Origin of the sequence: Bacillus sp. CH30_1T (assembly GCF_008364765.1) — a bacterium.
GTDB lineage: Bacteria > Bacillota > Bacilli > Bacillales > Bacillaceae_B > Rossellomorea.
On the sequence record NZ_VTUY01000006.1, the window covers coordinates 230,686 to 288,356 of the forward strand.

A 57,671-nucleotide genomic window follows, 5' to 3' on the forward strand; every position below is an offset into this window, starting at 1 on the left:
TACGGAGAAGCATTTAGAGGTCCTGCATATCCGTTGTTGGATGAACCATTACCAAATGTCGATTATGTAAAAGCGGGTGCAAAGGTGAAAGTAACAGATGAAACAGGAAAAGAGTATGCTAACAACCTTGGAGAAAGTGCCATAACATATTTCTTCAAATCAGAATTGCCGCTTACGGCTAAACCATTCACATTAGAAGTAGATCTGCCTGGACATTTCACTGTGAAGAGAACCTTTACAGTCGGGTTGAAAGAAGATGGTGAAATCAAGCCATTTACTAGAATTCAATATTTTCAATCTGCACATGCGGGAGATGTGAACAAAGATAATGTAATTGATGTGAATGACGCACTTTACATTCAATCTAACTGGAATACAGACAAACGCGAAGCAGATATCAACTTTGATGGAGTAGTAGATGCAAAGGATATGCAATTTGTAATCAATAATTACTTGATTCAAAATCCTTGGATGGATAACTCTCCCGAACCGGTGAAAACACATAACGGACATACATTAGAAAGTGTGTTAGAGGAATTAAATATTCAGTAAGGAAAAGGCAAGAGCAACGGCCAATTGGTCGTTGCTTTTTTTTGAGAAAAATCTTCTTGGTGGCAAAATGGACGACGGATCAAATGTGAGGTAACTACCACAACTTTCAAGCAAATTCATCAAGAAGATAACAGATAAACTATACAGGCACTAATCATTTCCAATGTAATATGATTAATATAAGGGAGTGATGAAAATGCCTTGGCAACAAAAAATCAGATATTTAACAGGTCAGCCTGTAGGAATTTCATTAACAAATGGGCAGGGAACATCAGGGGTTCTGTGCGGTGTCTCGGAGTCCAAGGTTCTTGTTATTGAATATTTGTATCAAGCACAATTCGCCCTGAAACAGTATGATTTTTATATGATTTAAGATATTAATGGATTTCCACCTTGCCAGAACAGCCAACCGCTTTATTAACATACTCGTCCCTCTTTGGAGGGGTTTTTTTTATTAAATTATTCTTCTGGTTCATAATATCCAAGATGAATACTAATTTATCAAGTGTTTAAGCTAATCTTCCGCCTTTTCTACTTACATCCGGGAATGGAATTTGAAATATTCTAAAAATTTCTTCGTGTTTATGGAAAAATGATTATTCTCTGAACGAACCCATCCCAAACAGATCGTTACTTGTTCATAGCCTTTTATTTCAATAGGGACGATTTCACCGCTTAAAACAAAAGGGTCATTTTTTAAAGCAAAGTCTGGCCCGAAGCTAATTCCGAATCCTTCAATAATCGCATTTTTTATTACTTCTGTATTATCCGAAGTAAATAAAATATTCATTGGTCCAAATGTACTGATTAAATGATCGGCAAACCTTTTTACATAATCACCGTTATATAAAATAACATTTTGACTCATTAATTGTTCAGGAGTGATTGATTTAAGTGAAGCCAAAGGTGACGATCTACCAACATATACTTTCACTTGTCCTTCAAGTATTGCGTCAAATGATAAATCTTCTCTTTTTTTTTCCAATTCTTCATATATCGTGATAAGGCCAATGTCTATTTGATTCTTTTCGACAAGCTCAATAATATGCTGTGTGCCTTTTTCAGAGATTTCTATATTCACATTAGGATAAGCGTTTTTAAAAGCAGATAAAGGTTCTAACAGTAGCAGCATAAAGCCGGGGATAGATGATAGTTTTAAATCTCCGGAAACGATCGTATTAAGAGATTGTGCTTCTTCCTTAAATTCTTGAAGTCTTATTAACACCTCATATGCCTTTTTAATTAATGTTTTGCCTTCCTCTGTTGGAATGGCACCAAGGCGTCTGTAGCGTTTAAATAGCTTAACGCCCAACTCATCTTCTAATTTCGTGATGGATTGGCTGATACCGGATTGAGAAACATGAAGGTCTTGTGCAGCTAATGAAATCGATTTGGTTTCCGCAACTTTTACTATGTATTCCAGTTGTTCGATATGCATAGGATTCCCCTCTTAATATAGAAGTGTAGGTAATGTATTCATTATTAATAGTAAATTTATTTCAGTGTAAATTATATATATACTAAATTCAAGCAATTGATAATATTCTGAAAAATAAAAAGTAGGGGAGGGAAATAAATATAGAGTTGATTAGAGAGAGAAACCAGAGAATTTGAGAATGGTAATTTTCACAGTCTCCATTAAGTCCCTATGAACATGGAAGCATGATAAATAAGAAACTAAAGATATTATTGAAAGCGCTTCCTTGGTGAGGACAAGCTTGCAAAGTACCAGAGGCACAATCAAGTTTTGAAGGAATCTAATCATTGTACAGATGAAATTTTGAGAAGGGCTCTGCGAGTTGAAGTTAAATAGTTTGATAGAGAGCATTATTTTATTTTGTGGTCTATAAAGGAATGAAAAAGGAGGAGTTTCTAAATGGAAGCAGCGATGCAAATCCTAGATTACCCACTCTATATTAACGGGGAGTGGAAACCGGCGAAAAGCGGAGAAACGTTTGAGGTAGTAAACCCTGCAACAGGTGAAGTGGCGGCAAAGGTAGCGAAAGCCGGTAAAGAAGATGTAGAGGAGGCTGTTTCATCTGCCAGGCGTGCTTTTGATTCGGGAGTATGGTCTAAAAAGTCTCCTCAGGAACGTGCAGACGTACTTGTCCAATTTGGAAATAAGATTCTTGAACATGCTGATGAACTAGGTTATTTAGAATCTATCAGCTCGGGAGCTACCGTTCGACGTATCTCAAACTTAGACATACTATCCATTGTAGATCTCCTGCAGCAAACAGCAAAGTTCACTGTAGAGTATGCCTACGTCGAATCCCTTCCTACAGTACCATTTCCTGGTCCAAGTAATAACCAGATCTGGCGGGAACCAATTGGCGTTGTAGCGGCCGTTACACCTTGGAATTTTCCAATGATTCTTGCTATGTGGAAGTTGGCTCCTGCGTTGGCGATGGGGAACTCTATTGTAATCAAGCCAGCATCCAATACGCCGTTGTCTACCTTGAAACTAGCAGAATTGGCTGCTGAAGCCGGTATACCGGCAGGTGTATTTAATGTTGTATCCGGTCCTGGAGCAAGCATCGGTGAGGAGCTTGTGACCCATCCAAGTATAGACAAGGTCGCGTTTACAGGTTCTACAGAAGTCGGAAGACGCATCATGCAAATGGCATCGGGAACGGTCAAACGTGTCACTCTAGAGCTAGGGGGAAAATCACCAGCCATTGTATTGCCGGATGCCGACTTGGATATCACCATTCCAGGTATTTTATTCGGGTTCTTGACACACTCTGGGCAAGTTTGTGAATCAGGTACTCGTGTTCTCGTACATGATACCATTTACGATCAAGTAATCGAACAATTATCTGAACTTGCAAGCTCCATTAATATTGGAAATCCATTAGATATGGGAACGGGTATGGGGCCGCTTGTGTCAAAACAACAATTGAACAGCGTTCTTTCTTATATTGAATCCGGTGTTCAAGAGGGTGCACGATTGGTTTGCGGAGGAAAACGTAGAATCGTAGAAGGATTTGAAAATGGATATTATATTGAACCTACCATTTTTGCAGAGGTTCATAATGACATGAAGATTGCGAGAGAGGAAATATTTGGCCCTGTACTTTCAGTCATTCGTTACTCCACAGTTGAGGAGGCAATTGAGATTGCGAATGATACGATTTATGGTTTAGCAGGTGGAGTTTGGTCTAAGGATGTCAATAAAGCAATGAAAATAGCACGTGAATTAAAAGCTGGTACGATATGGATTAATGATTGGCATATGATGAGAAGTGATGCTCCATTCGGTGGATACAAACAAAGCGGTTTTGGAAGGGAATTGGGACGCCATGCGCTGGATGAATATTCTCAAGTCAAGCATGTTCACTGCTCACTCGTACCTGAAGTAAGCCAAAGACCTTGGTATCAAATGTTATTGGGATAATACAGATCGCGTTAAGAATACAAAAATAAAAAAAGCAGGTGATTCAATGTCGACATCATATTTTCAATTTTCTGTTAGAACTGTTGTTAATAGCGGGGCGGGATCCAGAACCCTACTTCCTGAGATGATTAAAGGGCTTGGAGGTAAACGGGCAGTACTCTACACAGATATAGGGTTAACTCAGGCTGGAATTACAGATCAAATCAAAGAATTATTTGAACTCATACCTGGTACCCCTCAGCTCGTTGGAGTTTTCGAAGGAATCGAACAGGACGCGAAAGGTGAAATCATTAATCGGGGAGCTCGTTTCTTTAAAGAGTGCAACGGTGATTCCTTGATTGCTCTTGGCGGGGGCAGCGTCTTAGATACAGTCAAAGGGATCAAGTGGATGCTACATAAAGGACTGGATGATATCCGTGATTCGCTTCTTACTGGAAATGTGATGGAGTGGTGGCCGGAGGCACAATTTATTCCGATTCCGCATGTAGCCATTGCGACAACGGCTGGGACAGGTGCTGAAGTATCACCGGCAGCTGTGATCTTTAATGAAAAGCTTGGGATAAAAACAAACCTGCTTCATCCGTTCATCAGTGCAGATATGGCCATTTTGGACCCTGATTTAACCGTAGGGCTTCCTCCTAAAATCACGGCATTTACTGGATTTGATGCCTTGACCCATGCAGTAGAAGCGTATTTTTCACCAAAGGCAAACCCAATGACAGATGCTTATGCCCTACAATCGGTTCGTATGATTGCAGACAATTTACAAATTGCCGTTCGTAAAGGAGAAAATCTTTCAGCCAGGGCGAATATGCTAATGGCAAGTTCGATGGCGATTTCTGCATTCTGTCTGTGCCTGAATGCGATTCCGGTTCACAATTTGGCCCATGCGATAGGGGCTAAATTTAAAATCCCTCACGGACTGGCAAATGCTGTACTTTTGCCAAATGTAATGGAATCAATGCCTGAATTCTATCTGCCCCGAATCACTGGGTTCGCCCAAGCGTTAGGAATCAAGGATCTTTCAGAACAACCTGAAAAATGTTTAGAGGATGTTATCAACTATATAAGGGATCTTCGTAAAGCAGTTAATTTACCCGACACATTTGCTGAATTTGAAAGTAATCAAGATCAGCTGCAACATTTGGTGCCGGCTGTTCATAATGACCCTGCTGGAGTTTTCTATAAGATACCAGCAACGGTTATTACCAAAGTGACCAACGAAGTGTTTGAAGAAACGACTATAAAGGCTTAGCTTCGGCCGCAATCTAATTATATTCAAAATCTGGCATTCCAGTTACAAGGAAAACACTTGAAAATCTACTATTCATGTATGGTTGGGGAACTACCATAAGTGCCAGGGATTTCAAAGTGTTTTCCTTTTTACTTAATGACAAAATAACAATTCTTGGAGGCTTGTATGATAAGCAAACTATCAAATCAATCTATGCCCGCTACTTCGTATACTAAAAAGTCAAATTCACAAGTGTACGATTCTCTGAATTTTGAAGATCGACAGGATTTCGAAGATGCCAAACGAGGTTTTATTGCACCATTGGAATCTACAATGATTAAGAACGATTCCGGGGAAGTCGTCTGGGACATCGATAAGCTGGATTTTCTACAGGGTACTGCTCCTGAGACTGTAAACCCAAGCCTGTGGAGAAATGCACAATTACAGGCTATATCTGGTTTGTTTGAAGTGGTAGAAGGAGTCTATCAAATTCGTGGACAATCAATTGCCACCACTTTCTTTATAGAAGGCAACCAAGGAGTCATTGTCTGTGATACATTAGCAAGTACTGAATCTGCTGAAGCTGCGATGGAATTATATTATAAACATCGTCCAAGGAAGCCAGTTTCAGCCATCATTATAAGTCAAAGTCACGCGGACCATTTTGCTGGTATTCAAGCTGTTCTAAAGTATGCAGAAAATCCGGATATCCCTATTGTCGTTCCCCAACATTTTACAGAAGAAGTTTTAAGTGAAAATGTACTTTTAGGTACGATTATGGCGCGCAGGGCAGAGTATCAGTTTGGTAAAAACATTCCAGATGGCAGTAAGGGTTCTGTCTCTATTGGGCTTGGTCCGACTATGAGTTCTGGGACCATGAGTTTTGAAATGCCTACTGTTGAAATCGAAGATGAAGTCCAAACGATGGAAATCGATGGGATAAACTTTCGATTTTTGTTAACTCCAAACACAGAAGCACCAGCAGAAATGCATTTTTATATACAAGAGTACAAGGCATTATTTGTATCAGAGAACGCCAATCAATTGATGCATCAAATTTACACGGTAAGAGGGGCAAAAACCCGGGATGCTCTCCATTGGGCTAATTCACTCGAAAAAACAATCGATTTATTTGAAGATGAAGAGATTGATGCGTTGCTCATGATTCATGCGTGGCCAGTATGGGGAAAAAATCGTGCTATACAACACTTACAATTGCAACGTGACTTGTATAAGTATATGCACGACCAGACAGTGCGTCTGGCCAATCACGGATATACGATGGACGAAATAGCTGAGACAATCAAACTTCCCAACTCTTTAGATACGTATTGGGGGAATCGCGGGTATTATGGTACCTTAAAGCATAATTCAAAGGGAATTTACAATTTTTATTTAGGTTATTATAGTGCACATCCTTCAGATTTAGATCCATTGCCGCAAGTTGAAGCTGGTCGTAAATATGTAGAATACATGGGTGGCGTGAATGCTGTTTTGAAACAGGCAAAAGCAGACTTTGAAAACGGTGAATATCGATGGGTAGCTCAAGTACTAAAAAATGTAGTCATGGCAGATCCAGAAAATCTGGAAGCGAAACATTTATTAGCAGATGCATTCGAACAATTAGGTTACCAAGCAGAGTCTGCCAATTGGCGCAATATATATCTGGTTGGAGCATCCGAACTGAGAAATGGAATGAATAAAGACCTTTCCCCATTAGATGTTTCTGGAATTATTAACTATATGCCGGTAGCTGATTTTTTAAAGCTCATGGCTATTAAACTTAACGGTCCAAAAGCAGATGGAAGAAACATAACATTGAATGTTACACTTACGAATTCCAATCAAACATATACCATTAGATTAGAAAATGCTGTTTTGACCTATAAAGAAGGTAAGATAGACGCTGATCCGGATGTCGCCCTGGCTCTTGATCAAATGACATTCTATGGAATCGGTCTTAAACTGCTTTCACCAGAACAAGCAGTAGCTGCCGGTAAATTAATCGTTTCTGGTGATCAAACGATACTGAATGAATTTTTGTCACTATTAGATGAGTTCGGCTGGTCTCCTGCTATCGTAACTCCTTAATCATAATTCATCGCTCACTATAAGAAATGGAATGAATATCGCAATCAGTTTCATACGGGTTGTATATTTAATTATCAAGGGAGGGTTGGAATAATATGCGTTGGGGGATACTTGCGTTCTTATTTTTTCTTGCGGTGATCAACTTTGCAGATAAATCCATCGCAGGGCTTGCGGCTGTTCCAATTATGAAAGATCTTAATCTGACATATTCACAATGGGGAGTGGTAGGCAGCAGCTTTTTTTGGTTCTTTTCGATTGCCGGTGTGATCGGAGCTGCATTGTCTGACAGAATAGGGACAAAGAAAATGTTGGCTATTATGGCACTCATTTGGTCTGTTGTCCAATTTAGTGCGTTTATCATTACTGGGCTCCCTTTACTACTACTGTCCCGTGTTCTATTAGGAATTGGGGAAGGGCCGTTTTATGCGACGGCTGTCAACCATCTGAACAAGTGGTTTCCTCCAGAATCCCGCAGTTTGCCGCTCTCTATCTTGAATTTCGGCAATTCGATTGGCGCGTTGGTATCCGCTCCGATTTTGGTTGCTTTGATCGTAAGCAGCGGCTGGCGTATAGCTTATGGAATATTAGGATGTATAAGCTTAATTTGGTTTATTCTTTGGATGTGGTTAGGACGCGATAAACCTGAGAACAAGGTGATAGCAAGTGATTCTAAAGAACCTTTAGAAAAAATCAAATGGTCCGAACTCGTAGTCATTTTACGATCGAGAACCTTTATATTTACTAGTCTTGCTGGGTTTGCCGCTTACTGGATGGTGGCGTTCATTCTTGTATGGATGCCTACATATCTTACTGAGGTCAAAAGCTTTACGCAAACAAACATGGGGTACTTTATAGCTACAGCTGGTGTTATCGCAAGCGTTTTATATATAACACTGTCATGGCTGACAGATCGTTTATTCAGAAAGAATCAGAGTTATAGAAAATCACATGTTCTTGTCTCTGGACTGTCTTTAATATTCGCTGGAATACTCTTTTATTCTCTCACACTCCTATCTTATTCAGCCTGGATTTTTGCTGTAATGTGTTTTGTTCAGGCTTCAGCGATTCTCATGTTTATCATGGGACCGCAGATTGTCACTCATTTACTTCCTGAACGTGGAGGGTTAATGTCGGGCTTAATGATGGGTATTGCAACATTAGCGGGTATTGTTGGATCAGCTGTTGTCGGTAACTTTGTACAATCGGCAGGAAATCACGCAGCCCAAGGGTTTAATAATGCTATCCTATTATCTTCGGCCTTATTATTCATCTTTGGATTCTGTTTCTTACTTCTTGCTAATCCAGAAAGAAGGGTGGGAGTTAATAGCCCTTCAATTAAAAATTCTCAGGTGAACGAACGAATAGTTAACTAGATTTTAGGTTAGAAGATATTGGTATTCAGGAAAAAAGCTTGGACAATCCAATTATTCCAAGCTTTTTTTCGTCTGCTCAATTCTTGTCAAATTCTGTTTAGATTACATGATAGGTCCTTTTTGGGGGAATTTCATGTCGAATATTTAGGTCTTAACACCTATTACCATTGCAACACCCTGATGGGTTGCTGGTTCAGAGGATAATAGACTGATAAATAGCATTCTTTCTATATTCTTTTTCCTAATTGAAAGGGAGATAGCAATTAACATATGAATGGAAAGCTTAAAAATCTACAAAAACGTTTTAACTGAATATTCATTACTGATAACGCATCAAGTTCAGGAAGTAGATCTTTTTTCCTGTTGATGCTCTTGATTTTATTGTAAAAGATGGGATGTTACCAAACGATTCCCCCCATTGCCGCAGTATTGAAGGTTATATAAAATTTGAACTAGGGTACCCATATTTTTCAAATAGATCTATTTATTAGTTGCTTGAATGTTCTTTGATCACACGTTAACAGGGTTGCTGTAGTGTTTAACCAATTAAAACGAGGGGGAACGTTATGAATAAAGGAAAGCTTAATCCTATTATTAAGGGCACTTTAATTGCTAGTTTGCTAGTTTCGGCAGGTGTTCCATCTGGAGCTATCGCTGAAGATAATTTTCAGAATAAACAGAAAAACATAGAGCAGATGTTGATGAACTTAACGGACCAGCAAAGGAAGGCACTAAAAGAACTGGAAATCTCTCCTAGTTTCACCATTTCACCGGAGATAAACCAAAACAGCTCTGAAATGGTTGACGTAATCGTTGAATTTAATCAGGCTCCTGCAAAAGTAGAGGTAGCAAAGCAAGCTGTCAAAGGGAAAAGAATGACTCTTTCTTCCGCAAATGATAAAGCAAAAGTTGAGCACGATACGTTTAAAAATGAGTGGGATAAAATCAAAAAACTGAATAGACCCGATGAAGAAAAAATGAAAGATGCCAAAATCACGGGTGAATTCCATGAGGCATTCAATGGAGTAGCGATGACGTTGCCGGCTAGAGCAGTTCAAGAACTGATAAGTACAGGAGTCGTGAAACGAGTATGGAAGGATAATGAAGTTAAGCTTGACCTCCCACAAGAGGCAAAAGAAATGAACTCAGGTACGCCATCAAAGGTAGATGACAGTCTTCCACAAATTGGTGCGGACAAGCTTCATCAAGAGAATATTACTGGAACAGGAGTTAAAGTAGGGGTTATTGATACAGGTATCGACTATAATCATCCAGATTTAAAAGGCTCTTATAAAGGCGGATACGATTTTGTCGATAATGATTCAGATCCTATGGAGGCAACTTATCAAGATTGGAAGGATTCCGGAAAGCCTGAATTCAATGGGAGTAGTTATTATACATACCATGGAACTCACGTAGCAGGATCCATTGCAGCATCAAAGGAAAACAGCTCTCCATCAGCCGTAAAAGGGGTAGCCCCTGATGTGGATCTCTATGCGTACCGGGTGTTGGGGCCATATGGCAGTGGATCGACTGCTGCGGTTATGGCGGGTATTGACAAGGCAGTAACAGATGGCATGGATGTTATCAATCTGTCTCTTGGTTCTAATGTCAATGACCCTCTTAATCCGACGTCTATAGCGGTAAACAATGCAATGCTATCAGGTGTTGTTACCGTCGTTGCGGCAGGTAACACTGGCCCGTCTGAAAAATCACTGGGATCTCCAGGATCGGCTGCACTAGCGATAACTGTGGGAGCAAGTGATGTGTCATTAACGATTCCGACGATTAGTGCCAGCGCCGGTGACCAAGAAATAACGGATATGAAGCTGATAGCACAAAATTTTACAGATAATTTGGAAGACCTTGAAAATATGACCCTTCCAATTGTTGAAGTAGGAATAGGAAGACAAAGCGATTTTACTAATAAAGATGTAGCTGGTAAGGTAGCGTTTATAGAACGCGGCCTCATTACTTTCGATGAAAAAGTGCAAAATGCAAAAGATGCAGGTGCTAAAGCGGCGATCATTTATAACAATGTGGATGGTGAAATCGAAGCTTATATAGGCGAAGGGACTAATTATATTCCTGCTTTCCGCATTTCAAAGGCTGCTGGCGAACAACTGAAATCACAAACAGAAATCACCTTCGGGGCATTAGGAAGCGTCAAGACAGAAGGCGATCACTTAGCGGAATTCAGTTCTAGAGGTCCAGCTCACGGGAGTGATGACATTAAACCAGATGTCACAGGACCAGGTGTGTCGATATTCTCGACTTTCCCAGAGTTTATCAATAATCCTGAAGATGGAGAAAGTTATGATACTGCTTATGGCAGACTAAGTGGAACATCAATGGCCTCTCCTCATGTAGCAGGAGCAGCAGCACTCATCTTGCAAGCCCATCCTGATTACACACCTTTTGAAGTTAAGGAAGCTCTAATGAATACAGCTGACGAAATGAATGGCGACTATTCCGTTAATGAAATTGGAGCAGGCAGAATTGATGTTCATGAAGCAGTCCATTCGGATGTATTGTTGAAGGTTCTTGACAAAACAAAGCATGAACAAGATGGCCAAATTGTCGATATTGATGAAGAAACTGGTTCAATTGCTTTCGGTAGTCACTTTATAGAGGATGAGGGAGAAATCGAAGACAGCAGAAAAGTTGTCATTCAAAACCTCAATGAAAATGATGTAAAGGAATTCAACACAAATGTTGAGTTTTTACCAGCTAACGGTCATATTCAAGATGCCGGCAAAAATGGTGTTGAAATAGAAATTCAAAATACTGTTACGATAGAAGCTGGAAAAACTGCCGAGATTGTGCCGACAATTCATGTTTCTGACGATGCTGAATTGGGAAGGTATGAAGGATACATCCATTTTGTTAATACGAACAATGAAGAAGAGAGTTATCAAATACCATTTTCAATCAATCTGAAAAATGGCAAGGGCTTTGAGTATATGCAATTGAATAGACCAATGATTACGAATGGTACAAATCAACATCCGTATTGGACGCCATATACCTCTGCAAGACTCAGATTGGCAAGCCAGTTAGAGACAATCGACGTTTTAGTAAAAGATGGAAAAACAGGAGATCCAGTTGGATTAATAGGGACTTTAGAATCAGGTCATTTATTAACAGGCGTTGATTATATTGCCAGTCAAATATTCGATGGCAGGGTATATCCATTCACCGGTGATCCAGAAAAGCCGATTTCCGAAAATGAGGTAAAGCTGCCGGAAGGTAATTATACGTTCGAAATGATAGGGTATGATGAGCAAGGTAAACCATACAGCAAGGACGCGATTGTTATGGTTGACAATACACCTCCGGAATTGGAACTATCAATGGACCCCGGTATTTATGAAGTGAACGATTCGATGTATACAGAAGAACAAGGGTATGATGGCCCTGCAGTATGGGTGCACGGTAATGTATATGATTCCACGGTTGACGCCCTCAAACAGAAAGGGCTGAATATTGATCAATCCGTGAATGGAGTAACATGGTGGGAATATAACTTCATGCTTCATTATCTTCTTAATGTTGATAAGGACGGCAACTTCAAATTCCCTGCAACGAAAGAAAGAATAGACCAAATGTCTTATGTAGACTCCAACCTGTTTGTTTTCGACAATGCCACAGCATCTGAAGCATATCCTAAGAGCGTCAAACGTTACCAGTTCATAAAAGAAGGAACGCAATATGCAGTTCCTAGTTATGACAAAGAAAAGGTTCGTCTGGGTGACGAAATTACCATGACCTTGAATTTAAACAATATTGAGCAGTTTGCTTCTGGTGAATTCAGCGTACCTTTCATTAAAAGTTTGCTTGAATTTAAAAATGTCAAAGTCAATGATACATTTAAACAATATGCTGTGCAAAATGGCGCGGAAGTAAACCTGAACGAGCCGACATTAACTGCAGGGAACGTTAAAGTAGGGGCTTCGATTGATCAAGATGACTTAACTTTTGATAAAGATATACCATTCTTGGATGTCACATTTAAAGTCATTGATGATGAGTATTATGCTCAAGAAAACATGACATTCGATACCAGTTCCTTTAAGTATAAAAAAACTTCAGATTCTAACCCAACTATTATTCGTGTAATTAAAGACGAGTCATTTAGAATCCTGGCTGGCCACTCTGTTGTGAATGGAAATATCAAACCTGAAGCTTTCTTAAAAGAAAATGGGCAGTTGGATAATTCTGTTGACTACTCTAAGCTTGGCGCAAAAGTATATGCAAAAGCTCCAGATGGTAAAACCTATGAAGCGTCTAAGATTTTCGATACTGGATACTTTACAATCGATAATCTTCCGTTATCAGAAGAAGATTTTGATATCTATGTTGAGGTTCCAGGCCACCTTACGAGCAAGCTAACGACAACTGTAGTGCAGAAATTCGATGGAGATCTGGGCGGTGTACGACTGTTTGTTGATATGGACAAATCTCAGGCTGGTGATGTCACTGGCGACAAGATGGTTGATATCAGAGATGCGATCATCTCCGTTTTCTCATATGGAAAAGAAAATCTTGGGGTAAATAAGGGAGACCTTAATCAAGACGGAAAAGTAGATGAATCAGATCTTCGCTTAATTGAGAAAAACTTCCTGGAAAAAGGACCCGATGCCAAAGAGCATAAAAATCCAAAAGAAAAACAAGGCAAGGTGACGTTGGAAAAATTATTCCGTTCAATTGGTCTTGAAACACTAAATTAGTGAACACAAATAAATGCCAGGGGTAAATTCCTGGCATTTATTTTCCATTATTAATTAATTCGAAAAAACTTTTGTCGCCAGCTCAAGAGCCTTATTGGTTTCCTCTGTTTTCACGTAATAATGAAAGAGTTCCTTTTCGTATTGTTGGACCAACGATACATAACCACGCTTTTTAAAGTAGGGTAGAGCGTTAGTGATTAGGTAGTTATAATATTCAGTATGTTGGTTTATAAGAATAAGGTGAAGAAGTTTAAAGCTGATTGAATATAAATATTCATTGAGCTCCCTTGCAATTGAAATCCCTTCAAGTACAAGGTTTTCTAGTTCGTTATTCTCCAATAAACTACCTTTATGACAGCTCCTAATGTATCCTTCCAGGGAAGTTAAATAACATGTTGATTTTTTTTCTTTTAGGCCCATGGATTGTTCGTACAGTCGTTTTGAAGATTCATATTCGTTTCTATTATAGTATTCATAAGCTAAGTTATGAAGCACCCGTGCCTTCTTGTCAAAAGCATGACATAAATTACAAGTTTGAATTAAAGCATCGTATTGTTCGACTTTCTGTTGAAAATCACTGTATCCGTCACTTTCCCGCGTCATCAACATAATCATTTCTGCGTCGATCATTTTTAGCAAATTATTACTATTGATAAAGTATCGCAACGACTTTTCTGCATAGTAATAAGCCATTACCTTTGAACCTGTGGCAAGGTAGGAGGTCGCTAACGTTAAATAGTACTCTTCATTATTGTAATCATTCACGTTAATTGTTCCTAAGGTAGCGAATGCTTTTAATACATCCTTTTTGGATAAGTAATACATGCCTGATAAATGCTTAAGTAAGTTTCTTTCGTACGGTGGCAAATGTTTATGCTTCTTTTTAATAGCTTTTATGATTTTATCGGCCTGTTTAAATTCCTGATGTAGTAGATGGTATCTTGCATTCAGAAGTTCATAAAGAACTTGGTAGTCACTGAGCGTTATTAATGGTTCTTTCTCCAGTTCGTTTTTTATCGTTTCGATTTCTTCATCGCGTTGCCTGATCATTGCATCATGCCAACAATGAAGGAGCCTCTTGATATTTTTGTACCGCATTAATTCCTCTTCAATATTAATCCCGAGCCGTTTAGAAAACAAAGAGGTGATTTCTGAAGAATAATCCGTTTTCCCCTGTTCAATTTTACTAACATGTGTATTTGAACAAATCCCATATCCAAGCTGTTCTTGTGTAAGTTTGGCTTTCTGACGATAAAATTTTATGATTTTTCCTTTATCCATGCCACATCCACTCCATGATTGAAAGAATAGTAATGAATAAATACCTTCCATTTAAGGTATCAACAAAGCCTGTTTAGTCCTCTCTTATTGTTACTTTTCTATCATTTTCCTTTGATTATAATTGAATTTGATGGGATAATGTTTTTGAAAAATTCTATCAAATCAACATCATTCAAGGGAGTTTGTTCATGGCAACAGCTCAATTCGTTTTATGAAAAGGAACAGGTGAATCAAATGAATGCTGCTCTCTATCAAGAAATTCAAAAGTATATGCAAATGAAAAATTGGAATAAAACAGAACTTTCCAAGGAATCCGGTATTCATATAAGCGAGATCAGCCGTCTTTTTAATCACAGGCAGCCTCTATCTTTGCAAAATCTGGATGCGATAACAAATTCATTCGGTCTATCTGAAGGTTCTCTCTATCAGTACTATTTAGAGGAATGCTTCAATAAAGGAAAACATGCGGACAAACGAAGAAGTATACAGTTCTTGTATAAGTGTGCAGCGGAAGGATATGTCAACCTTTACAGTGACTTAATAAATTTAATGCTGGAGGAACAGTCAAAAACGATCAGAAAGAAAAATCTATTATATATATTTACTGTTGCTGAAGAACTTTTTCAAGGAGGAATAGGCGAAAAGGCACTCCCGCTCTATGAGGTGATTATTGAAAGTGAGTCGGATCGCTTTTCAGAAAAAGTTGCAATCAGTTATTTCAGGAGATTCTATATTGTAAGAGGGACCGACAAAGGACAGCATGCCCTGTCTTTTGTGTTAGATCAATTAGCTTATATGCCGAATGAGATCAGGTTGGAGGCCTACATGTGGATTATGGCAGATTATTATCGACGTGAGGAATGGAGGCAGGTGCTAAATTATGCAGAAAAATTAAAGAAACTGGCACCAGAAGGCGACTATTATGGACGAGCCTTAATGTATAAGGGACTTGCTCTTTCAAGGGTAGGGGACTCCCTTGAAGAAGTATTGAATATAATAGATGAATACTCAATAATAAGTGAGTATTATGCGGGAATTGCTGCAGGCAATCGCTATGCAGCCCTGTTGGATTTTGGTAAGTTAGAATATGTAGATGAGTATCTCTCCTGGCTGGAAAACAGGGAAGATATATATGTGGGACTGCCTAGGATATTTGAGACATACGTTCGATTAGATCGTTTAAATGATGCCAAGACACTCATAGAAAGGTTCAAACATGTAATCGACGATATGGCCGAAAGCAAGGAACCGTGGCTGAAAGAAAAAATGAATTTAGACTTTCGCTATGCTCACGCCTTGTTTTTATGTAAAAGCAGTCAATTTGAAAAAGGTTTGGATGAACTTATGGAGGTAGCGGATTTATCAAATAGGATAGGCAATATGGAAAGGTTCAAAAAATGTTTGTTAGCTTTTTGGAAGTACAGAGATTATGCGACTTCCGAACATGATAAAAAATATTCTAATCTGTTACAAACAGGAAAAATGGAATAATTCCTTTGAGGAAAAGAGCTGAATTAGTGCTCTTTTTCTTTTTTTTGCGTTTGAGTGAATTTTCAGAAAAAAATATCCCGTCAAGTGTAAATATAATTGAAATGTGGTTTAGTAAAAATAGAAGGGAAGAGATGAATGAAGTACAAATTGACAAAAAGTTTAACAACTTTGACGCTAGGCACAGGTTTATTAATTAATCCTATTGGACAGACTCCCGTAGACCAGGTTGCCACCGCATCAACAGTATCACCCATCGACCAAGTATTGGCAAAATTGACTCCTGAGCAGCGACAAGCATTAAATCAATTAAAAGTGAACAATTTAGAAGGTTTGCAGCTATCCCCGGAAACAAATCTAGAAAGTGAAGAAGAGATATCCGTCATAGTAGAATTTAAGGACAAGCCTGCCAAGACAGCGGTGTTAGAGGCAGCTGCTGATGGTAAGAAACTGTCAATGGACGAAGCAAAACAAAAAGCTGAGGCTGCGCACAAAACATTCAAATCAGACTTGCAAAAGATTTATAAAGAAGAGGCAAAAAAGAAAAAAGATGTCTATAAAGTAAAAAGAACGTATAAAAATGCCATTAATGGTGTTGCGATTGAACTGCCTGCCAACAAAGTAAAGGCATTACTCGACTCCAACGAAGTAAAAGCCGTTTGGTCAAATGATGAGGTACATGTAGAGCCTCCGGTTCAAAATGATGATTCCTCTAACGAAAATAATGAAACAGGAATGCGTACATTTCCAGGAGTGGATAAATTACATGCTGAAGGACTTACCGGCGAAGGGATAAAGGTAGGGGTATTGGATACCGGCGTGGATTATAACCATCCTGATTTAAAGGATGCTTTTAAAGGCGGCTATGACTTTGTAGACGATGACAATGATCCGATGGAAACGACGCATGAAGATTGGAAGAACTCAGGATATGCAGAAAGAAATCCTCTCACAGGTGCATACTATTATACTCAACATGGTTCACACGTTTCGGGGATCATTGCCGGTACAGGGAAAAACAGCACTGATCATGCGGTAACAGGGGTAGCGCCAGACGCTGATTTATATGTTTATCGTGTCTTGGGGCCTTATGGTTCTGGATATACAGAAGATGTATTAGCAGGAATTGATCGAGCTGTAGAGGATGATCTGGATGTCATCAATCTTTCACTTGGAGCAAACTACAACAACCCAATGTATGCAACAAGTATAGCAGTAAATAATGCTGTACTTGCCGGCGTGACAGCTGTCGTTTCAGCAGGAAACAGTGGCAATGGTATGTATACGCTCGGATCTCCGGGAACTGCACCATTAGCCATAACGGTAGGTGCCAGTGATACTTCCGAAACTATTGTTACCGCAAAAGGAGCACTGCATGCTGATACAACGCTTCCTGCAGATTTGAAATTGCTTGGAAAAGGGTATGAAGACAACTTGGAGGAGCTAAAGGGACAAAATATTCCAGTTGTTGATGTTTCGCTCGGATATGAATCGCATTATAATAATAAAGATGTGGAAGGGAAAATCGTATTAATTCAAAGAGGCATTACAAGTTTTGTTGATAAAATTACTATAGCCTATAAAAAAGGCGCAAAAGCTGTTTTGCTCTATAATAATATTCCGGAAGAAGGCTTCATCCCTACCTACTTAGGGGAAGGCTATCAATTTGTCCCGACATTCAATCTATCTTACGAACAAGGAAATGAGTTGAAAAAGAAAGTCTCAGCCGGAGATGCAACATTCTCTTTTGATGAAATGGGACAAGAAATGACAGAAGGAAACAAATTGGCAGACTTTAGCTCACGTGGCCCAGCCAGGACAACCTATGACATAAAACCGGAAGTAACAGCTCCTGGTGTCTCTGTCTTCTCTACAATACCTTCCTATATGCACGGAGAAGATCAGATTGGCAATTATGAATACGCATATGACCGATTATCTGGTACATCGATGGCAAGTCCAAATGCTGCGGGTGTTGCAGCGTTATTATTACAATCAAATCCAGAATTGTCACCATCAGAAGTTAAGGAAACCTTAATGAATACGGCAGATCCGTTAAATGGTGATTACAGTGTGTATGAAGTAGGTGCCGGTGTTGTCGATCCATATGAAGCTGTCCATTCAAACACAAGAATTGAAGTGCTGGGCAAAACGTTGCATCCAGTTGATGGAAAAGAAAAAAGCATAGACAATAACACGGGAGCTATCAGCTTCGGTACATTTGCCCCAAATGGCCAACATCTAACAGAGGATCGTTCCGTTGTCCTATACAACAACAGTAAAGAATCCAAAACATTTGATGTAACGGTACAGTTCCAAAAGAATCGCAGAGGCTCAAAGGATGCCTCGGAAAACGGAGTAAACCTTACAACCAAATCAACAATAAAAGTTAACGGAAATGCCAAGAAGAAAACGAATGTATTCATTACGATTCCAAAAACAGCAGAACTGGGCACATATGAAGGATATGTCGTGTATACAAATAGAGACAATCCGGATGAAACCTATCAGGTGCCATTTGGAATTCAGACTGTGGCAGAAGGAATCAATTATTACAATCTTAGCCATGAAGCAATGACCTATCCATTTAACTATTTTAATTCAAGTATGGCTCGATTTACAGATGCAACTTTCAATTTAAAATCACATATGAAGACACTTGACCTCTTCCTGGTAGATGGAAAAACAAATAAAGAAATCGGATTTATTGGATCAGTTGATGGGTTTGGTTCGAGCTTAACGAATGGTGATTTGTCTTTAAGAAATGCTTTTGATGGGGTTTACTATCCGATGACTGGGAGTCAGGATAACCCAATTGCTCATCATCCGGAACGTGCTGAGCCTGGCTTTTATAAAGTGAAAGTTGTTGCCACAAATGATGAAGGCAGGACCTTCTCGAAAGAAGATACACTATACATTGACTATACTGCACCAAAGTTTGATCTAAACCTTGAGTCCGGTGTATATGAATACAAGCCTGAAGAAAAAACAGTAAATATTACAGGTTCAATTTTCGATGAAGAAATTGAGGCCATGAAAGATGAAGGCTTTAGTTTTACTCAAGGAGATAATAAAGTCCTCTATCAGGATAATTTGAACTTCCGAAACAGAGGAGAACTGCCGATAAATGAGGATGGAACGTTTTCTGTTGACATTCCAATGGACGAAACAAGACCAATGCATCTTGTGTTTGATGGGATCGATCCTGCGACTAACGGATACTATGGAGAAACCAGTGACATTTACTTTATCAGAGAAGGGGAGCCTTATGCACTTGCACAGCCAGACAAACGGGCAGCAGGTATGGGTGAAAATTTGGATGTCACTCTGTCCTTAAATAATGTGGAAAAGGTAAAAGAAGCTGTTTACACATTAAATTATAATAATCATTATGTTGATATTGCAGAGGTTAAACCAGCGCCAGGCATGAGTGATAAAATTTCAGTGAAGGTTGACAATGATAATACTTATCCTTATTCTTCACAGTTAGAGGTAACCGCAACCTTGAAGGAAGGACAGGAGCCTTTAACGGGAGACCTGCCTTTAGTTAACGTGACGTATAAGGTAAAAGATGAGTGGTATGGGGGAACGCTTTCACCAAGTAGTCTGAGGACTTCCATTACCGATGCTGAAGGAAACACTCAAGACATGTTATTTAATGCAACACCTCAATTTCGAATGAAACCCGGTACAATGGCTAAAGGTACCATAAAAGCGGAGGCATTCATGAACCCATATAATGGGGATCCTGCCACGAATATTGACTATTCAACACTCAGTGCAGAAGCAAAAATGACTGGTGAGGATGGAAAAGTTTATAAAGGAACTATAGGCAATGGTCCGGGATTTGACTTCAATTTACCATTAACAGTAATTGGTGAACAACTCAAAATGGAATTGAATGTCCCAGGACATTTCACACTTCATAAAATGTTTATAATGGGCTCTCATGGAAACAAGGATATCTTGTTTAAAACACTAGAAGCGGGTGATGTGAATAAAGACGATGTCATAGACGTAATGGATGCTGTTTACATTCAAGAGAAGTGGGGAACAAGTGACCGAGCTGCAGATATTAACTTCGACGGCACCGTGGATGCTGCAGACATTGGATATGTTGAGAAAAATTACCTCTTGCAAAATCCATCAGCAGAGAATGCTCCAAAACCGAAACAAAACTACAAAGGCAAATCATTGGAGAGAATTCTGGGCGATCTTGGAGTTCAATAAAATCACAATAAATTGAGTAATATTATACGAATACATTAGAGTGTTTAGGGGTTAATTCCTTAAACACTCTTTTTACGAATGGCCCCGTCCTCTACACTCATCTAAGTAATAAAGAATCTCTTTTTTAGCACTATACTAAATAGAATCATTAACTTGTTTCATGCTGAAAACGTTCCCCGCATTTTTCGTAAGATGAGCCATGTAATCACGCTAATTACAATTAAGACACTTTCAAGAGTTAAGATATACCATGGATACGGTCCCAGTACATCAAATAGGCTTGGGCTTTTTGGTTTGTGGCGTAAAAACCAATAATTTCCGTTTGCCTGCTTATTTACAAACAAGATGATCGGCATTAGGAGGTTAATAAAGACAATAAGTTTTGTAAACGACCTGAATGTTGGGAGATACCCTTTTACCAACGTAAAATACAACGTTACCCATACGGCGAACAAATGGGAATAAAAAAAGTGAAGAAATCGAAAGTGAGGGAAATCATATGTCAATGCGGGAGTAATGATTGCTTGTGTCGCACCTAAAACAGCAATAAAAAATAATAATTCAAAGAATATTTTTTTTCTGGTCAATAGTAAACAGATACATAAAATGACAGCGATATTACACAACTCTAAAGGCATGGAACGGCCGAATTTCCATACTCCATGTACATACATCCATACATGATTCATGATCTCCATTAAAATCAAGGAATAAGCTGTTCCTTTTTCAATACTTCTCCATTTACTATCATTCAAATTTTTTCGGTATAGAAAAATGATGACTGCAACAAGAATAAAGATTGATAACGTAACAACGTGACTTACAGAAAACAAGCTAAAATGGAAAGATTGATGACTGTGGCCAAACCAATCCATGATTTCCCACCCCTAGTTTAAATATAGAGCAAACTTATGGTGTGCTTTTTGGAAGGTTTTTATACGGCTATTATGCTTTTTAACTAAAATATTGAAGGTGAGATCAAGGTAAAAGCAAATTTAAACTTTGTGGAGTTTCCTGAGGGTAAAATAAAAGGTGAAAAAAGAAAAAATCTAAACAATATTTCGAAGTCGACTGAAAGAGAAAAAAGCCCAGGAAGTGAACGTGTCCATTAAATAACAGAATGATTCATTGTGCCGATCCTAGTGACCGGCACTTTATTTTAGAAAAGAGGTAAAGTGGATAGGAAAAGTCGAGTGTATGATAAGGTCGACTCAAACGATTCTTTTTTCTTAGATTTAAACCCAGCGTCTTATATCCCTTATCCTATCATTTTTCCTTTTTCCTCAACGATTCGAGGGTTTTTCCCGATAAACTTATTGTTTCTTCATTCTTTTGCCATTGTCAACAGGTGAAATATAAACATTTAATGAAGCGTTCAAGGATAAAAATTCCAATTGTTTATTAAATTTTCTCTTATTTTCCCCCAATAGGAAAATGTCGATTTCAGTAGAGGGTGTAAAAGAGGTGCTCACTATTTCTGAAATGATAGAAAAGGTAGGGGAAGATTGAACGAAGGTATAAGCGGTATGTATCACGGAGATTTCAAATCACATAGCATACATCTGTTAACTATATCTTATACTGATAGTTGGCGCATCTTGTTTCAAACAGCAATATTAAGTGATTGCTAGGGACTATGCTGTACTTTCATAATCCTAATCTACTTCTAAGATCCTTCATCAAGTGTATATGTGATAGGTAATTTTCCTTAAATTTTTCACGGTATACTTCCTTCGAACTAATATTTCAAGACTGAATCAAGTAATTCCCCCCAATTATTAAATTATATTATCCGCCTTTTTTCACTTTCCAAGGCTTAAAATCAACTATTCTCTCCGGTTGATATTGAACTATAGGCTGGATTTCGACAGAATATACAGAAAATATCCCCCAATAGGGATATTTCGATACTAATAGAATTGAATTAAGTGAGCCTAAAACAAAGGGGGGGGATTTCAAGGGGGATAAACAGCTGTCTCTAAAACATCTATGAATCTTCATAAAAAATATAAATAAAGGGTGAGAAGATGAAGAGTTCCATGAAGAAAAAATTATCTGCAATTGGTATGTCCGCTTTGATTGCCGGAAGCATCGCAACACCGGCCGGGGCGGAATTTGAACTGCCAAATAAGAATGGACATGCAGGACAGGCAATTCCTCTGTCAAAGGAGGCAAAGGCTGAGGTAGATAACCTATGGAAAGATAGTGCTATAGGTCATCCTCTTTACGGGCAGAAATCAGAAAAATTTGATCCAAAAGAGAATATCAGACTGATAGTAGAAGTCGATGTAGAAAAAAAAGATAAGCCTGAACAAAAGGTTGAGCAAGTAAAGGGCACTTTCATGAAAAAACGAAGTGGCGGTTCTGAAATTATCCATACATATTCTGAAGGTTTTTACGGTTTCAGTATGGAGACAACCATAGAGGAAGCGGAAAAAATCAAGAAGGTTGATGGTGTAAAAGATATCCGCATTGCGAAAACCTATGAGCACCACGATATAAACAGCAATGAACTTGTTGAAGCGATGAATGTGTGGACGAAATACAATTACACAGGTGAGGGAATGGTCGTGGCTATCGTAGATTCGGGCATAGATCACAGGCACGAAGCTCTGCAGCTTACCGAAAATGGGAAAGAACACGCGAAATATAATGAAGAAAATATCCAGTCAACACTGAATGAAACAGAAGTAAACGACATCTGGTATTCCGATAAAGTCCCTACAGGTTATGACTGGGCGGACAAAGATACAGATGTCATCCCGGCAAGTAGTTCCCATGGAACCCATGTCGCCGGTATCGTAGGTGCATTTGAAGAATCTCAGAAAAAAGCAGTCGGTGTGGCACCGGATGTCCAGTTGATTGCTGAAAAAGTATTTTCGGACACTCAAGGATACGCATACGACGATGACATTGCAGCTGGAATCTATCATGCAGTGGAAGTCGGCGCAGATGTCATTAATATGAGTTTGGGATCTGATGCAGGAATTGTTGACCCGAATGATCCGGTTCAGCGGGCAGTCGAGTATGCGACTGATAACGGTGTTCTTGTGGTCGCTTCCGCCGGTAATTCTTCTTACAGCACGAAGCAGAACTTACTGCCGAATACTGAACTTCCATTGGCGAAAAATCCGGATATCGGGGTAGTGGGTGACCCGGGGATCACACCTTCTGCGCTTCAAGTAGCATCTTCCGAAAATGAATTAATGAGAGTCGAATCATTAGAGCTTAACGATGGAACCATGCTCGGTTACCAGAACCAATCAAATTCAAAGAAATTAATCGAAGGTCTGGAAGCTGGTAAAGATTATGAGCTTGTTTTTGTGGGTGAAGCTAACAAAGAAGAATTGGAAGGGGTAGATCTTGAAGGCAAGATCGCGGTTGTTAAACCAGGGGATACTTATTCTACTTATTCAACTTTTCAGTTTAGAGTTGCAGGAAAGGGAGCGGCAGCACTTATTGTAATCCCGCCAGATGAATCATCAGATTATCCTAATCTTATTTTCTCCAGCAACTCCATTCCGGCTGTCACGACTGAGCTGAAGTCAGGAAACACACTGATGGAAACACTTCAAAACGGTGAAACGATTACAGTTGAGCTTTCAGATGAAGGCATGTGGGTACAGAATCCGGCAACAGAACCAATGTCATATTTCTCTTCTTACGGGGCACCGACAGACTTGAGCTTCAAACCGGAAATCACTGCTCCAGGCGGAAAAATTACATCAACCGTATTGGATAATCAATATGAGGCGATGAGCGGTACCTCCATGGCCAGTCCGCAAGTAGCGGGAGGGGCTGCACTACTTCTGCAGAAATACTATCAGGAGTTGGGACTTCCAAAAAATGAAGAAACAGTATTGAAAGCTAAAATGGCTTTAATGAACACGTCTGAAATTTTAAAAGATCCGAATGGTGAAAACATACCATATTCACCAAGACGCCAGGGATCCGGCCTTATGAAAATTAAACAGGCAGTGGAAACGCCTTATCTCTTGAAAAACAATGGAGCACCGCTTGAGCAGGCAGCTTCTGTTGCATTAAAAGAAGTAGAGAACAAATTTAATTTTTCGTTAAATGTAGAACCATTGAAAGGCAACGAGTTCAGCGTATTCAAAGATGGTGAAGCATCGGTAAACCCAGAGGATTCTGAAATTTCCATCAATGTGAGTAATAAATCAATGGAAAATCTAAACTTTGAGACGAAGTATTTAGAAGGGTCCAACATCCGTGAACATGCTCAACTAGAAATTTCAAACTCAAGTTCAGAGGATAAGACGTTTACGTCATCCATTGAATATACGGAGCTTTCCAATGACGCGGAAAAGAATGGCGTACAGTTTTCCGTTTCAAACAAGGTAAAAGTGAAGGCTGGAAAGTCGAAGAAGACAAATGTTTTCTTATCTGTACCAAAAACTGCTGGAGAAGGTATTTACGAAGGATACATCACGCTTATAAATGAAGAAGATGATACGGAGAAATACCAAGTTCCATTTGCTGTTAAAGTAGCAAAACCGACTGAATATGACGTATATGTTGATGTATTAAAAGATGGAACTGTGATCAAGGAATTCGATCTTAACAAAGATGGTAATGTCGACAAAAGCAACGAGTACCTTACTTTGTCCAGCGAACCAGTAGTGAACGCATCCGTTAAAGTCAATGGTAAGAAGGTAAGCGATCAAAACGGAACATCCATTTCAATGAAAGACAAAGACGTAGAATTAAACGTTTCGGTAGAACTTCCAGAGGAATTCCGTGACAATCAGTTCGTGGAAGGATTTGTAAGACTTGTACCTAAGAACGAAGAGACACCTTCTTTAACAATGCCTTATATGGGCTTCTACGGCGATTGGGATTCACTTGACAACATCGATGAAAGTCCGATAAATGGAGATGCTTATCTTCCATACACTGTTCTTTGGAATGATCTGCTGGAACTGCCAATGGGCTATGATAGCAAAACTGGCAAATTCAATCCTGAACAGATTGGTTATTCACCGAGCTCAATTGTGACAGGTATTTATCCTTCTTTTACAGCTTTCCGAAATCTGAAGGAAATGTCATTAAGTGTTCAGGATAAAGACGGAGATACCGTCGCGAATATTACGGATTTCAGTGAGTACTCAGAAGACGGCGGTCCTCTCGCTTTTAGCAAAAATATCATGGCTTACAGAAACTTCTATTACGGGTTTGATGGTTTGTTATGGGACGGAAGGGATGATGATAGAAACATCCTTCCTGATGGTGATTATTATTATGTGTATGAAAGTACTTTGAACTATGAAGGTGCAGAGCCGCAGCAGACGAAAATCCCTATTAAAATCGATGCCGCTGCACCTCAAGTAGAAAACATCCAAGTGGAAGAACAAGAAGACGGTAACTATAAAATTACCTGGAATGTAAAAGAAGAAGACACAGGTTATAAAGGAAGTATGCTTTGGGTGAATGGTAAGAGAAAATCACTTGAGGCGGGGGCAATGGAGTATATATCTGATGAAAGACCGGAAATCGTGATGATACAAGCAATTGACGGGGTACAGAATGTTGGAGTTAACTATTGGGGCAACAAAGAACTGCTTCACGCAGATCCATTCATCAATTTCTTGCATGTATCCGGAAGCAACATCAACGAAAATAAACCAGCTTCGATGATCATCTTTGGTTACAAGCGATTGGACTGGCATATTGAAATCTCTGACTCAGAAGGGAATATGATTGAGTATGCCGATATCGAAAATGAGCATTCAATATACGGATTGAAGTGGTACCCAGGTGAAGAATATCCAAATGGAGACTACTTTGTAACGGTTACCGGAACAGATGAAAACGGATTGTCACTGACATCCGAACCGAAGAAAATGACAGTAAAGCACTAAAAAATAAAAGCCAGGAATCCCGATAAAGGAGATTCCTGGCTTTTAAGTATAAATTAAGCTTTACTTCAGCAAAATACTCTCTGTCAAAGATACGGTAATAAATCCAATACGGAATTTTATCGTGTAAAGGTAAAGGCTGTACATCTCCCGTTCGTGCCACTATAGGCCCCTACAACCTTGCTCTTTTCCTTAGCTTCGGAAGCCATCTTAATTGCAACTGTAGGCTGCGGTAATCCATCTTCAGGGTTCTTAGGGTAACGCTCCATGAAAGTGGTGGAGATTTTCAGATCTGTATCAATCATAGGCTGTGGCAGAGTCATCTGGTAAAGATGCTTCACAGAATAGGTGTTATCCTGAAGCACTTCCTGCTTGTCGGGCAGTGGCACCTTTAGGCTCCGAGTCTATCGGACATGCACAATCTCATTCTAGTGCAATGGATATCTTGTCAAGTCTTTCGAATGAACAGAGAGAAGCATTGGATAACTTGGAGTACGTTGAATTATGAGGGAGCTGAGCCTCAACAAACGAAAATTCCTTATAGTCTGGATTCTGTCTCACCTAGTGTTGAACAAACGTAAGAGTGTGGCAACTGGGTCCAAAGAGAATATCCAGACGGAGACTACTAGTGACCGTGACGGGTACAAATGAGACCGGATTATCGTTAACGTCCGATTCGAAGAGAATAACGGTTTAACCTTAATTTAGAAGCCAAGAATAGCCTTCAATTAAGGTTGTTTTTGGCATTTTTCATTAGAGTAATAGACTATATCTTTGATTCAAGATACCTTTATTATTCACTTACACAAAAACCGTACCCGCGAACACTAGTTCACGGGTACGGTTTCTTACATTAGTCTGTAATACCTAATTCCTTCTTCACTTTCTCCAGTGTCATACCTTGATGACTTTCAAAAGGATCCTTTAATTCATCTAATGTATGGTTTCTCATCAGATAATTCGTTTCCACATAACTCCAATCCTTCTGATCGACAATGCCATCTAAATTGATGTCGGCAGAACGATCATCAGTCTGCCATTTTTCTTTCAGGTATAGCGCATCAAATATATCAATGACATCGTCTTGATTCACGTCACCTGCATACGTAAACGCAGTGATGGATGTCAATGTCCCGGTAATTTCTCCATCTTCCTCTTTATTCACCATGATTTCTTTTAAATATGGGAAGTGACCCGGGATATTCACTTTTAATGTATATGGTTTAGGATTTACCGGTATGTTATCGAAACCGAAGCCTGCTCTTTTAGTGATGTTAGTTGTGTATTCTTTTCCGTCTGGACTAATCAACGCAACGGAAGCACCGATTTTCGAATAGTCTCTGGAAAAATCAACGGAAGTGTCAGGATTTAAGAAACCTTGACCGACAAATCCCCCACTGATGATACCCGTTTGTTTGAGTAGCTTCAAACCTTCAATATATCCTTGTGCCGTGATGGTGTCTCCATTCGTGTCAATGTATCGATTACTGGTAAAGTTGAACCCTGCATAGTCAGTCCATTTCTTATCGGTCACTTTAAAGGTAACATCCAGCATTGGAAGTTCTCCTGTAATCTCTTGATCTCCGTTAAGGGTAAGGTTTACCTTTGCATTAGAAACTGAACCAATAGACATATCAGTTTGTACATCTACATCGTAACTGGATAACGCATCATTTTTTTTAATATCGAGAATTTCCATCGAGTCAGTATAGTATAAAGTGAACTTTGCTTCTTTTAATCGCTTTACATTGTTGGCTGTCATCGTAAATGTAACAGTGTCTCCAGGTTTAGCGGACTTCTTATCGTAGGTTCCTGTCATGTAGGAAGTACCTTCAGGAAGAAAATGATACGTCTTTTTTTCAGTTTTGTTCGTCGCAGCATCAAGAGCATCCAATGCTGCTATATTATATGTCTGTCTGACAAGAGGGATATCCATTTCAAACGTACCATCTTCATCGGGGAAGATTCTATATTCAGGAAGCATCGTGTACAAATATTCATAGATGAAATTATCTGCCTGACTAATGTCAATACCTGCATCTTGAATATCCTTTACTTCCTTGTCAATTAATGTTCCACTTACTGGATAGGATTCTTGACCTTCTGAGAATTCATAAACAAGCTTATCATCAATACTCGTTTTAAATTCTGGTTTCGTATTATCGACAAAAATGTCCTCTTCTTCAGTAAAGGTTCTGCCATTTTCATTCGTTGCAATAAATTTCAATTTATAGTGTCCTTGTTTGGCGAACATTTCCTTTAGATGGACGGGATAATCCTCATCTCCTGTAAACGGATAATAATTCCCGCCATATCCATATAGTCCATATGGGACACCGATCTGTAAGTCACTTCCATCGAAATTTCCGACATATCCAATATCTTCACCTGTTTTTCCATCAGCTAACACAACATCCACTTGCTCTACGTTGGAATTTAGCTGGAAACCAAAGGCAGCAACAGGGAAAAATCCAAAATAGCTTCCTGGATTAGTGGTTAATACTTGTTTATCAAATACTAAGAAGTCAAATCCTTCTCCAGCAACACGGATCGAAAACGGAATTTGATAGACTTCATCTGAATCGTTTTCATTTACATAGGTGATGTATCCTTCGTAAAACCCTTGATCTGCTGTTTTGGGAATCATGACAAAGGTATTGGTTTTCTTGGATTTTCCGGGTTTAACCGAAATTTTCTTATCAAATAGAACCTGAACACCGTTCCTGTTTGCATTAAGGGATTGACTTGTAAATTCAACCTTTCCTGTAAAGGTTTTCTTTTCCTTGCCATGATTGCTTACTTGTATTGTGCGCTGATCACGAATATGTTTCCCATCGTTGTATTGGAGGCCAAAGCTGATGGAGCCTGTTTTCTCATCAATGATGACTTCTTCTCCATTGGCAATGTTGGTTGTCTCATCGATTACCTGGAATTGCATGGATGAATGGATCGCTTCATATGGGTCGACTCTTCCTGCACCCACTTCAAAGACGCTATAATCTCCGTTTAAAGGATCAGCCGTATTCATCAGCATTGTTTTTATGTCTTCTGGCTGTAAATCCGGATTGGATTCTAATAGGAGGGCAGCGATCCCGGCTACTTGAGGAGCAGCCATGGAAGTTCCTGATAATCGCTGATACGCATACTCATAGTTGTCCACATCCTCAGGGTTGACCATGTAAGAAGGAACAGTGGATTGAACACCGACTCCAGGAGCTGTCACTTCAGGTTTGATATCATAATTAAACTTAGAAGGTCCTCTTGAGCTGAAACCGGCTAAATGATCACCTTCTGTATGAACGGTGCCGATTTTATTAAACATGAAGTCGTCAGAATTTGATAGTTTTTCAAGTAATGTTTCTCCGTCGCTTTTTGTTAAACTGAATGTTGGGATGAAATCCTTATTTTCACCCAGGAAGTAAGGGATATGCCCTTCATCTTCGTTATTGTTGTAGATCATGATCGCTTTAGCCCCATTTAGCTTTGCATATTTGATCTTGTCATTCAACGTAATTTCCCCACGACTTACAAGAACGATTTTGTCATGTACATCTTTCCCGGAATAATCATCAGACCTTCCTAATCCGACTTCTACGATTGGCAGTGACTGATCTTCGAAATCTACTATTTTATCACTATAGTGTTTTCCTAATAGCTGTAGGGTAACAGATTGCGATGAAAGCTGACCTTCATATGTAATGATATCAAGGGGAGTATCACTTGCACCAACCGTTAATGCCAGTGCAGAAGATCCTGGTGATCCAAGAGTATAGGCTGCATCGCCTGCATTTCCTGCAGCTACGATTGTCGTTACTCCACTAAGGACGGCATTGTTAACCGCGACACTGGTCGGAAAATAGGGATCATTGATGGAAGCACCTAATGATAGGTTAATAATGTCCATGCCATCTTCTACTGCTTGATCGATTCCTTTAAGCACATTTTCTGTTGTTCCGCTGCCATATGGGCCCAGCACTCTATACCCATAAATGTCTGCGTCAGGAGCCACGCCTTTCGTGGCATATTCACTACCATTTGTACCTTGACCAGCGATAATTCCAGATACATGGGTACCGTGTTTAGTATAATAAGAATGTCCGCTTGAGAATTCTGGTTTATATTTTGCATTCACCCAATCCTGATACGTTGTTTCCATTGGATCTTCATCATTATCTACAAAGTCATATCCACCTTTGTAGGCTTCTCTTAGATCAGGGTGATTATAATCTATTCCAGTATCTATGACACCAATTTTGAGTCCTTTACCGGTCAATCCTTCTTCATGCAGTCGGTCGATTCCCAGGTATGGATTGCTATCTGTCATTCTAGTATAAATACCGAGACTTGTTACTTCAGTTGAAGTAGGTGGATCAATTCTAAATGTTTCATTCCCCCAAATTGTCTTTACAGTTTGAGTTTGTAATAATGATTTTACTTTATTTGCTGGTAAGGTGATCGTAACTCCATTAAACGCCTCAGTATAATGATATTTAATGTTATATGACTCTTCATTGGTCTTTTCCTTTTTGAATATTTCCCCAAGTTCTTCTTTAAACTTCTTTTGCTCTTGGTCAATGGCTTTTTTAGCGTCTGTTTTTGTCAGATTCTTTCCTTCTGAGCTTGCTTGAAGTTGAGCTGCTTTGACCGGCTTCTGATGCAACTCCACAATAATAGAGATCTCTTCATCGGTATCAAGGTTAACAGCGGAGGATAACTGCAGCCCTGTTTTGTCGTTTAATTCTAAGTTCTTTAAGGCCATTCTTTGGGTATCAGTAAGTTTACTGAGCATTTCCGTATGAGAAACGGGAGTTTTTTCTACTGTCTCCCCCAATGCACTTTCAGGGGAATAGGATATTGTGCTGAAAACCATTCCCAATGACAGTCCGGCTGTGGCTGCTTTTTTTACTAACTTGCTCTTGTCCAAATGATACACTCCTCCTTGATAGGTATTTAGTAATTAGATTGAATTTTCTTACTATTATGAAGATCATCTCATAAATATAATGGGGGATGTATTGGGGTAATTTAGAGAACGATGAGCAACGGATGTGTCTTTAATTCTGGGTAATTTGATTTATTATTTTGTGTATTTTCATATTTTAGCTGAAAGTTATTAAAATGGTTTAGTTCATTTGATAGTCTAGTTTTTCCCAAATGTTAATTCGAATTATCCGATCTAACGAAAGTAGATTAATGGAATATCTATGTGCCTTGTCTTGGTAGCTGTTTTGTCAAGGATCTTCAATATTGCCCAATTCGTATGGTTATAAGGTCTTAGTGCAAAGGTTTGTTTTTTGCGTTTAATACTCTGAAAATATCGATTTTTCAGTATTCTCCTACTCAATAGAAGGAAAAACAATTAAGATCTTCTCTTGTAAATGGACTAAATTCCCCCAAATGACATCATGAAGATTCGACAATATAATTATAAGTAGTATAAATAGGGGGTAAAAATGATGAGAAATAGCAAATTTCCTAAGGTTGCTCTAAGCATGGGACTTCTGCTGGGAGTAGCGGGGCCAATCGGTTTTGATCCAGTTGTACAAGCAGAATCAGGATCTAATGCCATGAACGTACTTGCGGATCTTTCGAAAGAACAACGTGAAGCACTTGATAAATTAGAGGCCAATCGAACATTGAGAGGACTTCAATTGTCGAGGGAAATTGATTTGAAAAGTGAAGAAGATTTAACTGTTATTGTCGAATTTGAACAGCTTCCTGCAAAGACAGAGCAAATTCAAAAGTCCCTCAAAGGTGAAGAAGTTTCTCTTGAAAAGGCAAAGAAAAAGGTGGAAGAGTCCCATAAAATATTCAAAAAAGACCTAGATGAGAAGGTCGTAAAAAAGACAAAATCCGGAAAAGATAACTACGAGCTCAAACACTCCTATAAGAATGCCTTTAATGGAGTCGCCATCACTCTACCAGCCAATAAGGTTGAAAATCTATTGGACTCAAACGTTGTAAAAGCAGTATATAGCGAATTAGATGTTCAGCTCACTCCTCCACCTAAATCGACAGTGGAAGAAGGGACAACGACCAAAGTGGATAGTATTCCCTTCATGAATATCGACAAGTTACATAGAGAGGGGTTTACAGGTGAAGGAGTGAAAGTTGGGGTTATTGACACAGGGATCGATTATCATCACCCGGATTTAAAAGATGCTTATAAAGGTGGATATGACTTTGTAGACAATGATGATGATCCGATGGAAACAACGTATGAGGATTGGGAAGCAGCTGCTGGTTATCCAGAAGTACACCAAGGCAGCACATACTATACAGACCATGGTACACATGTATCTGGAACGATCGTGGGTCAAGCTGAGAATGATTCCGATTATAAGGTCATCGGTGTGGCTCCAGATGCGGAATTGAATGTTTATCGTGTATTAGGTCCATATGGAAGCGGGTCGAATAGTGCCATTATCGCCGGAATAGACCGTGCCGTTGCAGACGGGATGGATGTCATTAATCTATCACTTGGAGCACAAACGAACAATCCATTAGATGCTTCAAGCTTAGCGGTCGATAATGCCGTGTTAAGTGGTGTGACGGCAGTCGTAGCTGCCGGGAACTCAGGGGATCTTGGGAATAGTACATTAGGTTCACCGGGTGCTGCCGCACTTGCTTTGACAGTGGGCGCAAGCTCAGCACCATCTTTTGTCACAACTTATGATGGTGCGTTTTCAGCAGAAGGCAAGGAGCTGGACGGAAACCTTCAATTAATGACCAACAAATGGACGGATGAGTTTAGTAAGCTCCAAGGACAAAGCTTTGAAATGGTCGAAGTGGGAGAAGGCGGACCAGCTGATTACAACGGGAAAGATGTGAATGGGAAAGTAGCCTTCGTTGCCAGAGGTACATATGCCCTCATTGAAAAAATGAACTATGCAAAACAAAATGGCGCGGTTGGTGTTGTGATTTATAATAATAATCCAGACGAAGGCCATATTCCACATTATCTAGGTGAAAGTAACGATAATCTCCCTACTTTTTCGTTATCAAACCATGCCGGATTAGAAGTAAAAGAGCTTTTTAAGGAAGGTACACCTAGGATCACTCTTGGTGAAGTAGGGAAAGCAGAAATCAGTGGAGACGAGCTGGCTTCCTTTAGTTCGAAGGGCCCTTCAGGAACGTTATATGATATCAAGCCAGAAGTAACTGCACCAGGAGTGAATATTTTATCAACTGTACCCGCTTATGTTCAAAATAAAGAAGATACTACGGATTATTCGCATGCCTACCAACGATTATCTGGTACATCAATGGCGTCACCTCAAGTGGCTGGTATTGCAGCATTGTTACTTCAGGCACATCCCGGATACACGCCAGGTGATATTAAATCTGTGTTAATGAATACAGCCGATCCATTGAAAAATCAATATAGCGTATTTGAAGTAGGAGCGGGAAGAGTAGATCCAATGCAGGCGATCCACTCTGATACAATGATTTCTGTTCTGGATGAAACGCCATTTATTGAAAATGGGGAAGAAGTAATCATCCCGGAACAAACCGGTGCCCTAAGCTACGGTTTCATACCGATGGGGGATGAACACATCACAAAAACGACAAATCTATCAATCACAAATAATAGTAATAAAAATAATAAATATGCTATTTCCGTTGAGTATAATGTTGGAGCGGAAGCATCAGGGTCACTGGATGCAGAGAAAAACGGTGTAAGACTGAATGTTCCCGGCTCGATTAAAGTAAAGAAAAATAAAGAGGAACGCTTCAATGCATTCCTTACGATTCCGAAATCAGCCCAAAAAGGGACCTATGAAGGGTATATTGTAATTAAGAACCAGAAGAATCCAGAAGAAATCTACCGTATTCCATTTGGGGCAAAGGTAGTGGAGGAAGGAATTGGGCACTTTGAAGTATATACACCGAGTATTTCGACAAACCGTGTGAAAAATCTTTACAGCAGAAAGGCGACTGATCTTGATTTCAGATTAAACTCGCCAATGGAAAGGTTGGACTGGGTATTAGTTGACCCAGAAACGAAAGCAGAATTGGGCTGGATTACAGGAGTGAATGCAACAGGAGCGGCGATTGACTATGATTATTTCATTGATGATGGATTTGCAGGGTATTATTACCCGCTAACTGGACATGAAAAGAAGCCAATCAGCTATACAAGAATAAGGGCAGAAGATGGCATATATGAAGTCAAAATGATCGGTACGACGAAGGATGGCAGACAGTATGCTAAAACGTCGACTATTAGCCTTGATAATGGCGCGCCGAAAATTACTTTTGATGAGACAAATGCACTACCGAAAGGAGATCTTCCAATTGTTGAACTGCCAACAGGCCAAGATACAGTAACATTATCAGGTACTTTGGTGGATCCGGAAATGAGTGAAACCCAAAAAGCAGGTATGTCATTAACTCCGGCAAGTAACAACATATGGTACGGTCCAACTGGCCCGAATTACCAACTTGAAGTAGATGAAAATGGAAAGTTTTCAAAAGAATTGAATGTTGGAACAAGCTCCATAAGGGAAATGCAATATCTTGGTGCCGATTATGCAGGAAATACTGCGGTGCCAAAGGTTGTTTATTATGCAAAAGAAGGATCACAGTATATATTTGCAAAACCAGATAAAGAGTCTTATCAAATGGGAGATAAAATCAAGTATACCTTCTATGCTAATAATTTGAAAAATGCCCAGCATTTATCTATGACCTTCAATTATCAAAATAAATACTTTGATGATTCTGTTGATTTCCAATTAGGGGCTGATCTGCCAGAAGGGTCAGAATTAGTAGAGACAACGACTACTCCAGGAACTACCAAGACGATCATCGATATTACTATTCCTGACGAAGGAGTCTCTGGAGATGTTGTTTTATTTGAGGTCGTAGCAGATACCAGTGCAGATGAGTTTAGAAATATTTATTCTCCCCTGTTCAGTAACTCTACAATGCAGGTGAATCATGGTCCCAGAATTCAAACGAAAATCGGACTTCACCCCATTTATCCAGCGTTTTCAAAGGTGGATGCGGGATATTTAGGTGCAGAAGGACTGCTTACAGACAAAGGTGGAATGGATCACAGTAGAGATTACTCGACTGTAGGAGCAACTGTTCAATTAAAAGATACAAAAGGGACCATTTATCCAGCGAGATTAGAACCAAATGGAGTCATTTATTTCGATAAACTCCCAATAACAAAGAAGAAATATACCATGATCATTGATATCCCAGGACACTATACGACATATACCCCGCTTGAGGTTGGTCGAGAAGAGAATGGTATAGATATCGGAGAATGGATTTCTTATAGAACAGCTGTATCAAAGCCAGGGGATATTAATAAAGATAATGCCATTGATATCCATGATGCATTACTGCTGCAAGAGCATTGGGGAACAGACTATCGAAATACAGATATAAACTTTGATGGTACGACAGATGAACAAGACTTTACCCTTCTTGAAAAGTATTATTTATCAGAAAACGACTTTGTTCTTGATACACCAAGTCCTCAATCAGAAGTGAATGGTAAAACGATAGACACGATTAAAGATGAATTGGGAATTAATCCTTAACAGCTACATTCCACAACATCATGGTGATCATCGTAATCAACTAGAAGAAAGGGTAGTCCTTTAAAGGACTACCCTTCTTAGTACTTTAGTTGGTGAAAACACCCTATGATCTCAATAAATTTTGAATAATAAAATCAGTTGGGAGTGATAACGTTGAGTTCAGGGATCCTTATAAAGTTTTATAGAGAGAAAAAAGAATTAACACAAGAAGAACTGGGAAAAGGGATATGTTCTGTTACACATATTAGCAAAATTGAACGTGGAAACACCCAATATTCCCCTGAAATCACACATTTGCTAAGTAAGAAACTGGGGATTGACCTTAAAAAAGAAATGCAATCGCTTCAGAAATATGAGCGCTTACTTGATCAATGGCTTGATAGTATGGTGTTACAGCAAAAAAGTGAAATTGAGAGATTAAAGAATGAGGTAGAAGAGAATGCATTATTCCTTATTCAATCTGTGAAAAATAAATATTTCTTATTGCAATCAAGATACTACCTTTTGGAAGGAAACATAACCCAAGCAGAAATCCTTTTGGATAAAATGAAAAAACACCGTAAAGAATTAAACGCATATGAAATTCATTTGCTTCATCACCTTTTGGGAATCACAGAAGTACTGAAAGGGGACTTCAAGAAAGCACTGGAGTACCTGCTTGAAATCAATGAAAAAGAATATTTAAATCATGAGTTTTTCTATCAGATCGCCATTGCCTATCATAACCTTCATTTTAAAGTAAAGGCTTATTACTATAGTGAACTCGCCCTGGATTACTTCAGGAAAACGAATAATTTTAAAAAAGTCATTGATGCTGAAACTATCAAGTTGATAAACGAAGGAAGAAACGAACTTTGGAATTTTGAAGATCTCGTTGATCGATATAATCGATTAATAGCACAATGTGATATTCTCAATGAAACCTCTAAAAAGGCGGCTTTATTAAGCAATTTGGCTTATGAACACTCCTATGCAGGGGACAATGAGAATGCGAAAATGTACTATGAGAAGACATTATCTTTACTGGGAAAAAATAAAAACTCTCCTACCTATCTTAATAATCTGATTGGGTACGTTTATTGCTGTTTACACATTAAAGGAGATCAAGACAAACAGCAACTCAAGCAATTAATTGAAATAGGCAGTCAAATCGCAAAGGACATCCACGATCAAAGCAGCTATCAATTCTTCAAAATGCTGCGTTTATTATTTGAGAATAAAAAAAAGCAGTACTATCAATTTATTGAAGAAAAGATCATTCCTATGTTAGAGGAAAAAGGAAAACATCAACAATTACAAACATATGAAAAAACCATGTTTCAACATTATTTAGACCAGGGTAATTCAGAGAAAGCTCTCCAGTATGCGAGTAGATTGGTTCAAAATTGTTAGAGGGGATTGTAAACCTTGGAGTCCTCCTCGAATTAAGCAAATGGAAAGACATATATTTTGTCAATAAATCCCCAATTTAGAAAGGACCTTTATAAAGGTAGAATAGAATTTTTTCAGACCAAGAGTACGGGAAAAAAGTACCTTGGTTTTTTATTTTCAGAAGCAATACCTCTACTAATCCCTTAAAAAAACAAAAAGAGTAGACGTTATCATCATACCCTCCAGCATTTTAATTCTAATCAGTAGATTTAGCGAACAGTAAATTTACAAAAGGTGCGCCTAACCGACAAATTTGGGGGAAGGAGATAGTGATATAAGACTGGTTATTCTGTCGCATATAAGGGTTATTCATATGAGAATATAGACTTCTTCAATTTTAACGCTAGAGAATGTTAGGTAATAATACCTATCCGACTGAAATTTCCTCCCCCTGTAAACCCCAATACACCAAGTCACCGAGCTGTGTAATAATAGAAATAGAAATCAGAATCTTAACGAAATTCTGATTAGAAAAGAACTTCTTTTACTTCCATCTGAGATTAGACACAACACAACCAGAATAGAGGGTGAGATATGGAGCAGGTAGTGAAAATTGTCAGAAAAACCATACCAATCGTAATCTTTTTACTCATCATGATGATCATCGTTTCCATCTTCATAAGCCTGAACAGCAGTAAACCGCTATCCTTTTTTGGATACAAGCCGTTAACCGTATTGTCGAATAGTATGGCTCCTACCTTTGAGGCTGGAGACGTGATCATTACCCGAGAGATGGATGCAGAAGATCTTAAAGAGGGAGATATCATCTCCTATTACAACCAGGAGAATAACCTGATTACTCACAGAATCACCTCCATTGTGGGGGAAGACGGAGTAAAGCACTTCTATACTCAAGGTGACAATAACAATGCGGTAGATGAAGATGTCACAACGGCAGATGAAATCGTAGGGAAGGAACTCTTTCATATTCCAAATCTTGGTTTCCTTTCTCAATATACGAAAGGCCCGATGGGTTTCTTACTATTCATTATTGTTCCATTAACAGGGTATGTGTGTTTAACGGTTTATGAAAAAATCAAACCGAAGAAGCAAGAGGAGTTTACCAAATCATAAAAAATAATGGGGGATTGACATGTTTAAGTTGAAAAATGCATTTTTAGGAAGCGCATTAGTAGGAGCAATCGTAGTATCTGGAAGCTTTGGTACATATTCTTGGTTCACATCCGAGACAAATGCCACAGGAGAGATTACAAACGGTACATTAGAAATCAACAACTCACAGGACATGGAAACAAAGATCATCGAAGCTACTGGGTTTGCCCCTTCTCAATTAAAGTACGGTGAATGGTTGAAGATTGAAAATACAGGTGATATGGATGCTTATCTTAAAGCGACCTATAACCAGTCTCTAAGTGCAGATGTACCTTTAGATTCCTATAAAGTAGGGTATATCGCTTATAAGTTCTCTGAAGGACAAGAAATGACAGACGACATCCTGGAAGAATCAAGAATCTACTTAGATGAGTTATTCAATGGGACAACCAATGAAGTAAAATCTATGTCCAAAGCGATCGCTCCTGGAGTTGAAATGGTTGTCGGATTTGTAGAGGAAGAAGAAGTTCAACCTGCTGCAAAAGGCATGAGTGGGAAAGCCAAGATGGTACTTGGGGATGGTTCAAAAGAAGGCGAGAAACATGAATTCTGGCAATTAAATGATGACCAATATATTGATCTTTCTTTCGCAATCAAACTGGACGAAAAAGCCGGTAATGAGTATCAAGGAGTTACTTATACATCGAATTTAAATGTAACAGCCAAGCAAATGGATGAGGGTGCAAAAAACTAAGTTACACCTAAAATAGAATAACTTCGCGAATAACGTTTGAAAAGGCAATCGATAGGAGACAATCCTGATAGATTGTCTTTTTTTTTACTCTTAAATAAAGGAGATCGAAAGTTTATGAAGAAGTGCTACTGGAGTGTCCTTTTCCTGCTCTTTATGATGTACATGGGAGGATGTCAGGAGAACATAAACATAGGGGAAAATGCCTATCAAAACGAGGAAGAGGCGGTGAAAGAGACTATGAATTCGTCAGTTAAAGTTGACCCATCGATTAACCTTTCAAGTAAGAAGGTTATTTCCGTTATTATTGAGTTTAAGACAAAACCTGCACAAATCGCCGTTTTAGAAGCAGAAGCTAAAGGCGTGGATATGACCTTGGAAAAAGCCAAGGAACACGTTGAACAGAGTCATCAGGCTTTCGAACAAGAACTTCATGCCTTTCTGGATGATAATGAAGTGGAATATCGCATCAAACATAGGTATAAGACAGCCTTTAATGGGGTGTCAATAGAATTACCGGCAAGTGCAATTAAGAGATTAATGGGCTCTTCCGTTATCTCTAAGATTTATCCAAACCAGGAAATCCAATTGGATCCTCCTATCCAACCTTCAGATCAAATGTAAAAAAAGATAACCGGCAAACCTTGAATCAGTCAGGTGCGCCGGTTATCTTTTTTTACTAATTTTAAAAGCCACAATCATTTTCGGAAAATAGCATAATTAAATGTGCAAGAAATCGGGAAAATTGATTAGGCATTAAGAACTGTATCTGTTTTCTTTATATTACTAAATAATTGAAAAAATTTCAAATGTGTAAGGTATAGTGTGTCTATTTCATTGAAATGAATTTCGTGAAGTGAAAATATTAGGATATTAAGAAAAAAGAACCAGGTAAATAGTTCTGGAAGAGACAGATGGAAATCCACTGAAAACCCCAATTTTTTCATGATCACTTACTAGTATAATAGAAGTAGAACCTATATTAAAATAAAAAATCAAAAGCGTTGGAACTGTTGTTTGGATGAAATGAACCAACTTATACTACGTCACCCTGGAGGTTAAATCATGCATATTGGGACATTTATAAAGTATTATAGGATCTATAAGGGGATGACCCAAAAGCAGGTGGGCGATGGGATCTGTACACCTGGCCATATCAGTAAAATTGAAAGCGGACACTTACAGATTACGATGGATAAAATCGAATTATTCAATCAAAGGTTAAATATTAACGTTGAGAAAGAGTTAAAGGCATATAAAAAATTACAGTTAGATTTGGAATTGTGGCATGATGTCATGATCAAGCAGGTAAATGGAAAGATCGAATTATTGAAGGAGACCATCGAACAAAATCCCTTAATCAAAATTGAAACCTTAAATGGCACCTTTAAGCTACTGAAAGCAAGGTACTTTATTATGAAAGGGGAGATAAAAGAAGCTGCATTCTATTTAAGCCAGTTTTCTAATAAGCGTCTTTCCTTCCATATGTTCGATTATGATTTTCAGTTATACTATCATATAAAAGGCATGTATGAGCTTGCAAAAGGAAATCCACAAACAGCCATAAAGTATTTGGAGAAAATAGATCGAGATATTTATTCCAATCCTGAATCCTACTATCATATGTCAGTTGGCTATCATGATCTTGGGCAGCATGACAAGTCACTGCGTTATAGTCAGCTAGCTCTGAATTATTTCAAAGAAACGTTTAATTTTACAAGGTGCGTAGATGCTGCTACGATTCAGTTGGTAGCGGAAGGCAGAAGCGAAGGGAAGATTATGGCCTCGTTAGTAGAAAAATATGACGAGTTGATCCAACATTGTGATAATCTTCATGATCATAGAAGAAAAGCAGTTCTTCACCTGAATTTAGGGAATCTTTATCGAGAAGTAATGGATGATAAAAAGGCAAGAGATGCATTTCACATAGCCTATGGATTATTGAAGCATGATTCCTATAATGAAATGTATGTAAACAGCCTTTTTGGTTATATTGATAGTTCCATGAATGTGGACGGTTCCGCAAATAAAGAAAAATATGCAAGTTTAATAGAAGAGGGACAGGCATCTGTGAAAGATGAAAATTCCTACATGGAAACTTTCTTTACGATGCTTGAGATCAGGGTACAAGAGGGAGAGGAAGCACATTATCAATATATTGAGAATGTCATCATCCCTCTATTGAAGGAAAAAGGGCAATACGTTCAGTGCAACTATTATATTCAAAAACTCTACATTCATTATCGAATGGATGGGAGAGAGGCAAAAAGAAAAGAATGCGTTTTAAGCTAACGGTTAAATGACATGAAATTATATAGTAAAGGAGAGGTTTGATGGAAAACCCGGATCGTTTAATATCATCATTTGATGAGGTGACATTAAGTGATTATAAAATGCCCATCATCTGTATTTATTCCAACCCGAAAGATTATCAAGGTATGTTTGTAGCAAGGCTATTTGATGTAAATCAACCTACTCATTATATTTTGATGAGACCTACATTAGAAACAATCAGAAGTGAAATTCCCGAACGTTTCTCGCTAGTACCAAAAGCACAAGGGGAAGATTCCAGTATCGTCGAAACATGGATTTAATTCCTAGTAAAAAAGAGGCTGGGACAAAAGTTTTTTATCCTAAGTCAAACCCGAACAAACCTGCTTCTTAGTGTGCAGATTTGTTCGGGTTTATTATTTATTTTCGAATCATTTGATTTTAGCTGTTTCCAGCGGTTGATTGAAGTGCAAGACGAAGACTCCTGCGGGAAGAGTAGCTTATGTGAGACTTGTCCAGCTATAGGGCTTAGAGGCAATTGTCATAAGGCAGATCGTCCATGAAGGCAAAGAACGCCTTCAAGCCCGCTCCGCCTTATGCCAACCGCCTCTGAGCGAAGCCCTTCCGCTTTCCAACCCGCAGGCTTGCCGAGGAGGCTCACGGGCTACCCGCGGAAAGCGTAGTCTTGCACGGAAATCATTAACGGTATTAAGAACCTACACTTCTATTGTTCGTCTTTTTATCGTAGATTTTAGTTTTGTCCCAGCGTCTTTTTACGTATTTTCATTGACAGAAGGATAGAATTTACTTTCGATTTTCTTATATTCCTTAAGGTTTTCAGTGAGACGTGCCAGCTTATGAACTTCTTGAAGAAGAAAGGTTTTATCTAATTCATATATGACCTCCCTTTCAATATGATCAATGGTATTACAGGCAAATTCCCAGATGTCCTTGTGTTTGGATGGCTGGATGGATTCTGCAATGAGCGCCAGTGCCCGCACAATGTCAGTAATGATTAAATGATTGTCTTTAGCATAATGGCGGATATAGCCGAACCCGCGATACAGGTAATAATCAAATGCTTCGGACTGGAGTATGACTCGGACTCTTCCAACCTGGTCAATCAAATATGGAGTGAAGGATAAGTGATCTTCTACAGTCAGCATAAGGTCAGCCATTTGATCAATCGTATTAGAGGCCGTTTTGGGATCATCATTCCCGAGAGCTTTGATTGCAACTTCAGCCAGCTTGTGAATCCCCATTTGCAGGTCCTGGATTTCGGTCTCTTTATGCCCCATTTCAATGAAAGTGAGATAGAAACCATCCGAAATATCGTTGGTCTCAGGTCCCCAAATACTCATGATTTCATTTCCGGCTAATATATAATCTCCGACTTTGTAATGAAGCTGAATGATGAGGTTATCCTGCATAGCCCGTTCGATCATTCCATGGAAATCGATTAACTGAATATATCCCGATTCCCTTGCCTGTAAGTGAATGATGTTCACTTTCTCATGTACCATAAGGTCGCCATTTTCTGTTGTTCGATGGGTTTCTAAATCATTTTTTAACGTCTGGTTTATCATCACTTCAGAAACCTGCTTCATATTGTACGTAATATTGTGTACTTGCATCCAGGTGGAAGCATGGTTAATAAAGAAGATGAATGTGACAGCAGTAAGGAATGCAAGTCCGATCGTCATGATCGGGACGGCAACAAAAAGTTCTTCCTTTGAATCTCCGATAAAAAGAAAGAGGAGCAGTACATATACAAAACTGCCATTAAAAATTCCGAGGGCATGCTGCGTTTGATTGTCCGAAATGAAGTCCAGGAGCATCCTGGGGGAAAATTGACCACTGAACATCGTGAGTACAACAAGCAGTGAATTCAAGGTGAAAGCACTGAGCGTTAGGATGGCCCCGATGAGTGTACTGACAAGCATGCGTGTAACAGATGCATTCATACTTAAGAAATCGAATGTATACTGCGAGATGTCAGCATACAGATCTAAATAGAGGGTGAGTGCTACAAGTAGTAAGGAAAAACAAATATAAAAGAACGGCATATACCATATGGTCAGCCGAATCTCACGCATTCTCTGCCGTTTGGACATGACCATATATTTTCTGATGGATAAGGGAAGCATTTTTTTCAGCATAATTGATCCGGTTCCTTTCAAATAAAGGGATATGGAATAGTTTTCCCCGCCAAAACATGTTAAAACGTCTCTTTGCAAATTAGATTGATAAACTCCTAGACAGGGTTCAAACTTAAGTAAACCGATAGGGAATGAAGCTGTCTGTAACATTAGAAAGAATTTTTTAAAAATACTAAAAATAGTATTGACGAGGGAATAAATCCCCTTTATAATCCAATTCATACTCAAATAGCAAGTAATACCAAAACGAAACATTATATCTCTTATCAAGAGCGGCGGAGGGATAGGCCCGATGAAGCCCGGCAACCTACAGGATCACACTGTAAAGGTGCCAATTCCTACAGATTCTATACGGATCTGGAAGATAAGGGGAGGAGCATGATCATTTAGCCCTCTTCTTAAAAGGAGAGGGCTTTTCTGTATACCCTCTTTCTTTTCCGCTCACATCCCTCAAGTGGATCTTCAAATGGAATGTATCAATCTTACGTATAAAGTGAAAATTCGATAAAGGAGGCTGAATGATGTCAACGATTAATGTGGCACTTCTGGGGTTCGGAACGGTAGGGCAAGGGGTCTGTGAAGCAATCGATACTCATCAGGACAGATTGAAGGAAATACTAGGTAAAGAGGTAAAGATAAAGGCGATCCTTATTAAAGATCCAACAAAAGAGCGAAGTATTGAATCATCCATCACCGTCACAACGGATTTCCAAGAAATCCTGGATATCCCGGACCTACACGTGATCTTTGAAGCGATCGTGGGGGAAGAGCCTAGCTATACGTATTTAACCGAAGCCATTGAGAAGGGAGTTCATATCGTCACGGCCAATAAAGCGATGTTTGCCAAATATGGTCCTGAGCTATTGGAGAAGGCGAAAAGGAAGGGTGTATCGGTCGGATTTGAAGCGACGACAGCAGGAGGAATCCCGGTGATCGGCAGTATCAGGCAGCTTCTGAAGGTGAATGAGATCAGACAAATTCAAGGAATTCTTAATGGGACGTCCAACTTCATCTTATCTCAAATGAGAAAAAGAGGTCTTGCCTTTGATACAGCCTTAAAGATTTCTCAGGAGAAGGGATACGCTGAAGCCGATCCGACAAATGACATCGAAGGCCATGATGCGTTCTATAAATTGCTAATTTTAAGTCAAACAGCATTTGGCAGACAGCCTGATTGGAAGAGTATTCGACGTAAGGGGATATCCCACCTGACTGCAGAGTGGCTCCAGGCAGCGGAATCCTTTCGATTACGGTTTAAACACGTAGGTTCTCTCTGTCGGGATTCAGTCGACCATATCAAAGGAGAAGTAGAGCCTATCCTTGTCCATGACACCCATCCTTTTTACGGTGTGGAGGATGTGGAAAATGCTATATCCCTTAAGGGGAGTCTTGTAGGAAGGATTACCTTGCTTGGTCCGGGAGCTGGAAAATTGCCTACAGGCAGCGCCATGGTAGAGGACTTTCTGTCGTTGATAGAGAGAAAGTATACTGGCTCTGGTGAAAGTACCGTGAATGCGGGAGAGGTTCTTGATGAGAGCAGTAACCAGTGGGTCTTAAGAATCCGTGAAAATGATGATTATCAAAACTGGATCCCGTCGTTCATTTTAAAGGATCGTATTCAACTGGGCGATAACTTGTACGTATTTGTTGAAGGCACGAAAGAGACACTGGAATCGCTCCTTCGCATACATGACCATATTCAAGCCGTTCCTATTTTAAAAGAAATTCCGTTGGAGAATGAAGTGAAAACTGGTGTTGCTGTTTCTTAGAAGTAATCTTTTATAAATAAGGTCTGAAGGAAAGTAGGGGTATCATTGAGTATGATCGTTCAAAAGTTTGGTGGAACCTCTGTTGGTTCTACAGATCGAATCAAGCGCATGGTCTTTCATGTCATGAAGGAAAGAGAAAAAGGCCATGATGTTGTCGTAGTGGTATCAGCAATGAATAAAACGACTGATACACTCGTAAGATTGGCAGGGGAACTCTCTGCAGAGTCAAGTAAGAGAGAAATGGATATGCTCTTAAGTACCGGGGAGCAGGTGACGATCTCCCTTTTGACAATGGCCCTGCAGCATAAGGGGCTGGAAGCCGTATCCCTGACAGGCAGACAAGCGGGAATTCAAACCGATGGAGTATTTGGGAATGCCAAGATTGCCTCGATCAATACCGGTCGGATTAAATCTGAGTTATCAAAAGGACGAATCGTCGTGGTAGCCGGTTTTCAAGGAGTTACGGATAAAGGAGAGGTGACTACATTAGGGAGGGGCGGTTCCGATACGACGGCAGCTGCTCTTGCTGCCGCTTTAAAAGCGGATAGGTGTGATATTTATACGGATGTAGATGGTGTGTATACGTCGGATCCGCGAATCGTTCCCCGGGCAGCGAAAATTGACACCCTCTCCTATGATGAGATGCTGCGTTTAGCCACCATGGGAGCTGGTGTCCTGCATCCAAGGGCGATTAAACATGCGAGGGAACATCATGTACCGCTTGTGGTTTGTTCCAGTTTGACCGAGGGGCGTGGGACCGTCATTAGTGGAAGAACACAGAGAAATGCCCCTATTGTGGGAGTAGCCTACCAGAGTGATATCTCTGTTCTGACAATCATTGACTGTAATGGTGGAGAGTCATTGATTCTTTATGATCTCGATTCCCATCATATTGAGACAGAAATCATTAAATACGAGGAAAACCTTGTTCTCATCGTTAAAGATCAGGATTTTCATGAAGTAAAAAGAATTGTTGGACAATATAACCAGGCATACTCTCATATTGAGGAAAGAGAGGACCTATCTAAGGTTTCCGTGATCGGTCGGATCAACTCATCACATGAGGTGAGAGAAAAGGTCACCAACGTTTTTCATGACTACCATATTGCAAAGGCATCCATTTGGGAATCCCCGGTAGGATTAAGTGCACTGGTTGATAGATGTGATGTAGAAAAAGCGGCCAGAGTCCTTCATATGCACTTCGGTTTGGACTATGTAGAATCAAGGAGAGCTGTTTTGTAAAAGGGTCGGGAGGCTATGTATTCTGTCTATCAACACGTTTTAATAAAAAGCTCTTTTCGTAAACATTGTTGCTATTTATACACAGAAAGTACGGCGGGTAAGCTTATTTGTCGTTCCTTTGGGATCACTCCCACCCATTTATGCGCGGACTATAAAAAACAAAAAAAGTGAATTTTTCTTTTGAATGAGTGCTTGTGTGAAAACATAGACCGTTCCTTTTCGCTCCAGGCACAAGATTCCCCGGGGAGGAAGTCAAGCCTCCTCGGGCTTTGCCCTGTGGGGTCTTGACATTTCCTCTATTTCCCGCAGGAGTCAAGTGCCTTCCGCTACAATCCACTCTGTGCTACTACATTCTTACTGCTTATAAGTTTAGATAGACAATCAAAAAATCTCCTATTCTAGGTATGTGGAGAACTTCTCCCCAAAACAAAGTATCTACAAAGGAATAAAATTAGATATTATATTAACTCCTAAATCGATTGATCATTTTAACAATCTTTCAAATGAATCAAACAATGCTCCCACTGTAAAAAACTTCTTGTAAAGAGACCGATAGTCCGTTTTCTCCAAGATAGTTTTTGTTACATTTAAGCTCTGTCACGAAATTTTTTTATAGATGGTGAGGGGAACTGCGTAGACTCCTGCGGATTTTGATCGTGCCGAGACCTCGTTCGGCTAAGCTGAGGAGGCTCGGCCGAACGCTAGCTGCAAGTGAAGCAGTTTCCCTCACCATCCAGCACATACTAATTTGACAGAGCCCAAGCAGATATTATGTTATAGAACAACAATCTTTGCAAAAAAAGCCTAATAAAAAAGTGTATAGGCACTCCTATACACTTTTTCAGCTATGGACTGATTAAAACAGGTGTACCGATTGGAACGAGTCCCGCTAACTCCTCAACGTCTTTGTTATACATTCGTATACATCCCTTGGACACGGCATTTCCAATCGAACTTGGGTCATTGGTTCCATGAATCCCATAACTTTCTTTCGATAAACTCATCCACATCGTTCCAAAAGGTCCGCCGGGATTTGGTGCTTTGTTAATGATGATGAATTCCCCAATGGGAGTTTCAAAGAGTACTCTCCCCACTGCAATGGGGTACTGCTTGATTTGATCCCCATCCTTGAACAAACGCAGCCACCGGTTGTTAACAGAAACCTGAATACGGTAAGGATTATTGGTTGTATCCGGAATCCCTGGTATTGTAATCGTTTGACCTGGATAGATCACATTCGGATCAATACCGGGATTGGCATTAAGTATGGCAGATAACGGGGTTCTGTAATCTCTTGAAATTTGACTCAGTGTTTCTCCCATCTTGACTGTGTGAATCAGCTCAAACACCTCCCAATTTCACTCTCCCTCTATCCTATGTGCTTGAGAGAAAGTCGTTCAAGAAGATGAGTAAGTGAAAAAGCCTGCGCCTCTTAAATGAAAGAGGAGACAGGCATCCATCCAACGTTATTGAGGCATGTTTTGTTGTGGAACGGTTGTATAACTTTGGAGCATAAGGGTCATATCCTGGTCGTTCAATTGAGGAACCTGATAATAGCCGTGTTTATTTTGATAGAGGAAAATCTCATAGCTCATTTCAATGAAATTCGGGACGCTGTCAGCTACGACACGGCGTAATACAGGGTTTGTCATCTCAAGGGCTGTCATGGCAAGAAGCATGGCCAATGATTTAGTTTGTCCCAGCATATAAGCGGATAAGCCTTTATCGGAAAGGTCGTTGACCGATTGATTCGGTTTTTTAGGTGCTCCGGGCTTGATGCCGTATGTGGTGGTATTGGTTTGAGTCATTTTGTATTGCTGGGTCGGAACGATAGGGTCATGCCCTGTCGAAAAGCTGCCGACGATCGTATTATACATAGTTGTGACGAATGTTGACTGGCGCTTAAGTATACTTTTAAGTTCAGGATCCTGAATATGCTGATCATACATTTGATACTGATCGAGCATGCTGATGATCCCTGCTATGATCTCATGGGCATCAAAGAGCTCATGGCCCCCATGGTTTTTACTTTGAGTGTTCATCATATTCGGTGGCATCTGAGTTCCAGGTGATGTCATATTCGATTGTTGTCCTTGATTTTGCATCTGTGTTTTCCTCCTTGAAAATAGCATCGATAATTAGAATATCCTTATTAAGCACAATTATGTATTTCGGTTTAATACTTGGCAGCCTGTCCGAATACACTAGGAAGAAGTTAATTTGAAGGTGGTAGAAGATGAGTATTTTCATAAGCTATATCATTTTGGGATTATCGCTTTCTGCACCTATGGGACCGATAAATGCCGCTCAATTGGACAAGGGGATTCGCTTCGGCTTTTTCCATGCCTGGCTTGTGGGGGTAGGGGGGATGGTAGCGGACGGGATCTTTATGCTTCTTATTTATTTCGGAGTTTCTCAATATATTGATACACCGGTCATTAAATTGTTCTTGTGGGCATTCGGGTTCATTGTATTGACGTATACAGGGATTGAAAGCATCCTGAAATCGGGATCCATTACAAAGCCCTCTCATCAAACTCTGAATGAAACGAAAGGAAAAGCTTTTCGCACAGGATTCTTTATGGCCATTTCCAATCCATTAAGCATTCTGTTTTGGCTTGGTATCTATGGGTCTATATTAGCTCATACTTCCGGCTCCTATGAAGCTGGACAGCTCTTCCTGTATAGCATGGGGATCTTTCTTGGTATCACCCTTTGGGATCTTACGATGGCCGGTGTGGCTACTGGTGCAAAGAAACTGGTCAGTCCCATGATCTTGCGGGTCATCTCCATTATTTCCGGTCTCATTTTGATGGGGTTTGGAGTCTCCTTCGGTGTCCAGGCCTGTCGATTAATATTCGGCTAGACAGACACCCACTAAGTTCCTTCCTAATAGGATAAATGTGTACTATTTAGGAGGGAACGGCTATATGTTATGGTCTAAAAGTTTGATCGATCAACAAGGGGAGGAACTCACCCCATGGCAACAAGCAGCCTACGCCGATTTTTCGTCTGTCATGTGCGACGTGGAACACCCTTACCCATGTGTACCTGGAAAACAAGGCTTTCAGACAGATACATTACGCTTTGGATTTGCAGAAGATCCAAGAAAACAAGCAGCTTCTGAAAAACTTGCCTGCTTACTCAAACAATATGGTGAAATCTCAAGGGATACAGGGAAATATGCATCTCTTGTTGTCTTTTTTAATTCAGAGGAGATAGTGGCTGATAATCAATCGATTGATTCTTATCAGGATATATTCTGGGGTTTATTGAATAGGATTCATGAATTGGATGAATCTCCTTGGCCGGAAGATATCGCGAAGGATCCCCATCATCATACCTGGGAGTTTTGTTTTGACGGGGAGCCTTACTTTGCTTTCTGTTCAACACCTGCCCATACCATGCGGAAAAGCCGTTATTTTCCTTATTTCCTTGTAGCCTTCCAGCCCAGGTGGGTGTTCGATGAAATCAACTCTTCCACTGCATTTGGCCAGAAATTAAAGAAAGTGATACGGAAGCGGCTCATTGAGTATGATGAGGCAGACCCCCATCCCAGCCTTAAATGGTATGGTCAGGAAGACAACTATGAGTGGAAACAGTATTATCTTAGTGATGATGATTCTTCTCCATCGAAATGCCCGTTTTTAAATATGCAAACGAAAATCAAGAGTTAAAGCGTTTAGGCTTCAGCTCTTTCTTTTATAATTGTTGCAATCGCAATCAGCACAAGGAAGCCGATGCTTACAAAATATCCAATGCGACTTACATGATCAAGAAGCGTGCCGCTGATCGCCAATAAAATGAGGATGAGTGCAAAAGTTGTTTGGAAACGGTCCCACCAACCGGTGCTCATCAGCTTGTGATAGGAAGCAAGGATACAGATCCATGTGTAAAGAAGCATGAGTCCCGCTGCTGTAGTGATATACTCGAATAATTTATCCGGCAGTAGCATGGCGATCATAATCGAAGCAGCGACAACAAAGGTGGTGAGTCCGAATGCAGGGAGGGGCACCTTCCATTTCCCTTTCTTGGCAAAAACTTTAGGGGCATCCCCTTCTTCTGCCAATGTCACTAGCATCGTCGTGACTGCATATAAGGAAGCGACCATGGTGGAGAACCCCGCAATAATCAGAATAGCGTTGAATACATGGGGGATCCAGGGAAGGTCATATTGTTTAAGTGCCGTCAGAAATGGACTTTCATCCGGATTGATCCTGCCTGCAGGTACGAGCTTTAATACTAGATAAAAGGATAAGAGGTAAAGGATGGTCAAGATAAGAAGCATGATATTCCCTGACTTTGGTGCATCCTTCGGGTCTTTAAGCTCCTGAGCCATCAGTCCCATTACTTCAATTCCCCCGAATCCATAAAAGGCAAAAAGAAGTGCGAGCCATAACCCCTTTCCATCTTGTGGCAGTATCTCTGTTAATGGAGATTGAAGCGTGTGGGCAGTAATACCAGTTCCTAACCATCCGAACATGGCGGCAGTAGCGATGATGACAAACATCACGATGGCCGCCACTTTCATGATTCCAAATAGATTCTCCATCTGTTCCACTTTCTGCACGCCCATCAAAATGACAAGTAATCCAATACCCGCAAATCCGGCAGTGAACATCCACAGGGGCACGGCAGGAAACCAGAATTGAGCAAAAAGAGCAAGAGCGGTTAGCTGACTCCCCATAATGAGCATTTCTGCCGACCAATAGACCCATCCGATACTGAACCCTGCCCATGTTCCGTAAGCCTGCTTTGCATAAGTACGGAAGGACCCCTTTTCAGGATGGTGGGCCGTTAATTTTGCAAGGGCTTGAAACACCATCCATGTTCCAATTCCGGCCACTATATAAGCAATCATAACAGAGGAACCCGCCCTTTGAATGGGGATCGCTGATCCTAGAAAGTAGCCTGTTCCAATGATACAGCCCACCCCGATTAAAGAAAGCTGCCACCATGTAAGATTTGTTTGATTCGTACATTTACTCATCAGTTTTCCACCTGCCCTTTACCCCTCATAGTTTGACGTAGAGGTTAATGATTTATGTGAAAAGAGCAGAATGATTTACCTGAGAAAGGAGAGAGTAAATGTTACTGATACTAAGGAGGCTGGCTCATGGTAAAGATTCATCCGAATTGCTGGAGTGAACATGGAGAATTAAAGACGGTGATGGTATGCTCGCCTTCTTCACTGGATATACCTGATCAAAGAACGGCTGATTACGTTGGTTGGGAAAAACCTGTTAAACAGGAAATAGCGAAAGAAAACCATGAAGGTATGATGAAAGTAATGGAAGACGCAGGAATAACGGTCATTGATTACTCCCGGTTCTTAAAAGGAGAAAATGCTGAACTTAATCATCAGCTCATCAATAGGGTATTTGTAAGGGACCTGGCATGTGTATATGGAAATACTGTCATCCCGGGTGATACAGGGATTACAATGAGGGCACCTGAATACGTACATAGTCATAAGCTGTTTCAAACTTGGTTTGACGAAAAGACGTTTTCAATCGAGGAGAATAACCGATTGAAGGCATTGGAAAATGGGGATGTATTCGTTCTGAATAAAGATGCTGTCTTTATTAATACAGGAATGCGGACAAGCATTGAAAGTATTGAAGAGATTCAACAGGAGATCTTTCGGGCCGGTTTCTCGGAGATCGGGATCATCGACTTACCGCGAACCCGGGAAACCATGCATTTGGATATGAACTGCAATGTAGCCGGATCCGACCTTCTCATAGCCAAGAGCTATATGAGGCTCTTTCCAGTACAAATCATCACTGAAAATGGTGGCAGGTACGTGATGATGGAAGAATTCATCCGACGTCAGGGCTTCGACGTTCTATGGACGGATGATGTAAAACACACAGTTGCGGATATCAATTTTCTGAACTTGGATCCGGAGACCCTGTTAGTCAGCACCAAAGCCAATAAGAAGATATTGAAAGGGCATACGAAATTACGAGGGAAGAAATTGATAGAAGTCGATGTGAATGAACTTGAGAAAGGTGGAGGCGGGATAAGGTGTATGACGCTTCCTTTAGAAAGGAAATGAATCATTAAGAGCTGATTGGAACAAGTAGACTGGAGATTACTTCTCCGGTTTTTTTATTGTTCATTTAGCAAAGTTTGCTGTTTTCTAAAGGTAGATTTAATTGAAAATAACACCCGATCATTCTCATTTAAAATAAATTCACACTACTATTATCCCTGTTAAGGTGATGGGATAATAGACCTGCATTTCACATTACGTAAAAATGTAAATACATAAATCTGTTAATGATTTCACTTAAAACCTTTGTATGAAAGGAATACGATGACACTTGATAGAAAAGTGCCTTTCCCGTACGAAATGACTAGAAGCAGATGAAATTAATTGAGAATAGTTATCAACTACTATTGACATTGATAATCATTATCAATTAAGATGACGTTGGAAGCAAAAGCAAATCAATCACGAAAGGAAGGTTTGATTATGAACGTACAAAGTGCTATTTCAAATAGAGAATTACTGGAACAACAAGGGAGACGCGAGTCGAATGCGAGATCCTATCCGAGAAGAATTCCACTGGCAATCAGTGAAGCAGAGGGAATCTATGTAACGGACATGGAAGGGAATAAATACTTGGATTGCTTAGCGGGAGCGGGAACATTAGCGCTGGGGCACAATCATCCGACGGTCATTGAGGCCATGGAACAAGTGATCCGTGATAAACGGCCATTACATACGTTAGATATTACGACGCCTGTGAAAGAGGAATTTGTGAATGAATTATTCTCCTCGTTGCCAGAAGCATTTCGTGATCGTGCGAAAATCCAATTTTGTGGACCGACAGGCGGCGATGCGATTGAAGCTGCGTTGAAATTAGTGAAGACGGCAACCGGAAGACAAAGTATCCTTACGTTTCAAGGGGGATACCACGGTGCTACTCACGGGACGATGTCCATCAGCGGAAATCTGGGTCCAAAAAAGAACGTACAAGGACTGATGCCAGATACTCACTTCTTACCTTATCCTTATACATACCGCTGCCCATTTGGGATAGGAGGAGAAGAGAGTCATCGCATCAGCAGTCAATACATCGAGAATCTCCTGGATGATCCCGAGAGTGGAATATTACCACCGGCTGCCATGATTTTTGAAACGGTCCAAGGTGAAGGTGGCTCCATACCGGCACCGATCGAATGGATCCGGGAAATGAGAAGAATCACTGAAGAACGGGGAATTCCACTCATCATCGACGAAGTACAGACGGGAATCGGACGCACTGGAGAACTATTTTCCTTTGAACATGCAGGAATCGTACCAGATGTGTTTGTTCTTTCAAAAGCAATTGGAGGAAGTCTTCCTCTATCTGTCGTGATATATGATCGTGACCTGGATGCCTGGGAACCGGGGGCACATATCGGTACCTTCAGAGGAAATCAAATGGCCATGGCAGCAGGGACAGCAACATTGAAATTCATTAAGGAGAATCACTTGGTTGCCCATGCGGGGGAAATGGGAGAAAGACTTCTTCAATCTCTGCAAGAGCTTCAACAAGAATTTCCTGAGATAGGTGATGTAAGAGGTAGAGGACTGATGGTAGGAGTGGAAATCATTGATCCCACTAAACCTCATTCAGGGAGCGGTAGTCAGCCGGCAAATCCTGACGTCGCGAGCGGAATTCAGCGTGAATGCTTCAAACGGGGATTGATCCTGGAGGTAGGGGGAAGACATGGGGCAGTTGTCCGTTTCCTTCCGCCATTGATCATTACAAGAGAGCAAGTCGATGAAGTGGTATCGATATTCAGAGAAGCTTTAATCGCCTCTCTTACGGAGTAAAATGATGAAAATGAAAACAATCGAAAGAGAAACCAACCAGAATATGGACTCCTTCTTTCTACATCAAGGGGAAGAGGGAATCCATGCATTTAATGAACTGATAGATGGAGTAAGAAGAAAACTGCAAAAGCTATATGAAGGTACCGGGACTCCTTATATCGGGAAAATGCCCGGAGCAATAAAAGAAGAAATCAAACCGATCATGACGTTTACTTCTGAAGGGGAATCCTTTGAAGACGTCCTTGATGAAATCGATGAACCGATTTTAAAAAATAGTCTTCATATTTCCCACCAGAAGAGTATGGCCCATTTACATTGTCCTCCTCTACTTCCTGGAGTGGCGGCGGAACTGATCATCGCAACCCTTAATCAATCAATGGATTCCTGGGATCAGAGTACGGCTGCCACCTATGTGGAAGCGGAAATGGTGAAATGGTTGACAGAAAAAATAAAGCTCCCGGCGTCATCCGGCGGAGTCTTTACAAGTGGTGGAACCCAATCCAATTATATGGGGCTCCTGTTGGCACGCGATGCATTCTGTCATTCGAAATGGAATCATAACGTCCAACGGGATGGTTTACCCGAAGGCTTTAACCGATTAAGGATTCTTTGTTCAGAAGAGGCCCATTTCACTGTGAAGAAAGCGGCTTCCCAACTGGGGTTGGGAGAACAAGCGGTTGTGACGGTTAAGACCGATGAAAATCATCGGATGAGCGTCCGGGAAGTGAATGAAACACTTGAGAAGCTTGATCAGGAGAACTTATTACCCTTTGCCCTTGTTGCTACGTGCGGGACCACCGATTTTGGAAGTATCGACCCAATGGGGGAACTGGCAGAAATCGCCCGTGGGCAGGGGTTATGGTTTCATATCGATGCAGCATACGGCGGTGGGCTGATGCTTAGTCATTCTCATGCGGACAAACTGAAAGGACTGGAGGCTGCTGATTCCATTACGGTGGATTTCCATAAGTTGTTCTATCAGCCCATTAGTTGCGGAGCGTTTCTAGTAAAAGATGAGGTCAATTTCCGTTACCTTTCTTATCATGCTGATTACTTGAATCCCGTCAAAGACGATGAAGAGGGCATCTTGAACCTGGTGAATAAGTCGGTTCAAACAACGAGAAGATTCGATGCGTTAAAACTGTATCTGTCATTAAAGACAGTAGGGACCGGCCTTTTTGGAGACATGATTGATGAAACGTTAAAGCTCGCCAAGTACACAGCTTCTTATATGAAAGAATTACAAGACATTGTGATTCAAAACCCTGAGCCGGAAATCAACACAGTCATCTTTCGCTATCAGCCAAAAAGGATGGAAGGAAAGGATCTGAATCTCAACCATATGAACCGAACGATCCAACAAACCCTGCTTTATAAGGGGAAAGGGGTTATTGCGAAAACAGTGATAAAGGGTGAAACCTTCTTGAAATTGACGTTATTAAATCCAAGAACAAAGCCGGAAGATATTCATTCCCTTCTACACGAGATTGAAGAAATCGGCACCGAATTAGTAAATGGAGGGGTTATACATGAGAAACTCTAAGGAAATTGCTGAACATGCAACGATGCAAAGCTTTCTAAATTGCTATTTAAGAGAAACAGGGAACTACACTGAAGAGAGCGGCTACGACAATGATCCGTCATTTGGGCAGTTTGAGAAAGTCATCGTCTCTCATTTGGTTCTGCAGCAGATTGAATTGATTATACCAGTGAAATATTGGTCTCTTACGGATCGTCATCTATTCGGCTTCCCACTTTATTATCGAGTGGGGAAAAGCGAATTGAAACCACTCGACTACGTTACCCTTACAACACTTGTGGTGAAAGAGTTCTTACTGGATAAACGTCACCACGGGTCAGAAGATGAACTTCTATTAAGAGTGATCCTAAGCTGCAGAAGTATTAAAAGCTATGTTGAAAGTCGGGTACAGGACAACGAGGCACTTACGGATGAAGAATTTGACTACATCGATGCTGAGCAATCTCTTCTATTCGGACATATGCTTCATCCAACCCCGAAAAGTAAACAAGGCCTGACGGAACAAGAAGACCATTTGTATTCTCCTGAATATAAAGGGGAATTTCAGCTTCATTACTTTAGTGCAGAGAAATCGTTGGTAGAACAGGATTCAAGTGTCGACAAATCTGCAGCTTCCATCATTTTTGAAGAGTTAAAGGAAGATTCTGATGTAGATCAGAAATGGTTACAGAAGCTGATGGAAGAAGGTGAACGCGTCTTGCTTCCTGTACACCCCCTTCAAGTGAAGACATTATTGGAAAAGGTGAACGTACAAGACCTGATGGAAGAAGAAAGACTGGAATACATCGGTCCGTTAGGGAAGCGCTTCACGGCTACGTCATCGTTTAGAACGGTTTATAGCAAAGAATCCCGTTATATGTATAAATTCTCCGTCCCTGTCAAAATCACAAACTCTCTTCGCATCAACCAAAAGAAGGAGTTGGCAAGGGGAGTAGAAGTTTCCAGATTACTAGAAACAGAGGTGGGAAATAGCCTTAACCGAGAGTTCCCACAATTTAAGGTCATCCAGGATCCTGCTTATTTAAACTTGGACCTGAAAGAAGAAGTTTCCGGGTTTGAGCTGGTCATCAGGGAAAATCCTTTCTATGAAAACAGTCGCGGGTCCAGCTTGATCGCAGCTTTATGCCAGGATCATGCTTATGGAGGAAAAGCCAGAATACATTCCATCATTAAAGGGATAGCGCAAAGAGAGAATAGAAGTCTGAAAGAAGTGAGCGTGGATTGGTTCGATCGATACTTATCCCTGACGCTGGATCCGATGATCTGGTTGTTCCACACCTACGGGATCGCCCTGGAAGCCCATCAGCAGAATTCGGTGATCCACCTAAGGAACGGGTATCCTGAAACCTTCTATTACAGAGATAATCAGGGATACTACTATAGTGAATCCAAAGTAGAAAAACTAAAAAATTCCCTTCCAGAATTAAATCAAGAAAGCGACACCATTTGTGCCGATGAGGTGGCAGAGGAACGATTGCGCTATTACTTCTTCTTTAACCATTTATTCGGGCTGATCAATGGTTTCGGAGCAAGTGGTCTTATCGAAGAAGAAAGACTTATGAATCTTGTAAAGGAACGTCTGGAGTACCATGAACAGCAGTGGGGGGAAGATTCCAATCTACTGAGCAGTTTATTATATCAACCTGTCCTTCCGTGTAAAGCGAATCTACTGACCCGATTCTATGACATGGATGAACTGGTTGGTCCAATGGAATCTCAATCGGTCTACACGATGGTGAAAAACCCCCTTGCCAAAGAGGTGGAAATCCATCATGTCCTATGATCATGAAGTGTTTGATCAAGAAATCCAAAAAA

35 protein-coding genes and 1 riboswitch (2 of these 36 only partly in view) are annotated in these 57,671 nt (G+C 40.1%); of the genes, 26 read left to right on the plus strand and 9 right to left on the minus strand.

Features of this window, described 5'->3' with window-relative positions:
- Both F0342_RS14390 and F0342_RS24915 read left to right on the plus strand, forming a co-directional pair.
- On the plus strand, positions 1-552 hold the 3' end of the coding sequence (locus F0342_RS14390; RefSeq protein WP_149156585.1) for a S8 family serine peptidase. The gene continues 3,642 nt to the left of window position 1, outside the view; the window shows 552 of its 4,194 coding nt (coding positions 3,643-4,194); its start codon lies off the left edge, out of view; it ends in the stop codon at positions 550-552.
- Between the two features lie 196 nt (positions 553-748).
- Positions 749-925: a hypothetical protein gene (locus F0342_RS24915; RefSeq protein ID WP_188048555.1), complete on the plus strand. Its 177-nt coding sequence runs from the start codon at positions 749-751 to the stop codon at positions 923-925.
- Between the two features lie 162 nt (positions 926-1,087).
- Here the strand turns inward: F0342_RS24915 and F0342_RS14395 are convergent, their stop codons facing one another.
- The gene (locus F0342_RS14395) at positions 1,088-1,990 is read right to left on the minus strand and encodes a LysR family transcriptional regulator (RefSeq protein WP_148970155.1); all 903 of its coding nucleotides are present in this window, start codon (positions 1,988-1,990) and stop codon (positions 1,088-1,090) included.
- Positions 1,991-2,428: 438 nt separating this feature from the next.
- Here F0342_RS14395 and F0342_RS14400 point away from each other — a divergent pair, with 438 nt between their 5' ends.
- From F0342_RS14400 to F0342_RS14420, 5 genes are all read left to right on the plus strand, one after another.
- Entirely contained in the window at positions 2,429-3,949 is a 1,521-nt protein-coding gene (locus F0342_RS14400; RefSeq protein ID WP_149156586.1) for an aldehyde dehydrogenase family protein, read from the plus strand.
- A gap of 46 nt (positions 3,950-3,995) precedes the next feature.
- Complete coding sequence (locus tag F0342_RS14405; protein WP_148995340.1) at positions 3,996-5,204, plus strand: iron-containing alcohol dehydrogenase; 1,209 nt, start codon at positions 3,996-3,998, stop codon at positions 5,202-5,204.
- 165 nt (positions 5,205-5,369) lie between these two features.
- Entirely contained in the window at positions 5,370-7,274 is a 1,905-nt protein-coding gene (locus tag F0342_RS14410) for an alkyl/aryl-sulfatase (protein ID WP_149156587.1), read from the plus strand.
- Positions 7,275-7,369: 95 nt separating this feature from the next.
- Complete coding sequence (locus F0342_RS14415) at positions 7,370-8,647, plus strand: MFS transporter (protein ID WP_149156588.1); 1,278 nt, start codon at positions 7,370-7,372, stop codon at positions 8,645-8,647.
- A gap of 566 nt (positions 8,648-9,213) precedes the next feature.
- Positions 9,214-13,377 carry a S8 family serine peptidase gene (locus F0342_RS14420; RefSeq protein WP_149156589.1) on the plus strand — a complete coding sequence of 1,388 codons (4,164 nt, stop codon included), beginning with the start codon at positions 9,214-9,216 and terminating at the stop codon, positions 13,375-13,377.
- A gap of 54 nt (positions 13,378-13,431) precedes the next feature.
- Here the strand turns inward: F0342_RS14420 and F0342_RS14425 are convergent, their stop codons facing one another.
- Positions 13,432-14,658 carry a helix-turn-helix domain-containing protein gene (locus F0342_RS14425; RefSeq protein WP_188048556.1) on the minus strand — a complete coding sequence of 409 codons (1,227 nt, stop codon included), beginning with the start codon at positions 14,656-14,658 and terminating at the stop codon, positions 13,432-13,434.
- Positions 14,659-14,802: 144 nt separating this feature from the next.
- Here F0342_RS14425 and F0342_RS14430 point away from each other — a divergent pair, with 144 nt between their 5' ends.
- A complete protein-coding gene (locus F0342_RS14430) occupies positions 14,803-16,149 on the plus strand; it encodes a helix-turn-helix domain-containing protein (RefSeq protein WP_188048557.1) in 1,347 nt (448 codons plus the stop codon).
- A gap of 147 nt (positions 16,150-16,296) precedes the next feature.
- Positions 16,297-20,376 carry a S8 family serine peptidase gene (locus F0342_RS14435; RefSeq protein WP_188048558.1) on the plus strand — a complete coding sequence of 1,360 codons (4,080 nt, stop codon included), beginning with the start codon at positions 16,297-16,299 and terminating at the stop codon, positions 20,374-20,376.
- 158 nt (positions 20,377-20,534) lie between these two features.
- Here the strand turns inward: F0342_RS14435 and F0342_RS14440 are convergent, their stop codons facing one another.
- Positions 20,535-21,251, minus strand: a complete 717-nt coding sequence (locus F0342_RS14440) for a YwaF family protein (RefSeq protein ID WP_149156593.1) — start codon at positions 21,249-21,251, stop codon at positions 20,535-20,537.
- A 1,164-nt stretch (positions 21,252-22,415) separates the two neighbouring features.
- Here F0342_RS14440 and F0342_RS14445 point away from each other — a divergent pair.
- Positions 22,416-26,255 (plus strand): S8 family serine peptidase, encoded by a 3,840-nt coding sequence (locus tag F0342_RS14445; RefSeq protein WP_223145721.1) that lies wholly within the window; start codon positions 22,416-22,418, stop codon positions 26,253-26,255.
- 116 nt (positions 26,256-26,371) lie between these two features.
- On the opposite strand, the gene F0342_RS14450 is transcribed toward F0342_RS14445, so the two are convergent.
- Together F0342_RS14450 and F0342_RS14455 are read right to left on the minus strand one after the other, a co-directional pair.
- Positions 26,372-26,641, minus strand: a complete 270-nt coding sequence (locus tag F0342_RS14450) for a hypothetical protein (RefSeq protein WP_149156595.1) — start codon at positions 26,639-26,641, stop codon at positions 26,372-26,374.
- A 464-nt stretch (positions 26,642-27,105) separates the two neighbouring features.
- On the minus strand, positions 27,106-31,176 hold the full coding sequence (locus F0342_RS14455) for a S8 family serine peptidase (protein WP_149156596.1): 4,071 nt from the start codon (positions 31,174-31,176) through the stop codon (positions 27,106-27,108).
- Positions 31,177-31,708: 532 nt separating this feature from the next.
- Between F0342_RS14455 and F0342_RS25650 the strand changes: the two genes are divergently transcribed.
- From F0342_RS25650 to F0342_RS14490, 7 genes are all read left to right on the plus strand, one after another.
- Positions 31,709-35,809, plus strand: coding sequence for a S8 family serine peptidase (locus F0342_RS25650; protein ID WP_188048559.1), 4,101 nt, complete (start codon positions 31,709-31,711; stop codon positions 35,807-35,809).
- Positions 35,810-35,962: 153 nt separating this feature from the next.
- A complete protein-coding gene (locus tag F0342_RS14465; protein WP_188048560.1) occupies positions 35,963-37,201 on the plus strand; it encodes a helix-turn-helix domain-containing protein in 1,239 nt (412 codons plus the stop codon).
- A gap of 573 nt (positions 37,202-37,774) precedes the next feature.
- Complete coding sequence (locus F0342_RS14470) at positions 37,775-38,314, plus strand: signal peptidase I (protein ID WP_149156599.1); 540 nt, start codon at positions 37,775-37,777, stop codon at positions 38,312-38,314.
- A 19-nt stretch (positions 38,315-38,333) separates the two neighbouring features.
- Positions 38,334-39,047: a hypothetical protein gene (locus F0342_RS14475; RefSeq protein WP_149156600.1), complete on the plus strand. Its 714-nt coding sequence runs from the start codon at positions 38,334-38,336 to the stop codon at positions 39,045-39,047.
- A 114-nt stretch (positions 39,048-39,161) separates the two neighbouring features.
- Positions 39,162-39,668 (plus strand): protease inhibitor I9 family protein, encoded by a 507-nt coding sequence (locus F0342_RS14480; protein ID WP_149156601.1) that lies wholly within the window; start codon positions 39,162-39,164, stop codon positions 39,666-39,668.
- A gap of 441 nt (positions 39,669-40,109) precedes the next feature.
- The gene (locus F0342_RS14485; protein WP_149156602.1) at positions 40,110-41,336 is read left to right on the plus strand and encodes a helix-turn-helix transcriptional regulator; all 1,227 of its coding nucleotides are present in this window, start codon (positions 40,110-40,112) and stop codon (positions 41,334-41,336) included.
- Positions 41,337-41,377: 41 nt separating this feature from the next.
- Positions 41,378-41,638: a hypothetical protein gene (locus tag F0342_RS14490; RefSeq protein WP_149156603.1), complete on the plus strand. Its 261-nt coding sequence runs from the start codon at positions 41,378-41,380 to the stop codon at positions 41,636-41,638.
- A 450-nt stretch (positions 41,639-42,088) separates the two neighbouring features.
- Here the strand turns inward: F0342_RS14490 and F0342_RS14495 are convergent, their stop codons facing one another.
- Positions 42,089-43,429: a DUF2254 domain-containing protein gene (locus tag F0342_RS14495; RefSeq protein WP_262481750.1), complete on the minus strand. Its 1,341-nt coding sequence runs from the start codon at positions 43,427-43,429 to the stop codon at positions 42,089-42,091.
- A gap of 305 nt (positions 43,430-43,734) precedes the next feature.
- Positions 43,735-43,845: riboswitch (SAM riboswitch) on the plus strand.
- A gap of 150 nt (positions 43,846-43,995) precedes the next feature.
- Between F0342_RS14495 and F0342_RS14500 the strand changes: the two genes are divergently transcribed.
- Positions 43,996-45,243, plus strand: a complete 1,248-nt coding sequence (locus tag F0342_RS14500; RefSeq protein WP_149156605.1) for a homoserine dehydrogenase — start codon at positions 43,996-43,998, stop codon at positions 45,241-45,243.
- 51 nt (positions 45,244-45,294) lie between these two features.
- The gene (locus F0342_RS14505) at positions 45,295-46,485 is read left to right on the plus strand and encodes an aspartate kinase (protein WP_316252615.1); all 1,191 of its coding nucleotides are present in this window, start codon (positions 45,295-45,297) and stop codon (positions 46,483-46,485) included.
- 845 nt (positions 46,486-47,330) lie between these two features.
- On the opposite strand, the gene F0342_RS14510 is transcribed toward F0342_RS14505, so the two are convergent.
- Together F0342_RS14510 and F0342_RS14515 are read right to left on the minus strand one after the other, a co-directional pair.
- Positions 47,331-47,825: a L,D-transpeptidase family protein gene (locus F0342_RS14510; RefSeq protein WP_149156694.1), complete on the minus strand. Its 495-nt coding sequence runs from the start codon at positions 47,823-47,825 to the stop codon at positions 47,331-47,333.
- A 126-nt stretch (positions 47,826-47,951) separates the two neighbouring features.
- Positions 47,952-48,590, minus strand: coding sequence for a spore coat protein (locus tag F0342_RS14515; protein WP_149156607.1), 639 nt, complete (start codon positions 48,588-48,590; stop codon positions 47,952-47,954).
- Positions 48,591-48,721: 131 nt separating this feature from the next.
- Between F0342_RS14515 and F0342_RS14520 the strand changes: the two genes are divergently transcribed.
- Complete coding sequence (locus F0342_RS14520; RefSeq protein WP_149156608.1) at positions 48,722-49,351, plus strand: LysE family transporter; 630 nt, start codon at positions 48,722-48,724, stop codon at positions 49,349-49,351.
- A 64-nt stretch (positions 49,352-49,415) separates the two neighbouring features.
- On the plus strand, positions 49,416-50,162 hold the full coding sequence (locus F0342_RS14525; RefSeq protein WP_149156609.1) for a YqcI/YcgG family protein: 747 nt from the start codon (positions 49,416-49,418) through the stop codon (positions 50,160-50,162).
- Between the two features lie 5 nt (positions 50,163-50,167).
- On the opposite strand, the gene F0342_RS14530 is transcribed toward F0342_RS14525, so the two are convergent.
- A complete protein-coding gene (locus F0342_RS14530) occupies positions 50,168-51,475 on the minus strand; it encodes an amino acid permease (RefSeq protein ID WP_149156610.1) in 1,308 nt (435 codons plus the stop codon).
- A gap of 126 nt (positions 51,476-51,601) precedes the next feature.
- Here F0342_RS14530 and F0342_RS14535 point away from each other — a divergent pair, with 126 nt between their 5' ends.
- From F0342_RS14535 to F0342_RS14555, 5 genes are all read left to right on the plus strand, one after another.
- Entirely contained in the window at positions 51,602-52,546 is a 945-nt protein-coding gene (locus F0342_RS14535) for an arginine deiminase family protein (RefSeq protein ID WP_149156611.1), read from the plus strand.
- Between the two features lie 420 nt (positions 52,547-52,966).
- The gene (locus F0342_RS14540; RefSeq protein WP_395940689.1) at positions 52,967-54,316 is read left to right on the plus strand and encodes an aspartate aminotransferase family protein; all 1,350 of its coding nucleotides are present in this window, start codon (positions 52,967-52,969) and stop codon (positions 54,314-54,316) included.
- A gap of 4 nt (positions 54,317-54,320) precedes the next feature.
- Positions 54,321-55,859 carry a pyridoxal phosphate-dependent decarboxylase family protein gene (locus F0342_RS14545; RefSeq protein ID WP_262481751.1) on the plus strand — a complete coding sequence of 513 codons (1,539 nt, stop codon included), beginning with the start codon at positions 54,321-54,323 and terminating at the stop codon, positions 55,857-55,859.
- Positions 55,846-57,639 carry an IucA/IucC family protein gene (locus tag F0342_RS14550; RefSeq protein WP_149156613.1) on the plus strand — a complete coding sequence of 598 codons (1,794 nt, stop codon included), beginning with the start codon at positions 55,846-55,848 and terminating at the stop codon, positions 57,637-57,639. The genes F0342_RS14545 and F0342_RS14550 overlap by 14 nt, the downstream gene beginning before the upstream one ends.
- A gap of 22 nt (positions 57,640-57,661) precedes the next feature.
- Positions 57,662-57,671: the 5' end (the start) of a GNAT family N-acetyltransferase gene (locus F0342_RS14555; protein ID WP_149156696.1), read on the plus strand. 545 nt of this gene lie beyond the right edge of the window; 10 of the gene's 555 nt are visible here — the first part of the coding sequence; its start codon is at positions 57,662-57,664; the stop codon falls past the right edge of the window.

What these genes read in the sequence shown, in the direction of transcription:
- F0342_RS24915 (WP_188048555.1), top strand. Translation starts at nt 749, where the DNA reads ATGCCTTGGCAACAAAAAATCAGATATTTAACAGGTCAGCCTGTAGGA.
- F0342_RS14395 (WP_148970155.1), bottom strand. Translation starts at nt 1,990, where the DNA reads ATGCATATCGAACAACTGGAATACATAGTAAAAGTTGCGGAAACCAAA.
- F0342_RS14400 (WP_149156586.1), top strand. Translation starts at nt 2,429, where the DNA reads ATGGAAGCAGCGATGCAAATCCTAGATTACCCACTCTATATTAACGGG.
- F0342_RS14405 (WP_148995340.1), top strand. Translation starts at nt 3,996, where the DNA reads ATGTCGACATCATATTTTCAATTTTCTGTTAGAACTGTTGTTAATAGC.
- F0342_RS14410 (WP_149156587.1), top strand. Translation starts at nt 5,370, where the DNA reads ATGATAAGCAAACTATCAAATCAATCTATGCCCGCTACTTCGTATACT.
- F0342_RS14415 (WP_149156588.1), top strand. Translation starts at nt 7,370, where the DNA reads ATGCGTTGGGGGATACTTGCGTTCTTATTTTTTCTTGCGGTGATCAAC.
- F0342_RS14420 (WP_149156589.1), top strand. Translation starts at nt 9,214, where the DNA reads ATGAATAAAGGAAAGCTTAATCCTATTATTAAGGGCACTTTAATTGCT.
- F0342_RS14425 (WP_188048556.1), bottom strand. Translation starts at nt 14,658, where the DNA reads ATGGATAAAGGAAAAATCATAAAATTTTATCGTCAGAAAGCCAAACTT.
- F0342_RS14440 (WP_149156593.1), bottom strand. Translation starts at nt 21,251, where the DNA reads ATGGATTGGTTTGGCCACAGTCATCAATCTTTCCATTTTAGCTTGTTT.
- F0342_RS14445 (WP_223145721.1), top strand. Translation starts at nt 22,416, where the DNA reads ATGAAGAAAAAATTATCTGCAATTGGTATGTCCGCTTTGATTGCCGGA.
- F0342_RS25650 (WP_188048559.1), top strand. Translation starts at nt 31,709, where the DNA reads ATGAGAAATAGCAAATTTCCTAAGGTTGCTCTAAGCATGGGACTTCTG.
- F0342_RS14470 (WP_149156599.1), top strand. Translation starts at nt 37,775, where the DNA reads ATGGAGCAGGTAGTGAAAATTGTCAGAAAAACCATACCAATCGTAATC.
- F0342_RS14475 (WP_149156600.1), top strand. Translation starts at nt 38,334, where the DNA reads ATGTTTAAGTTGAAAAATGCATTTTTAGGAAGCGCATTAGTAGGAGCA.
- F0342_RS14480 (WP_149156601.1), top strand. Translation starts at nt 39,162, where the DNA reads ATGAAGAAGTGCTACTGGAGTGTCCTTTTCCTGCTCTTTATGATGTAC.
- F0342_RS14485 (WP_149156602.1), top strand. Translation starts at nt 40,110, where the DNA reads ATGCATATTGGGACATTTATAAAGTATTATAGGATCTATAAGGGGATG.
- F0342_RS14490 (WP_149156603.1), top strand. Translation starts at nt 41,378, where the DNA reads ATGGAAAACCCGGATCGTTTAATATCATCATTTGATGAGGTGACATTA.
- F0342_RS14495 (WP_262481750.1), bottom strand. Translation starts at nt 43,429, where the DNA reads ATGTCCAAACGGCAGAGAATGCGTGAGATTCGGCTGACCATATGGTAT.
- F0342_RS14500 (WP_149156605.1), top strand. Translation starts at nt 43,996, where the DNA reads ATGTCAACGATTAATGTGGCACTTCTGGGGTTCGGAACGGTAGGGCAA.
- F0342_RS14505 (WP_316252615.1), top strand. Translation starts at nt 45,295, where the DNA reads ATGATCGTTCAAAAGTTTGGTGGAACCTCTGTTGGTTCTACAGATCGA.
- F0342_RS14515 (WP_149156607.1), bottom strand. Translation starts at nt 48,590, where the DNA reads ATGCAAAATCAAGGACAACAATCGAATATGACATCACCTGGAACTCAG.
- F0342_RS14520 (WP_149156608.1), top strand. Translation starts at nt 48,722, where the DNA reads ATGAGTATTTTCATAAGCTATATCATTTTGGGATTATCGCTTTCTGCA.
- F0342_RS14525 (WP_149156609.1), top strand. Translation starts at nt 49,416, where the DNA reads ATGTTATGGTCTAAAAGTTTGATCGATCAACAAGGGGAGGAACTCACC.
- F0342_RS14530 (WP_149156610.1), bottom strand. Translation starts at nt 51,475, where the DNA reads ATGAGTAAATGTACGAATCAAACAAATCTTACATGGTGGCAGCTTTCT.
- F0342_RS14535 (WP_149156611.1), top strand. Translation starts at nt 51,602, where the DNA reads ATGGTAAAGATTCATCCGAATTGCTGGAGTGAACATGGAGAATTAAAG.
- F0342_RS14540 (WP_395940689.1), top strand. Translation starts at nt 52,967, where the DNA reads ATGAACGTACAAAGTGCTATTTCAAATAGAGAATTACTGGAACAACAA.
- F0342_RS14545 (WP_262481751.1), top strand. Translation starts at nt 54,321, where the DNA reads ATGAAAATGAAAACAATCGAAAGAGAAACCAACCAGAATATGGACTCC.
- F0342_RS14550 (WP_149156613.1), top strand. Translation starts at nt 55,846, where the DNA reads ATGAGAAACTCTAAGGAAATTGCTGAACATGCAACGATGCAAAGCTTT.